This is a genomic window from Acinetobacter sp. YH12041, assembly GCF_013419975.1.
Taxonomy (GTDB): domain Bacteria; phylum Pseudomonadota; class Gammaproteobacteria; order Pseudomonadales; family Moraxellaceae; genus Acinetobacter.
Window position 1 is genome coordinate 1 of sequence record NZ_VOZC01000004.1, and the last position, 57,671, is coordinate 57,671.

48 protein-coding genes and 1 pseudogene (1 of these 49 running past the window's edge) are annotated in these 57,671 nt (G+C 41.0%); 32 read left to right on the forward strand and 17 right to left on the reverse strand.

Annotated elements, in window-relative coordinates:
* From FTU00_RS03940 to FTU00_RS03950, 3 genes and pseudogenes are all read left to right on the forward strand, one after another.
* A pseudogene (locus tag FTU00_RS03940) lies at nt 1-106 on the forward strand (IS5/IS1182 family transposase); the annotation flags it as partial.
* A 327-nt stretch (nt 107-433) separates the two neighbouring features.
* Entirely contained in the window at nt 434-1,234 is an 801-nt protein-coding gene (locus FTU00_RS03945; RefSeq protein ID WP_180179135.1) for a DUF6502 family protein, read from the forward strand.
* Complete coding sequence (locus FTU00_RS03950) at nt 1,224-1,847, forward strand: hypothetical protein (RefSeq protein WP_180053941.1); 624 nt, start codon at nt 1,224-1,226, stop codon at nt 1,845-1,847. The genes FTU00_RS03945 and FTU00_RS03950 overlap by 11 nt, the downstream gene beginning before the upstream one ends.
* Nucleotides 1,848-2,012: 165 nt before the next feature.
* Here the strand turns inward: FTU00_RS03950 and FTU00_RS03955 are convergent, their stop codons facing one another.
* On the reverse strand, nt 2,013-3,137 hold the full coding sequence (locus tag FTU00_RS03955) for an OmpW family protein (protein ID WP_180053940.1): 1,125 nt from the start codon (nt 3,135-3,137) through the stop codon (nt 2,013-2,015).
* A gap of 646 nt (nt 3,138-3,783) precedes the next feature.
* Here FTU00_RS03955 and FTU00_RS03960 point away from each other — a divergent pair.
* Complete coding sequence (locus FTU00_RS03960) at nt 3,784-4,791, forward strand: NAD(P)-dependent alcohol dehydrogenase (RefSeq protein ID WP_180179136.1); 1,008 nt, start codon at nt 3,784-3,786, stop codon at nt 4,789-4,791.
* A 176-nt stretch (nt 4,792-4,967) separates the two neighbouring features.
* Here the strand turns inward: FTU00_RS03960 and FTU00_RS03965 are convergent, their stop codons facing one another.
* From FTU00_RS03965 to fahA, 5 genes are read right to left on the reverse strand one after another with little or no spacing between them, the layout of a single operon-like run.
* On the reverse strand, nt 4,968-5,615 hold the full coding sequence (locus FTU00_RS03965; protein ID WP_180179137.1) for a CoA transferase subunit B: 648 nt from the start codon (nt 5,613-5,615) through the stop codon (nt 4,968-4,970).
* 2 nt (nt 5,616-5,617) lie between these two features.
* Entirely contained in the window at nt 5,618-6,319 is a 702-nt protein-coding gene (locus FTU00_RS03970; protein ID WP_180179138.1) for a CoA transferase subunit A, read from the reverse strand.
* 21 nt (nt 6,320-6,340) lie between these two features.
* Nucleotides 6,341-6,916, reverse strand: a complete 576-nt coding sequence (locus FTU00_RS03975) for a VOC family protein (RefSeq protein WP_180179139.1) — start codon at nt 6,914-6,916, stop codon at nt 6,341-6,343.
* Between the two features lie 20 nt (nt 6,917-6,936).
* Nucleotides 6,937-7,575, reverse strand: a complete 639-nt coding sequence (maiA, locus tag FTU00_RS03980) for a maleylacetoacetate isomerase (RefSeq protein WP_180179238.1) — start codon at nt 7,573-7,575, stop codon at nt 6,937-6,939.
* A 20-nt stretch (nt 7,576-7,595) separates the two neighbouring features.
* Nucleotides 7,596-8,879 (reverse strand): fumarylacetoacetase, encoded by a 1,284-nt coding sequence (gene fahA / locus FTU00_RS03985; RefSeq protein ID WP_180179140.1) that lies wholly within the window; start codon nt 8,877-8,879, stop codon nt 7,596-7,598.
* A gap of 188 nt (nt 8,880-9,067) precedes the next feature.
* Here fahA and FTU00_RS03990 point away from each other — a divergent pair, with 188 nt between their 5' ends.
* Together FTU00_RS03990 and FTU00_RS03995 are read left to right on the forward strand one after the other, a co-directional pair.
* Nucleotides 9,068-9,889, forward strand: coding sequence for an IclR family transcriptional regulator (locus tag FTU00_RS03990; protein ID WP_180179141.1), 822 nt, complete (start codon nt 9,068-9,070; stop codon nt 9,887-9,889).
* A gap of 341 nt (nt 9,890-10,230) precedes the next feature.
* Complete coding sequence (locus tag FTU00_RS03995; protein WP_005221150.1) at nt 10,231-10,662, forward strand: hypothetical protein; 432 nt, start codon at nt 10,231-10,233, stop codon at nt 10,660-10,662.
* Between the two features lie 349 nt (nt 10,663-11,011).
* Here the strand turns inward: FTU00_RS03995 and FTU00_RS04000 are convergent, their stop codons facing one another.
* From FTU00_RS04000 to FTU00_RS04020, 5 genes are all read right to left on the reverse strand, one after another.
* A complete protein-coding gene (locus FTU00_RS04000; protein WP_180179142.1) occupies nt 11,012-12,238 on the reverse strand; it encodes an amino acid aminotransferase in 1,227 nt (408 codons plus the stop codon).
* A gap of 29 nt (nt 12,239-12,267) precedes the next feature.
* A complete protein-coding gene (locus tag FTU00_RS04005) occupies nt 12,268-13,668 on the reverse strand; it encodes an amino acid permease (protein WP_111810540.1) in 1,401 nt (466 codons plus the stop codon).
* Nucleotides 13,669-13,838: 170 nt separating this feature from the next.
* Complete coding sequence (gene hppD, locus FTU00_RS04010; RefSeq protein ID WP_004811022.1) at nt 13,839-14,900, reverse strand: 4-hydroxyphenylpyruvate dioxygenase; 1,062 nt, start codon at nt 14,898-14,900, stop codon at nt 13,839-13,841.
* A 613-nt stretch (nt 14,901-15,513) separates the two neighbouring features.
* On the reverse strand, nt 15,514-17,670 hold the full coding sequence (locus FTU00_RS04015; RefSeq protein ID WP_180179143.1) for a TonB-dependent receptor: 2,157 nt from the start codon (nt 17,668-17,670) through the stop codon (nt 15,514-15,516).
* A 105-nt stretch (nt 17,671-17,775) separates the two neighbouring features.
* A complete protein-coding gene (locus tag FTU00_RS04020) occupies nt 17,776-18,219 on the reverse strand; it encodes a hypothetical protein (RefSeq protein WP_180179144.1) in 444 nt (147 codons plus the stop codon).
* Between the two features lie 651 nt (nt 18,220-18,870).
* On the opposite strand from FTU00_RS04020, the gene ampC reads away from it, so the two are divergent.
* From ampC to FTU00_RS04105, 17 genes are all read left to right on the forward strand, one after another.
* Entirely contained in the window at nt 18,871-20,031 is a 1,161-nt protein-coding gene (ampC, locus tag FTU00_RS04025) for a class C beta-lactamase (RefSeq protein ID WP_180179145.1), read from the forward strand.
* Between the two features lie 274 nt (nt 20,032-20,305).
* Nucleotides 20,306-21,223, forward strand: a complete 918-nt coding sequence (locus FTU00_RS04030) for a LysR family transcriptional regulator (RefSeq protein WP_180179146.1) — start codon at nt 20,306-20,308, stop codon at nt 21,221-21,223.
* Nucleotides 21,224-21,428: 205 nt separating this feature from the next.
* Entirely contained in the window at nt 21,429-21,911 is a 483-nt protein-coding gene (locus FTU00_RS04035; protein WP_180179147.1) for a VOC family protein, read from the forward strand.
* Nucleotides 21,912-22,241: 330 nt separating this feature from the next.
* A complete protein-coding gene (locus tag FTU00_RS04040; RefSeq protein ID WP_180002442.1) occupies nt 22,242-22,943 on the forward strand; it encodes a VIT family protein in 702 nt (233 codons plus the stop codon).
* A 531-nt stretch (nt 22,944-23,474) separates the two neighbouring features.
* A complete protein-coding gene (locus tag FTU00_RS04045; protein ID WP_004783163.1) occupies nt 23,475-24,815 on the forward strand; it encodes an MFS transporter in 1,341 nt (446 codons plus the stop codon).
* Nucleotides 24,816-24,855: 40 nt separating this feature from the next.
* A complete protein-coding gene (gene nirB / locus FTU00_RS04050) occupies nt 24,856-27,402 on the forward strand; it encodes a nitrite reductase large subunit NirB (RefSeq protein ID WP_218951758.1) in 2,547 nt (848 codons plus the stop codon).
* Nucleotides 27,403-27,426: 24 nt separating this feature from the next.
* A complete protein-coding gene (gene nirD / locus FTU00_RS04055) occupies nt 27,427-29,037 on the forward strand; it encodes a nitrite reductase small subunit NirD (protein ID WP_180179148.1) in 1,611 nt (536 codons plus the stop codon).
* Nucleotides 29,038-29,317: 280 nt separating this feature from the next.
* Complete coding sequence (locus FTU00_RS04060; protein WP_180179149.1) at nt 29,318-32,098, forward strand: nitrate reductase; 2,781 nt, start codon at nt 29,318-29,320, stop codon at nt 32,096-32,098.
* Nucleotides 32,095-32,733, forward strand: coding sequence for a molybdenum cofactor guanylyltransferase (locus FTU00_RS04065; protein WP_180179150.1), 639 nt, complete (start codon nt 32,095-32,097; stop codon nt 32,731-32,733). The genes FTU00_RS04060 and FTU00_RS04065 overlap by 4 nt, the downstream gene beginning before the upstream one ends.
* Nucleotides 32,734-32,868: 135 nt before the next feature.
* A complete protein-coding gene (gene moaA / locus FTU00_RS04070) occupies nt 32,869-33,921 on the forward strand; it encodes a GTP 3',8-cyclase MoaA (protein ID WP_180179151.1) in 1,053 nt (350 codons plus the stop codon).
* Between the two features lies 1 nt (nt 33,922).
* Entirely contained in the window at nt 33,923-34,174 is a 252-nt protein-coding gene (locus tag FTU00_RS04075; RefSeq protein WP_004783151.1) for a MoaD/ThiS family protein, read from the forward strand.
* Nucleotide 34,175: 1 nt separating this feature from the next.
* Nucleotides 34,176-34,724, forward strand: coding sequence for a molybdenum cofactor biosynthesis protein MoaE (locus FTU00_RS04080; protein ID WP_004783149.1), 549 nt, complete (start codon nt 34,176-34,178; stop codon nt 34,722-34,724).
* A 49-nt stretch (nt 34,725-34,773) separates the two neighbouring features.
* Complete coding sequence (moaCB, locus tag FTU00_RS04085; protein WP_004783148.1) at nt 34,774-35,697, forward strand: bifunctional molybdenum cofactor biosynthesis protein MoaC/MoaB; 924 nt, start codon at nt 34,774-34,776, stop codon at nt 35,695-35,697.
* Nucleotides 35,697-36,926 carry a molybdopterin molybdotransferase MoeA gene (locus tag FTU00_RS04090; RefSeq protein WP_180179152.1) on the forward strand — a complete coding sequence of 410 codons (1,230 nt, stop codon included), beginning with the start codon at nt 35,697-35,699 and terminating at the stop codon, nt 36,924-36,926. Before moaCB ends, FTU00_RS04090 begins: the two co-directional genes overlap by 1 nt.
* Before the next feature lie 14 nt (nt 36,927-36,940).
* Complete coding sequence (gene modA / locus FTU00_RS04095; RefSeq protein ID WP_180179153.1) at nt 36,941-37,702, forward strand: molybdate ABC transporter substrate-binding protein; 762 nt, start codon at nt 36,941-36,943, stop codon at nt 37,700-37,702.
* Nucleotides 37,703-37,728: 26 nt separating this feature from the next.
* Nucleotides 37,729-38,412, forward strand: a complete 684-nt coding sequence (modB, locus tag FTU00_RS04100; protein WP_159124321.1) for a molybdate ABC transporter permease subunit — start codon at nt 37,729-37,731, stop codon at nt 38,410-38,412.
* A gap of 1 nt (nt 38,413) precedes the next feature.
* Nucleotides 38,414-39,055 carry an ATP-binding cassette domain-containing protein gene (locus tag FTU00_RS04105; RefSeq protein WP_004783142.1) on the forward strand — a complete coding sequence of 214 codons (642 nt, stop codon included), beginning with the start codon at nt 38,414-38,416 and terminating at the stop codon, nt 39,053-39,055.
* On the opposite strand, the gene FTU00_RS04110 is transcribed toward FTU00_RS04105, so the two are convergent.
* The 3 genes from FTU00_RS04110 to FTU00_RS04120 all read right to left on the reverse strand — a co-directional run bounded on the left by FTU00_RS04110 (nt 39,045) and on the right by FTU00_RS04120 (nt 44,338).
* Nucleotides 39,045-41,597 (reverse strand): EAL domain-containing protein, encoded by a 2,553-nt coding sequence (locus FTU00_RS04110; RefSeq protein WP_180179154.1) that lies wholly within the window; start codon nt 41,595-41,597, stop codon nt 39,045-39,047. The genes FTU00_RS04105 and FTU00_RS04110 overlap by 11 nt on opposite strands.
* A gap of 150 nt (nt 41,598-41,747) precedes the next feature.
* Nucleotides 41,748-43,334 (reverse strand): sensor domain-containing diguanylate cyclase, encoded by a 1,587-nt coding sequence (locus tag FTU00_RS04115; RefSeq protein ID WP_180179155.1) that lies wholly within the window; start codon nt 43,332-43,334, stop codon nt 41,748-41,750.
* Between the two features lie 506 nt (nt 43,335-43,840).
* A complete protein-coding gene (locus FTU00_RS04120; RefSeq protein WP_004783133.1) occupies nt 43,841-44,338 on the reverse strand; it encodes a Dps family protein in 498 nt (165 codons plus the stop codon).
* A 665-nt stretch (nt 44,339-45,003) separates the two neighbouring features.
* On the opposite strand from FTU00_RS04120, the gene katE reads away from it, so the two are divergent.
* The 7 genes from katE (at nt 45,004) to FTU00_RS04155 (ending at nt 51,968) form a co-directional block, all read left to right on the forward strand.
* Nucleotides 45,004-47,127 (forward strand): catalase HPII, encoded by a 2,124-nt coding sequence (katE, locus tag FTU00_RS04125; protein ID WP_180179156.1) that lies wholly within the window; start codon nt 45,004-45,006, stop codon nt 47,125-47,127.
* A 57-nt stretch (nt 47,128-47,184) separates the two neighbouring features.
* Nucleotides 47,185-47,394, forward strand: a complete 210-nt coding sequence (locus FTU00_RS04130) for a hypothetical protein (protein WP_166135421.1) — start codon at nt 47,185-47,187, stop codon at nt 47,392-47,394.
* A gap of 51 nt (nt 47,395-47,445) precedes the next feature.
* A complete protein-coding gene (locus tag FTU00_RS04135; RefSeq protein ID WP_180179157.1) occupies nt 47,446-48,429 on the forward strand; it encodes an acyl-CoA dehydrogenase in 984 nt (327 codons plus the stop codon).
* Nucleotides 48,417-49,199, forward strand: coding sequence for a PIG-L deacetylase family protein (locus tag FTU00_RS04140; RefSeq protein ID WP_159122867.1), 783 nt, complete (start codon nt 48,417-48,419; stop codon nt 49,197-49,199). The genes FTU00_RS04135 and FTU00_RS04140 overlap by 13 nt, the downstream gene beginning before the upstream one ends.
* Nucleotides 49,192-49,806 carry a class I SAM-dependent methyltransferase gene (locus FTU00_RS04145; RefSeq protein ID WP_159122866.1) on the forward strand — a complete coding sequence of 205 codons (615 nt, stop codon included), beginning with the start codon at nt 49,192-49,194 and terminating at the stop codon, nt 49,804-49,806. The genes FTU00_RS04140 and FTU00_RS04145 overlap by 8 nt, the downstream gene beginning before the upstream one ends.
* On the forward strand, nt 49,803-50,516 hold the full coding sequence (locus FTU00_RS04150) for a glycosyltransferase family 2 protein (RefSeq protein WP_180179158.1): 714 nt from the start codon (nt 49,803-49,805) through the stop codon (nt 50,514-50,516). The genes FTU00_RS04145 and FTU00_RS04150 overlap by 4 nt, the downstream gene beginning before the upstream one ends.
* A gap of 204 nt (nt 50,517-50,720) precedes the next feature.
* Nucleotides 50,721-51,968, forward strand: coding sequence for an MFS transporter (locus FTU00_RS04155; RefSeq protein WP_180179159.1), 1,248 nt, complete (start codon nt 50,721-50,723; stop codon nt 51,966-51,968).
* A 30-nt stretch (nt 51,969-51,998) separates the two neighbouring features.
* Here FTU00_RS04155 and FTU00_RS04160 read toward each other — a convergent pair whose 3' ends face one another.
* The 3 genes from FTU00_RS04160 to FTU00_RS04170 all read right to left on the reverse strand — a co-directional run bounded on the left by FTU00_RS04160 (nt 51,999) and on the right by FTU00_RS04170 (nt 55,029).
* Entirely contained in the window at nt 51,999-53,432 is a 1,434-nt protein-coding gene (locus tag FTU00_RS04160) for a trehalose-6-phosphate synthase (protein WP_180179160.1), read from the reverse strand.
* The gene (gene otsB / locus FTU00_RS04165; RefSeq protein WP_180179161.1) at nt 53,425-54,270 is read right to left on the reverse strand and encodes a trehalose-phosphatase; all 846 of its coding nucleotides are present in this window, start codon (nt 54,268-54,270) and stop codon (nt 53,425-53,427) included. The genes FTU00_RS04160 and otsB overlap by 8 nt, the downstream gene beginning before the upstream one ends.
* A gap of 564 nt (nt 54,271-54,834) precedes the next feature.
* The gene (locus FTU00_RS04170) at nt 54,835-55,029 is read right to left on the reverse strand and encodes a hypothetical protein (RefSeq protein ID WP_004783113.1); all 195 of its coding nucleotides are present in this window, start codon (nt 55,027-55,029) and stop codon (nt 54,835-54,837) included.
* A 514-nt stretch (nt 55,030-55,543) separates the two neighbouring features.
* On the opposite strand from FTU00_RS04170, the gene sbmA reads away from it, so the two are divergent.
* Together sbmA and FTU00_RS04180 are read left to right on the forward strand one after the other, a co-directional pair.
* A complete protein-coding gene (gene sbmA / locus FTU00_RS04175; protein ID WP_180179162.1) occupies nt 55,544-56,737 on the forward strand; it encodes a peptide antibiotic transporter SbmA in 1,194 nt (397 codons plus the stop codon).
* Nucleotides 56,738-57,353: 616 nt separating this feature from the next.
* A protein-coding gene (locus FTU00_RS04180; protein ID WP_180179163.1) for a hypothetical protein crosses the window boundary here: on the forward strand, nt 57,354-57,671 show its beginning. It continues 666 nt past the right edge of the window; only the first 318 of its 984 coding nucleotides appear in the window; it begins with the start codon at nt 57,354-57,356; its stop codon lies beyond the right edge, outside the window.

Genomic DNA, 57,671 nt, shown 5'->3' on the forward strand with positions numbered 1-57,671 from the left:
AACCTTCAAAATTCTTGCTGAGCGATATCGCAATCGAGGCAAAAGACTAGCATTAAGATTCAATCTAATTGCTGGAATTTATAACTTGGAGCTGAGTGAAAAATGACTTATGAAAGAAATCTAATATTAGCTAATTACTTAAAGTATTTAATTAATCATAGTTAAAACTTAATTATTCAAAGGCGAATAATGATTGATAATTGCTGATAGGTTTTATATTGAATGGATAATTTTAAAAACTGGAATGAAGGTTAATTTTCCAGATATGTATTTAAATAGAGAGACTTCCGAGTCGAGATATTTATTAGATTTTATTATTATTGTGAGAGATTTTAAGATAAATTCTTTTCTCTTTCTAAGATTCATCAAAATAGCTTTAAATATGGAACCTTAGAAAATTTTTTATTTTGGAAGTTGGGAAAATATTGACCCTATGAGCAGTTCACCCACAAACGATACTGAATTTAATTTACAGCAAGTTTTGTTGCTAATGAACCATTTAACGAAATGGCTTATTCGCTCCGGGGTGGGCTATACAGAATTTTCTGCCGCTTTAAAGCCTATTTTTTATTTACAAGCCGTGAATGAACTGGAAACTCTTGAGAAAAAAGCCACCATATCCGCAATCAGCTTATTGTCAGGGTTGCACCGTAAAGATATCACTACTTTCAAACAAGCGATTGAAGATGGCTATTTAATTACTGATACCGACAAAACAGAAGCATTGAATATTCCTGGCCGAGTAGTCGGGATATGGGTAGCAGAAGAATGGCCAGAACAGCTGCCTTTTCATAATCTTGATCAAGATTCATTTGTAAAATTAGTCCATAGGGTATCAAAGGAAATGCATCCCAGATCGGTACTGAATGAATTGGTGCGTCTTGGAATTGTCAGGCAGGAAAAAAAACAAGTCATTTTAGAGAAAAGAAGTTTTATTCCGGATCAATCTTCACAAGATATACGCAAGCTATTGACTGATAATTTACAAAGCCATATGCAGGCGGGTTTACATAATATTTTTTGTCCGGAACAAACGAGTTTTTTAGAAGAAAGTATACGGGCAGATGAACTGACGAGCGAATCAGTTGAAATTCTTAAAAAGCATTCACTGGAATTATGGGAAAAATATTCTGAAGACTTATTCAAACTGGCTTTAGAACGTAGTGAATTGGATGAAGGAAAATCTGATGCGAATCAGACATTTTGTTTAGGGATATATCAAAGTGATACATAAAAAAAGAATTTTATTGCCTATTGTCTGCGCAACGTTGTTAGCTGGTTGTGGAGAAGAGTTTTCGGCAGGTGTCGTAAAAGGTGGAACTGGAACCGGAGGAAAACCACCTTCTGGCGTGGATATCGTGGTTGAGAGAGTTCCTTTGAAGGATTCTTACTCAATTTGGCTGTCAAAACCAAAAACGGATGATTGTCAGGGGGTTAAGCGTACTCTTCAATTTCTAGATCCGACTACTTTAGAAGTGATGGAAGAAAATCAGTCACTTGAAATTACACCATCTGATGAAGTTGTGAATCAGCTTGTTTTACAGGTCCGTTGGGAAAATCAATCAGAGCAGCCTAAAACGATTTTACATCCTTCATGCAACTATCTAATCGAATTAGCAGAACTTGGCGCCGAAGCACCTATGCGTGTAATGAGCTGTGATGTAGATGAAATAGCGGCATTAAATGTAAATGATGTTTATATTCACCAGCAGATGTATCAGTTTGACTACACATCGAAAGGCGTACTGAAACATAGCATGAGCACCCAGTTCTTACCTTTAGAAGCAAGTGGCCAAGATTGTGAAAACTTATCTATTCCTTATGAAATCCAGAATATCGAAAAGTAGTTCATATTGATAAATAGTAAAAAAGGCTTTCATAGGAAATAATGAAAGCCTTACAAATGTGACATGCAAAAAAAACCACACGGATCGTGTGGTGGCATAATCATGCATGCCTCAAAGGAAAGAAGGGACAGTGCTTGAAAAAATTAAAATAAGAATTGATGAAAATTAAAAACGATAACCTATACCCACATAGGAAATTAGCGGATCGACATCAATTTTGGTAGAGGCCTGAATCAGTTTCTCGCCCGTATTTTTATTGGTCACCGTGATATCGGTCTTATTATTTAATTTTGCATAAGAAACTGAAGCAGTTGCATACCAGCTAGAGTTTAAATCATAGTTAAAACCTAATGAGACGATAGGTGCAATAGCATCATCTGCGGTGGTTTTTACTTGGATATCTCCACTTGAAACTCTACCCTCGAGCGCTGCTCCTGCTTCACCATCATAGATATTTTGAATCATGTGGCCAGCTGCAATCAGATCATTTTTAACGCCGCCATTTAATTTAATATCAGTGTAATGAGCAAACATGACACCGGCACCGATATAAGGTCGGAACTTATTAACACCCGGTTTGCCAAAGTGATAAATCGCCTCAAGTGCAGGTGTCCAAGCACGTGCAGAAGCAGCAGTATCATATTTATCTAAGTCAGTAATGAGAATATCATTTTTCAAATATAAGTTCTGGTTTGGCGCGATAGGATGACCTACTGCTGAAAATGGTGCGTAGACTTGTCCTTTACCCTTCAAATCGACTTTTGGTGGAATGCCTCCAATCATTTGCAGAGAAACATTTTCATTCACATAGTAGTCCAGCATTAAGCCCAAAGTATCAATATCTTCGACTTCTATACCCGCATTTGAGTTCCAGTTTGATAAGCCAGAAATCTCAGCCGTACCGGTTAAACTGGTTAATGCATCTCTTAATTTTTCAGGATCATCCCCGAATTCGTTATAAAAACCATCACGCATCCAGTCAAACATTGATGGATAATTCAAAAATGGTCTGGTGATTGTCCCAATTAGACCTTGTTCAGCTGGTGTTAAATCAGTCTTGTTGTAATCAATATTTGATCGGATGGTATCACCTGTAATATCTCCTACTCGAGCAGATCTTCCTTCTTCCACGCCAGTTTTAATTCGCATCGGATTGGCATTTCCTTGTGATTTGATATGTAACCATCCGGTAGATACAGAGAATCTTTTAAATTCTGCATAACTCATTTGTGTAGTAGCAATGAGGGCAGCTACGACTATTCCTTTACCCAAACTATTTGATGTTTTCATATCCATTTCCTATTTTTTTAATGATGGCTAACTGCTGCGCCACTATAGTTTTTTTTGAATAAAAAAACCTTAAAAAAATTTACGAAACAGTTACATAATGTTATTTTTAATTATTTTTAATTATTAGTTAATGTAATTATATTTTAATAATATTATTGATATATATGTAAATAAAATAATTTTTGGGTAAATTTATTGATATAAATAAAGACTTAAAAATTTTCGCATTTTTTATAGTTGTTGCTGATTAAAAATCCTCAAATAGAATAAATTGATTAAAATTTAATCAGAAATGATTTAAAAAATTTTACTTGTTCCAAGATTATTCATGTTATTTCATAGTCCAGAAAATTTAAGAAAGAATGTAAAAAATCGATTTGTAGAGGAAGTGAGATCTTAAAATTTAGATGAATAATTGCCTAATTGAAGCATTTGAGTTGATGAAATTTTAGTCTTTCTGATTGAGAGATGAATGGATTTTTTGAATTCGATAGAAGGTAGTTTTTAAAAGTTCATTCAGATCTTTTTCTCAGGGTTGGGTAAAGATGTAAACGTTTCTTGTTCGTGTTTATGAGAAAACTACGTCAACGTTATAATCTAAGTTATAAGATGGCAAACCAATCGCTTAATAAATAGAGTCGAATTTATGAAAGCAGCTTTACGAGGTCAAACACCAGGTTTAGATCAAATAGAATTGGCAGATATTAACGATCCTGGAAAGCCCGGTCATGGAGAGATTAGAGTTCGAATTCTCAGTAACTCACTTAATTTCCATGATTATAACGTCGCAATAGGAGTTCTTCCTGCAGAATCAGGTCGACTGTTGATGGCTGACGGGGCGGGAGTCGTTGAAGAAATTGGCGAAGGGGTGACTGAATTTGCTGTTGGAGATCATGTCGTTTCCCTATTTTTCCCAAATTGGGTGAAAGCTGAGTGTCCTCAAGCTGATTTTAGCTATACACCAGGTGATGGAATTGATGGCTATGCAACTTCATATGTAGTTCGACCTGAAAACTGGTTTACTCATGCTCCCAAAGGCTGGACTCATCATGAAGCAGCAACCCTACCAACGGCTGGATTAACCGCATGGCGTGCACTGGTGGTGGAAGGAAAAATCAAAGCGGGAGACGATGTGCTGATACTTGGAACAGGTGGTGTTTCAATATTTGCACTTCAATTTGCCCTGAAGATGGGCGCAAGGGTGTGGGCAACGACTTCATCAAAGGAAAAAGCAAAATGGCTTCTCGAACAGGGCGTTGCGGGTGTTGTAAATTACCGCGAAGAAGAAAACTGGGGCGAGAAAATTTTTGAGATGACAGGCAACCGGGGTGTTGACCATGTGGTCGAAATTGGCGGACCGGGTACGCTGGCTCAATCCATCGCAGCTTCTCGTATAGGCGGACACATTACCTTGATTGGCGTGTTTACCGGGATTAGTGGAGATGTACCCACAGCGGAAATTATGGCGAAACAGCTGACCATTAAAGGCGTGACGGTAGGAAACCGTTCTGAACAGCAGGATATGATCAGAGCCCTAGAAGCAACAGATATTCATCCAATGATTGATAAAGTGTTTCCGCTAGAAGAGATTCAGGCAGCTTTTGAATATCAACGTGATGGCAAACATATTGGTAAAATTTGTTTAGACGTATGATGATTTAAAGTTGATGGGCTTCGGAATTTAACTCCTACCATTACCCTCATTGAAAATAGCCTTAAATCGAATAGATTTAAGGCTATTTTTTTGTATAGGATAATAAAGATAAAAGCTTGTACCAGATTCACATTATCTTAACTAAACAGAGATCATTAAAAGTGACCAACTATTAATCAGGCAGCTTCAAGTCTATCTGTAATCAGCTTAACTCCAGTCGCAGCTTTAATCTGCTCCAGCGTGACATCTTGAGCGAGTTCTACCAGAACCACTCCGCGTGAAGTAATATCCATAACACCGAGATCCGTAATGATCCGATTGACGACACCTTTACCGGTCAACGGCAAAGTACATTGAGGAACGATTTTCGGTGAACCGTCTTTCGCCGTATGCTCCATTAAAACGACAACTTTCTGCACGCCTGCCACCAGATCCATGGCGCCGCCCATACCTTTGACTTTTTTACCCGGAATCATCCAGTTGGCCAGATCACCCGTTTCGGAGACTTCCATCGCCCCTAGAATGGCAATATTGACATGGCCGCCACGAATCATGACAAAGGATTCAGCACTTGAGAAGAAGGCTGCACCTTTACGAGCAGTGACTGTTTGTTTACCGGCATTGATCAGGTCAGCATCGACTGTCTCTGAGGTTGGGAATTCATCAATGCCTAAGAGGCCATTTTCAGACTGGAGCCAGACGTTGATATTTTCTGGAATATAGTTGGCAACCAGTGTTGGCAAGCCAATACCGAGATTGACATAGAAACCATCTTCCAGTTCCTGTGCCGCACGCTGAGCCATTTCATTTCGAGTCCAAGCCATGATTATGCTCCTGCCTTTAAGGTCATCTGTTCAATGCGCTTTTCCGGTGCAGCATTAACGATGATTCGATTGACATAAATTCCAGGTAGATGAATATCATCCGGATCAAGTTCACCAATCTCTACAACCTGTTCAACTTCAGCCACAGTGATTTTACCGGCCATCGCACATTCAGGATTGAAATTACGCGCAGTTTTACGGAAGACCAAATTGCCGGCCTTATCCGCTTTATAGGCTTTAACCAATGCCACATCCGCGGTTAATGACTTTTCCAGAATAAACTCTTTACCATCAAATTCACGGACTTCTTTGCCTTCGGCAACCAATGTGCCAACACCTGTTTGAGTGTAGAAAGCAGGAATTCCAGCACCGCCAGCACGTAATTTTTCTGCCAGTGTGCCTTGAGGTGTCAGCTCTACTTCCAGTTCACCATTCAGATATTGGCGCTCAAATTCCTTGTTCTCACCGACATAAGAAGAAATCATTTTTTTGATCTGTTTAGTTTGCAGCAATTTGCCCAAACCAAAATCATCCACACCGGCATTATTGGAAATACAGGTCAGGCCAATCACACCAGTATTTTTTAAAGCTTCAATGAGTGCTTCAGGAATACCGCATAAACCAAATCCGCCAACGGCGAGCGTTTGATGGTCTGCCACGATATCCGCTAAAGCTTCCTGAGCATTGGCAACGACTTTATTCATCAGAAATCCTTTTCTTAAAATTCAAGCATCCATCTTGGCTTCGCGAGCGCTATGGTCTAATTCATCCGCATGCAGGAAGTGGGTATGTGAAGGCGCGCGTTTGGTTTTGCTCCATTGCTCCAGCATGTCATACTTCATTTCTTCGGTAATCATAGCAATTTTCTGCGGTGCTTTTTCATCATCATAAGCCAGTTCCAGACGGTGGCCATTTGGATCAAAGAAGTAAATTGAATGGAAAATGCCGTGATTGGTAATGCCCAGTACATCTACGCTATTGGCTTCCAGATGCTCTTTGGCCTGAACCAGTGCCTGACGATCTTTCACTTTTAAGGCAATGTGCTGCACCCATTTCGGGGTGTTTTCATCACGACCCATTTCCGGTTGGGTGGGCAGTTCAAAGAAGGCCAGTACATTGCCATTACCAGCATCTAAAAACAGATGCATATACGGGTCGAAAGCTTTAGTAGAAGGAACATGGTCCTCAGCAAAAGCCAGAATAAAGTCCATGTTCAGGTTCTTTTTGTACCATTCCACGGTTTCTTTAGCATCTTTACAGCGGTAGGCGACATGGTGAATTTTTTCGATTTGAATGGTCATGGTTATATCCTTATATATTCTTATGCTGCATCAGGCTGTGCTTCAGGTGCAGCTTTTTGAAATGCGTCCAGTGAATTGCAATGTTCATAAATCGATTCAATTTTCGGAAAATCCGAAAGATCGATGTTGAAACGTTTGGCGTTATATACCTGTGGAATCAAACAGCAATCTGCAAGGCTAGGCTGATCTCCAAAACAGAATTGGCCATTTGAATGCGTTAATTGAGCTTCAAGCGCTTTTAAGCCGGTGACGACCCAGTGTCTGTACCATTCGGTTTTCTGTTCATCGCTGGCATTCAGGGTTTTACTGAGGTACTGAAGTACACGCAGATTGTTGAGTGGATGAATGTCACAGGCAATATTCAGACTAAAGGCCCGAATCAGCGCACGCTGTTGCAAATTCTTGGGCAACAGGGGAGTTTCCGGAAATTTTTCTTCCAGATATTCAATCATGCTGAGCGACTGGGTCAGCGTGAAATCATCTTCAATTAAGGCAGGGACCAGCTCACCCGGATTAACCCGACGAAATGTTTCACTATGCTGTTCGCCGCCATTGTTCACCAGATGAACCGGGATATGTTCTGCTTCGAGTCCTTTCAGGTTGAGCGCAATACGAACCCGGTAAGCGGCCGAACTCCGAAAATAGGTATACAGTTGCATGGTCATGATTTCACCCCGGACTATTCAGTAAAACCGAAATCAATCGCTGGCAGGATTTTGCCGCTCACAGCACCGAAACCGATACGCAGGCCATCTTTTTCACAATGACCTTTCATGATCACGGTGTCGCCGTCCTGAATGAAGGTGCGCTGTTCACCATTTGATAAAGTCAGTGGCTTGGTGGCATTCCAGGTAATTTCCAGTAATGAACCATAAGAATCTGGCGTAGGACCGGAAATTGTGCCTGAACCCATCAGATCACCGACCTGAACATTACAGCCTGCGATAGTGTGATGAGCCAGCTGCTGTGCCATAGACCAGTACATATATTTGAAATTGGTTTCGCAGATGACATCAGCCTGGTCTGAATTTTCAGGCTGAATTTCAACAGACAGATTGATGTCATAGCTATTACTGCTGTTGTCTTCACGCAGATAAGTCAGAGGTTTTGGCTCCTGAGCAGGTGAACTGGTTTTAAACGGTTCAAGCGCTTCCATGGTTACGATCCATGGCGAGATCGAAGAGGCAAAAGTCTTGGCGTTAAATGGACCTAGCGGTACATATTCCCATTGTTGCAAGTCACGTGCAGACCAATCATTGAACAGCACCATGCCAAAAATATGATTCCAGGCATTTTCAATCGCAATGGGCTCGCCTAAGTTATTTGGCTTGCCGATGATAAAGCCGGTTTCCAGTTCGAAGTCGAGCTTGCGACATGCTGAAAATACTGGACGATCAGAATCCGGTAACTTGATCTGTCCTGATGGACGCACGATTTCTGTCCCGCTAACAATCACGGAGCTGGCACGGCCGTTATAACCGACTGGAAGTTCTGACCAGTTTGCTAACAATGCATTTTTCGGATCACGGAACATACAGCCGACATTAGTGGCATGTTCTTTGGATGAATAGAAATCGGTATAGCCTGGGATATGCACCGGTAGATGCATTTTGACATCTGACTGTTTCAAGAAAACCAGATCACGTAGCTCTTTATTGTCACGTAATTCGGCATGATCCGCTGACAGTAACTTTTGTAATTCCGTACGTACTTTAGACCAGTTGGCTTTACCCGACTCAATAAAACTATTCAAAGTTGGCTGATTAAAAAATTGCTGATCTTGTTCCAGCTTTAAATAACCCTTTGCTTCCAATGCTGCTAGATCAACCACCCATTCTCCAAGTGCCACCCCAGCACGTGGTTGGGTGTTTTGCTCATTACTGAAAATACCATAAGGCAAGTTTTCTAAAGGGAAATCTGAATCAGGAGCGATGTCGATAAATGACTTTAAACGCGTCGTCATAAATATGAATCCTTTCCGTGGAAAATTTAAGTTCTATACAGAATCATACTTATATTTTTAAATTACGCAATAAATAATTTGATTATGTATAATGTAAATTTGTTAATATGCGGCTATGATCTGAACCTGGAATCAGATTTGGCCGAACAAGATTTTTGATTTCGGTAGTACAATGGTTTTATAGAGCCATGAAAATTAATGCGTATATGCAGGATGAAACGATGAACGTTGAGGAAGAAAAATTACAGGGAGGGGTGCAGTCTCTAGAAGTAGGATTAACTGTACTCGATGCATTGACTGAACATAATGCACCGATGATGTTAAAAGAGCTGTCAGAAGTCCTGTCTATGCATCCTGCAAAAGTGCATCGCTATGTGGTGAGCTTGATACGTAAAGGGTATGCCCAGCAGCTCAGTGACGGGCGATATAGCCTGGGTGAGCGTGCTCACGCATTTGGCGTCAATGCCTTAAAGCGTACCGATATGCTGGAATTAACCCAAAAATATATTGCGCAGATTCAGCAGCATTTAAATTGCAGTATTCATGTCAGCAAATGGTTCGCCGATGGTGCTGTCGTGGTTCAGTCGCTTGAATCCAATCATGTATTTAATATTATTACCCGGGTCGGCTCGCGTATGCCTTTGCTAAAATCGGCAACTGGTCGTTTACATGCTTGCCTCCAGCCAGAATACATCATTAAGCCTCTGCTGGAAAAAGAGTGGGCGAATAGCGCTAAAGCAGATCAATATCCTGCGAACTGGGAAGAATTCTTGCAACTTAAAGAGAAAATCCTGCAACAGGGCTATGCTTCAGTAACCGGTGATATGATGGCAGGCATCCATGCGGTGGCGATTCCGGTATATAACTTCAGCCGACAGCTTGATCATGTTATTACCTGTATTGGCACCGAAGACCAGTTGCCAGCAGACCAGATGCAACAGGCTATTGATTATCTGCTCGGGATTCAGCAACAGATTGATGCCTTGTTTAATCCACAAGTGGCTGTCTAACACTTTATTTTACATATAATTTATAGTCATTACATAGGTCCAGACCTGATTGAGGTACTGGATCTTTTTTATATCTAAATTTTGATCGTTAGAGAGAAATTAAAAAGGTGGCTTAATTATGAAAACTAGAATTCTTATTTTAATGGATACGAAAGAGAAGAGTTGAACAGAGACTCTTACCTCTTAGATGCTTTAGAGTTTGTATAACAGCCTTTATTTTAAATTAAAGTATCAATTTGGTTTAACTAATTAATTTTAAAAAAATTAAAAATTATGTCGCAATATAGACAATTTTTATAATAACTTTTATTTTTATAATTCAATATTAAAGAATAAAAATTATGACCTTATTAAAAACACATATAGAGTTTCGATCTGATAACTTTCCTCCAACCTCTGAAGAGAAAGAAGAGTGGGACAGACAAATTTGGGGACATACATTAGCAAAATACTTATCAGAAGAACTTCCTAAGTATGGCTTAAATGTATCAGATTTCATAAATGAGGATTGGGGATATTTAATACCCTTAGCGGACGAAAAATTTAAAGGTATTTGGGTTGGATGTAATCATTATCAAGAGTATGAAAATGGTTTTTTGGTTTTCATAGATCCTTGTAGGCCAATAATTAAGAAAGGATTTTTTAAGAAAATTGATATATCAGAGCAACTAACATTTGTAGCTGATATTTTGAATGAGATACTTACAAGTAATCCTGAAATCTATGCTCAACATTGGTGGGATGAAAAGGATATGAAATTGATTGGAGAATAATCTTAAGATCTCCTAAAATTAACATAATACACGTTATACTTAATTATTTTTATTTATATAAATCATATATTTAAATTGTGATAAGAAGCTCGATCATCTTAGATTGGGCTTTTTTTATGATTTTTTATGTTTCACGAATAATAAAGAAGTAATGTCCCACGGTTTCATACAATCTCATTAATTCCAAATCAAAAAGTATCCAGATGAAATAAGAATAGATATCCAAGTGGTTACGGATTTTGCCCAAGAACATGACCTGACTCTATTTTTATTTAAAAAGATCAAATCACCATTCATAAAAAAAGCCTTCCAACACTTAAGCTAGAAGGCTTTTAAAAACTAAATTATTTTAAGCAATCAGTGATTCAGCTTCACTTTGCGTTTTAATCACCGCAGCCATCGACTCGGCAACATAATCAATATTGCTGAGGTTCAGGCCTGCTGTACACATCCGGCCACTACGAACCAGATAAATACCATAATGCTGTTTTAACAGATCCACTTGCTCAGCAGTTAAACCAGTATAGCTAAACATGCCTTGCTGTTGAGTCAGGTAGCTGAAATCAAGTTCTGGCAATGCCTGAGACAATTTTTCTTTGAGTAAGCCACGCATACGTAAAATACGCTGGCGCATCTCTTCAACTTCAGCCTGCCATTGCTGAAACAGTTCAGGATTATTTAATACCTGGCTCACCAATAGGGCACCATTAGCCGCTGGACTTGAATAAATCCGGCGAACTGTAGCTTTTAACTGGCCTAAAACATTTTGTGCGCTTGTGGAATCATCACAGACGAAACTTAAGCTACCAATACGCTCTCCATATAAAGAGAAGATTTTGGAAAATGAATGGCTGACGATAAAATTCATACCGGCTTGATCAAGTGCACGAATGGCATAGGCATCCTGTTCCAGACCCTGACCAAAACCTTGATAAGCCATATCCAAGAACGGAATTAAGGATTGAGCTTTTAATACATCAATGACTTGATCCCACTCATGTGGCTGTAAATCTGCCCCGGTCGGGTTATGACAGCATGGATGCAGTAACACAATACTTTGAGCGGGCAGCTGTTTTAAGCAATCCAGCATCGCCGGTACATTAACGGCATTGGTTTCTGCATCATAATAAGGATAGAAATGGGTTTGAATACCAGCGCCGTTAAAGATCGCAATATGGTTTTCCCAAGTCGGCTGGCTCACCCATATTTCAGATTCTGGAAAATATTTCTTTAAAAAGTCAGCGCCGACTTTTAGTGCACCTGAGCCACCCAAAGTCTGAATCGTGACCACACGACCTTGCTCGCGGGCAGGGCTGGAGGTTCCAAAAATTAATTCCTGTGCAGCCTGGTTAAAGCTGTTCAGACCATCCATCGGCAAATAAACACGGACTTTATTATAGTCAGGGGTCAGGTAAGTATAGGCTTTTTGCACTGAGTCTAGTTGCGGCACAATATTGTCTTCGTTGTAATATAGGCCGATGCTTAAGTTGACTTTGTTACTACGCTGATCTTTGTTGAATTCTTCCATTAAAGAGAGAATCGGATCGCCGGCATAAGTATCAATATGTTGAAACATGAATCTATCCTAATCTAATCAATATGCGATTACGCTTCTGGTAAGGTGCTAATTTTGCTGTTATCTAAAATAGCAGTCTGAGACTCCTGTTTGCGCTTAAAGAAGTAGGCAACCGAGAGAATACCAATCCAGACCGGAATCATGATGACAGCCACACGCATGTCCGGGGTGCTGCTCATAATTAGCAGAATACCGCCCATAAATGCGATACATAAATAGTTGGTGAATGGATAAGCTACACTTGGAAAATCGGTTTTGGTCTGCATGCGGTTCATGGATGTCTTGAATTTCAAATGAGTATAGGAAATAACAAGCCAGTTAATCACGATGGCAGCAACCACCAGCATCATCAACATGCTAAAGGCTTTTTCCGGCACCAGATAATTTAATAAAACGCACATCAAGGTGAAAAACGCTGAAACCATCACTGCATTCACAGGGATGCCACGCTGATTAATCTTGCTTAAGAACTTCGGTGCATTACCTTGTTGGGCTAAGCCTAACAGCATACGGCTGGTACAGTAGTTAGTACTGTTATATACCGAAACCGCTGCGGTTAACACCACGAAATTCAAAACACCAGCAACTGTTTGACTGCCGAGAGAATCAAAAATCATGACAAACGGACTACCACCTTGTGCCATCATGTTCCAAGGGTAAAGTGATAAAATCACTACCAGGCTCAGGATATAAAATAACAGGACACGGTAGACAATCTGGTTGACTGCCTTAGGCAAGGTTTTTTTCGGATTATCGGTTTCAGCGGCTGCAATCCCGACCAGTTCAATGCCACCAAAAGCAAACATGATCATGGCCATCGCCATAATCAGGCCCATAATCCCATTCGGAAAAAAGCCGCCGAGTTGCCATAAATTTTCCAGACTGGACTGGCTGTGGCCGCTACCACTGGCAAGCAAGTAACTGCCGAAAGCAATCATGGCAATAATCGCACCGACTTTAATAATCGCCAGCCAGAACTCCATTTCACCGAATAATTTCACGTGAAGCAAATTAATGACATTAATGAAAATGAAGAAGCCGAGGGCAGAGACCCAGGTCGGAATTTCCGGCCACCAGTAATGGATATAAAGACCGACGGCACTTAATTCGGCCATACAGACCAGAATATTCAGTACCCAATAATTCCAGCCCGACATAAATCCGGCAAATTTGCCCCAGTATTTATAAGCAAAATGGCTAAAAGAACCGCTCACAGGTTCATGGACAATCATTTCACCGAGCTGGCGCATCATTAAGAAGGCAATCAAGCCTGCAATGGCATAACCTAAAATAACGGAAGGCCCAGCAAGCTTGATCGTTTGTGAAATTCCAAGAAACAGTCCGGTACCAATTGAACCACCGAGTGCGATGAGCTGAATATGCCGGTTACTTAAACCTTTTTTCAGGTTTCCTTGTTCAATGTGCTGCATTTTTATTCATCATCCATGTGAGATTAAGCGCTGAACTATGATGTGCTTTATTATTTTTATGCCGTCATCGATGCAGAATCTTAAGTGTTATACGAGCGTATACGTTGAAACAGAGGCAACCATACCGATGCATATGACACTACATAGACACCGGTATGGTTTTAAAAAGGTCAGGCTTTAGAAATGTCTAAAACACCACGTTTGATCTGATCACGTTCGATTGATTCAAATAGGGCCTTAAAGTTACCTTCACCGAAACCGTCATCGTCTTTACGCTGGATAAACTCAAAGAACACTGGGCCAATCATGTTTTCAGAGAAAATCTGTAACAGCAGGCGTTTGTTACCATCTTTGGTATTGCCATCGAGCAGAATGCCACGTTTTTGTAGCTCATCCGCTGGCTCACCATGATTTGGCAGACGTTCATCCAGCATTTCATAATAAGTGCTTGGCGGTGGCGTCATGAACTTGGTGCCTAAAGCTTTCAGCTTGTCCCAAGTTTCAAGCAGGTCATCACAGATAAAGGCAATGTGCTGAATGCCTTCTCCATTGAATTCGTTCAGGAACTCAGCGATCTGGCCATTACCTTTGTCTGAATCTTCATTCAGTGGAATACGGATCTTGCCATCTGGTGCTGTTAGTGCCTTAGAAGTCAGGCCAGTGTATTCGCCTTTAATATCGAAGTAGCGGATTTCCTGGAAGTTGAAAATCTTTTCATAGAAATCTGCCCAGTACTGCATACGACCTTTATAAACATTATGCGTTAAATGATCGATTTCATTCAGGCCAGTGCCGACTGGACGCGATGGAACATTATCAAAGAAGATAAAATCATTTTGGTAAATGTCACAATCGACCAGGAAGATTGGAGAACCACCGATTCCTTTAATCGCAGGGATGTTAAGCTCCATTGGGCCGATTTTGCTATAAATCGGTTCTGCACCGATTTCAATCGCCTTTTGAAAAGCTTTTGCCGCATTCTTGGTACGGAAGCCCATTGCACAAGCAGAAGGACCGTGCTCTTTATAGAAAAATGCTGCATATGATTCAGGCTGATAATTCAGAATGATATTAATATTGCCCTGGCGCCATAAATAGACATTTTTCGATTTATGCTTCGCCACTTTAGTGAATCCGATGGCTTGGAAAACAGGATCCAACTGACCATCTTCAGATACAAATTCAATAAATTCGAATCCACATAGTTCTAATGGATTGGCTAATTCATTCATACAACATCCTCATTTTTTAGAAGCAATCCTATTGCTCATCTTTTACTGTCTGTTCAGGCTCTACGGAGGTATGACTGCCGTTTTATATTGAGAAGACAAATCCGTTTGCCTGACTTCTTTGACTTGCTGAACTGCATCGATTCCTGATGCACACAAGAAAAAGAAGGAATTTAACTCATCATACTGGATCTTGAATATTATTCAATACGTAATTTAATTACGTAATAAATAATTTCATAAAATATGGGGTTAATTTATAACATAAATTAATGTTATTCATAAAAAATATTTTTTGGATAATTCCAAGATACTAAATCATAGGAAATGTAGTTTTTTGTAAGGAAAATCTATTTTGAATACTCATATCAAAAAGGCTTATGAACACAAGTTTTTGTTATGGAAATTTAAGAAAATGAAATATTAAAAACTTAGCTTCAACTTGTTTTGATATTCAAAAAAAAAGCCCTTAAATAATTAAGAGCTTTAGTCATCCAATCCAGTTATATCTAATGGCCATACCGGTTCCAGCATTCAAGACTGAAAGGATAGGCATCTTCGAATAGAGATCAAAACAGGCTGAGTGTTTATCTCTTGGTAACAATTTAAACAGGCTTTAAAAGCGATACTTTGCTCCTATTGTGATGTTTAAAGGCAAAGCATATTGAGGAATCGTACCTGAACCTGAAGTATTGAGACTGCCATCTGCCAGATAACTGAGACCCTGATCATAATAGGATTGATCTGTAATATTCTGTGCAATGGCGAATAGCTGTAATTGAGGAGTGGCTTGATAATTCGCACTCAGATCAACCGTTAAGGCTCCCTCATTCAGCTGGGTATGCGCGGTATTATTCCAATACTCGGCAAACTCTCGTAACTGCACATTTAGATGCAGCTGGTCTGTCGCTTGCCAGGATGCACCCCAAGTCGCATTCCAGGTCGGAATCTGTCCGATCTGCTGGCCGGTTGGCGCTACAGCAACGCTTAAATTAGAGCGAGTCAGTTCAGACTTGGTTCTTGTATAACCCGCATTCAGGCTAATACGATCGTTCACCTGAACATTTGCAATAAGTTCAAATCCTTGCATTTTGGCATCACCGGCATTGACATACTGGCGTAATGTGGCAGCAGCACTCACCCCAGTATCACAGTAATTATTGCCTGCATCACAGTCGGATCGAACAACCGCATAATCAATGTAATCTTTCACTTTATTATAAAAATAGGTGCCAGAAAGCGTTAAAGCATGATCGCTAAAATCAAAACCTAATTCGGCTCCCCGATTGGTTTGGGATTTCAGGTTAGTATTGGGAACTGTGTAATTCGAACCACCGATAAAACTACGGTACATCTGGTTCAGACCGGGTGCAGAGAAGTTTTTATAGGCTGCACCGCGCAGATCCAGTTGATCATTGAAATGATATTTAAAGCCGAGGCGGGGACTAAAGTGATTTTCATCTTGGTCAGTCAGACGGTTTTGAATCGGGCTGCCTGCATATTGTCCATAAGTTTCTGCATCCAAGGCTTTCCAGAAATCCTGACGTAAACCCAAAGTAATATCCAGAGGCAAGGTTTCAGGACGATACAAAGCTTGGGCAAAAATACCTGCAAACTGATGCGTTGCTTCTGCAGTGATATTGCCCAAAAAACCGGTACTATTAAAAATATTCAGCGGGTCTTTCACTTCAATTTGGCGATAATCGATACCAAATTTAATGTCTTCCAATTGTTTCCATTGGGTATTTGCTGTGATTGATGTACCGAAACTGTCATATTCCGCCTTTTCCTTCTGGCTGATAATCGATGTGCCATTATTTGGAGTTGCCAGACTATAACCTGGAATAGAAGCATTTTGGGTTTGCATGTCATTGGTTTGATACCACGCTAATGTATTCAATTTCCAGTCTGAGCTCAGCTCGGTGAGGCCAGTGGCAGCAATGCGAAACGTATTCCATTTATTTTCAGCATCCCGATATTGCAAGCCTTCTTCTTTAGTTTCGCTCGCAAGCAAGGCGAGTAAATACTCATCCTGCTGATTGGGACTATAAATGGCTTTAATATTGAGTGTATCCACCTGACTTTCTGTTTTGCTCATGTCTGGATGGCGATATCGTTTCGGTACCTGCCAATAGCCATCAGACTGGCTGCCGTCATAACTCAAGCCGATTTTAAATTTTTCTGACAGTTCCCATCCTTGACTGGCTCCGTAACTAGCCGTATTAAAACTGCCATAACTTGCATAAATTGCACTGCCTTGTTCTGGCTGACGGGTAACAATATTAATTACGCCGCCCATGGCCATATTGCCCCATAAGCTGGTCGCACCACCGCCACGGATCACTTCAATTCGCTCGACCTGTTCTTTAGGAATTTGGGCCCAATTGATAGTTCTAAAATAAGGATCATTGGCGGGAATACCATCGACAAGCACCAGATTTAAACCATTGGTGGAGGTGCCAAAACCACGGATGCTGATGAGCTGGCTAGTTGGATGTAATTGGGTCGATAGGCGGGCCGGAGTAAAGACGCCAGGAATTTTGTTAATAATCTGGTCAATACTGCTTTGTGGTGCATTTTGAATCTGTTCATATTCAATGACCGTCGTACTCATGTCCATATCCTGTAAATTACTGCCACGGCTGGCCATCACGGATATAGGTGCTAATTGTTCGAGCTGCTTTGCTGGACTTTCTTCTGCATGAATAAGATTACAAGTCAAAATTGCGAGTGAAAGTGCGCTGAATTTAAATAAATTATTTTGTGTATTCATTATTATTCCACCTGAATCAGGAAAAAAGGAATGTCGAACCACATACTGAAAGTAAGTAGTTTGAATATTTTTAAAAATAATTAAGACAACTGTTTAGGTTATGAACTAGATAGAAAGTGGAGGACCACGATTTTGGAAGAAGGTTAAGTAAAGTTTTTGATAACGCTTGAGACTGGAAACAGGTAAACGATGAGGTGTTTTGCCCAAAATTAATGTCAGTAAGATGAGAAGGCAGGCAAGCCAAACAGGATTAAAATTCTGTCCCAAAACCAGACAGAATTTACAAAAAGTATCTGCGCTATACAGGATTTTTTCTTCTACATTGCGCTGTTCAGCTAATAGGAAAGATTTCTGGATCTGCGACTGTGTAGCCTCTAATTTAATATGATCAGCATGGGCTTCCGGTGGATTGAAAATAGCAAGTTGCTTGCAGATTCCAGACCCAAGCTCAGGATGTGTTTGCAAAATGGGCGTAATAAAGACAGAAAGCTGCATTAGCCATGCAAAGATGGCGAATATAATAGAAGCTTTCTGAAAGGTTAAACGCACAATCATCCAACCTATATAAAAGGCGTATAAATGATTATATAACGTTTTTTGATTTTAAAAGTGCTAATGGATAGTTGTAGTAATTCAAGATAGATAAATAGGGTTATGGGGGTATATATTTAAATGAGTATTTATTTTTAAGCAAATAGAATAGTTTTATCTTTAGGTTTATTTTTTAAAATATAAATATAATCAATTGTTTATTTTGTTAACAACTTTTCTTAAAAATAATTTATGTATTTTATAGCCTGATTTATTTTTCAAATATATTTTTAATTTTTTAAACATCCTTATTTTGGGAGGTTTTTATTTTAAATAGTGGGATTGAATTTTTATCTAATAATTTTTTAGTCAATAAAATAAAATCTTAAATTTAGAGGTATGGCTAGATTTAGCTTATTTTTATTTAACTCTTATATTTTATTTTCAAATTTTATAGGTATGCCAATTCTATCATTTTTATAAAAAAGTGGAGAAAGCTTGGAATGACTATATGTCCTCTATGAGGGAGCAACTTATAGACAAGAGAGATTGAATAGTTCAGAAATTGAATTCACTAATCAATAGAAAGAGAAATAAAGAATCTACTAAGAATGAGTGGGGAAATAAGTGAGAAGATAACCACTTTCTTAAATGGGATAAAAAATAAGAATGGTTTTAATTACGTTGAAGGGATTTAAGGCAGGAATCATTGCCTTGGCTATAGGATTTAGCGTTCAGGCAAATGCAGATGACACAAAGGAAAATTATATTGAGGCTGCTATTGATCAGTCATTCAAGCCGCTCATGCAACAATATGATGTATTGGGAATGGCTGTTGGGGTGATTTATCAGGGAAAAAATCATGAATATTATTATGGCCTGCAATCTCATATCGACCATAAAGCTGTAAATCGGCAAACAATTTTTGAATTAGGTTCTGTAAGTAAAATCTTTACGGGCATTGCAGGGGGCTATGCCAAGAGTCAGGGCAAGCTTTCTTTTAATGATCATCCAGCTAAATATTGGCCTGATTTAAAGAATTCAGAAATCAACAAAGTCAGTTTGCTGGAATTAGCGACTTATACGAGTGGAAACTTACCTTTGCAATTTCCGGATCAGGTTAAGACTGATCAGCAAGTTTTAGAGTATTTTCAAGATTGGCAGATTAAACATCCGCCTGGCCAATATCGGCAATATTCAAATCCCAGTATTGGCTTGTTTGGTGAGTTAAGTGCAAGATCAATGAATGTTCCTTTTAGCGTATTGCTGGAACAGACGATTTTTCCAAAACTCAATTTAAAGAATACCTATATCAATGTTCCGAAAGCACATAGGGTTCATTATGCTTTTGGTTATGATCAGAACAATCATCCGGTGCGGGTAAACCCGGGAGCTTTAGATGCCCAGGCTTATGGGGTGAAATCTACACTTCCCGATATGCTGAAATTATTAGATACCAATCTGAATCTGAAAAAGAACAAGCCTGATATTAAACAAGCGCTTCTGGAAACTCATCATGGATATTTTAAGCTTGGGAAAATGACCCAAGCACTCGGTTGGGAGACTTTTTCATATCCGACGACACTCGATATTTTGCTGGAAAGTAATTCTGAAAAAGTCGTGATGCAAGCAAATCCAATAGTCAAAAATACTATTCAGGAAAAATCACAAGTCTTTCATAAAACCGGTTCAACCAATGGCTTTGGCACCTATGTGCTGTTTGTTCCGGAAGAAAATTTTGGACTGGTGATGATGATGAATAAAAAAATTCCCAATGCAGAGCGAATCAAGGCAGCCTATCAAGTCTTTCAGTCCATAAAAAACAGTTAAGTTTATTAAGCCTGAATAGAAGGAAATGTCTCATGATTTTTGAGCTAGGGTGTTTCCTTCTTTTGAAAAGAGGTTGAGTCTTAAACTCTAACTGAAGTAAAAGCCTCCTAATTTCGGAGGTTTTTATTTTGTATCGATAAGAGTGGTAGATTTTATTGGTTGAAAAAAATTCATTCTATAAATTTTAAAATGAAATTTAATAATATTAAAGTTCAAAATAGGGTAAGCTTATTTAATTAAGATTGAATCAGATTAGATAGGTTTCAGGGCATTCATGTTAGAACTTCGTCATTTAAAAACCTTAGTCGCGTTACGAGAACATGGCTCACTGGTTGCAGCAGCAGGAGATCTTTGTCTCACGCCTTCAGCTTTGTCCCATCAGCTTCGTGAATTGGATCAATGGTTCGGAGTCGAAATCGTCAATCGCCGTAGTCGCCCGGTCAGTTTTTCCAATGTCGGGCAGCGCTTACTGAAGCTGGCAGATGATATTTTGCCTCAAGTCCATGTTGCACAGAGTGATATCATTCGCATTGTGCATGGGCAGACAGGACGGATCATTTTTTCTTCCGAATGCCATAGCTGTTTCGACTGGTTGATGCCTTTACTGAATCAATATCGTATTCAATATCCAGATGTAGATTTGGATTTCGCTTCTGGCTTTGAGGCCAATCCGCATGAATTATTACAAACAGGGGAATTCGATCTGCTTATTACCGCTGATCCTATTGAACTGAAGGGTATAGAGTATTTCCCGATTTTTGAGTATGAGTCGCGTTTGGTGCTATCGAATACTCATCCTTTAGTGCGTTCCCAAAGTATTAGCGTCCAGGAATTGGCGGAAGAAACACTGATTACTTATCCAGTGGACAAGCACCGTCTGGACATCATGTCACACCTGTTTATTCCAGCGAATATTTTACCTAAACAAATTCGGACCACCGACTTGACTCAAATGCTGATTCAACTGGTTGCCAGTGGTCGGGGAATTGCAGCCTTGCCAGATTGGGTAGTGAATGAATATGAGCAAAAAGGCTGGGTGACTTCACGCCGTTTGAATTGTATAGCCCCGAATGGACTGCGCCGGACTTTATATGCAGGTTATCGAACTGAAGAAAAGCAGAAAGATTATTTCGAAGGATTTTTAAAGCAGCTTGACCGATTCTCTAAAAAGAGAGCCACATATTATGATTAAGTGGTGATAAAGGTTTCCTCTCGACTCTTTAAAACTATTCTTTTTGATGACGCTTTCAGTCAATTAGATCAATAAATATACAATTCTAAAACAGGCTTACTCTCGTTTTAGGTGAAAGATGGGAAGAGTAGGACTCAACTAATAGATGAGATATTGAAGAGTTCTTAAGTAGTCTAAAACCTATTCTGAAAGAAGAGGTGAGATCATGAATATCGCAAAGAATACCATCTGTCTTTGGTACGATCATGATGCTGAAGAAGCCGCACGATTTTATGCAGAAATTTTTCCAAATTCATCTGTAGGTGCCGTCGTTCTTGCACCTGGAGATTATCCCTCTGGTAAAGCAGGTGATGTCATCACAGTAGACTTTACCGTACTGGGTATTCCATGTATTGGTTTAAACGGAGGACCTGTATTTCAGCATAATGAATCTTTCTCATTTCAAGTCGCCACAGAAGATCAGGAAGAAACTGACCGCTATTGGAATGCGATCGTCAATAATGGTGGTCAGGAAAGTGAATGCGGATGGTGTAAGGATAAATGGGGAGTATCTTGGCAAATCATCCCTAAAGCTTTGCTTGAAGCATCATACAGTTCAGACCGTGGTGTTGCTAAAAGAGCTTTTGATGCCATGATGACCATGAAGAAAATTGATATCGCTGCAATTGAAGCTGCCATCCGAGGCTAAGGCATGGTCTCGATATCAGTGATTAATGCCATGTATTTAGTTTAAGCGTTTGGCCTTATTACTTATATAAAGTGAGAGGTCATTGTTAATAATCAGAAGTTCATCCTTTAAGGTATAGCCAGTGAGTTGCTTATGGCGGCCGCTGGCTAAAATCCATTTAAGCTTTCTCTATAAATAATTTTTATTTTTTAAAAATAAGTAAATAAAACTCGAAGATATCTCTGAAAGTGAAGATTCATATTTGAAATATTTAGCTTAAAGTAGGATGATAAAATAGTAAGTGGCTAAAATTTAAAATCTTATTTCATCAGCTAGAAGAACGAGAAAGACATGCCTCATTCCCATCATCATGAAAAACACTATATACAACGTTCTGGCTGGTTGCGTGCCGCAGTGCTTGGTGCCAATGATGGAATTATTTCCGTGACCAGTCTGGTTGTCGGGATGGCAGCCAGTGGTGCTTCGTCACAAACACTTTTGATTGCTTGTGTTGCTGGCCTGATTTCTGGTGCAGCCTCGATGGCAGCTGGGGAATATATCTCGGTCAAGTCGCAACAGGATATTGAAAAAAATGATCTCGCCATGGAAGAGCGGGAATTAAATCTGCATCCCGTACATGAATTAAGAGAACTAAAAAATATTTATATCAAGCGAGGGTTAGAAGCTGATCTGGCCGAAGAAGTGGCAAAACAGCTTACTGCACATAATGCCTTAGATGCGCATGCGCGTGATGAAATTGGAATTCTGGAACAGACAGCTGCCCGGCCCTTTACGGCGGCATTTTCTTCAGCATCAGCATTTACGGTAGGTTCTTTATTTCCATTGGTATCCATTTTGGTATTGCCTTCACATTTGCTAGATCAGGGCGTCATGCTGGTGGGAGTGCTTAGTCTGGGAATGATGGGAGCATTAGCCAGTTATGCAGGTGGTGGCAGCATGTGGAAAGGCGCACTGCGTGTCATGATTTGGGGCATCGTTGCCATGCTATTCAGTTTCTGGATTGGCTCTCTATTTAATGTTACTACCATGTAATTATTTAAAAAATATGGAATAAATTTATATTGTTCTCTATATGTCCAAAATTCAAGTGAAGTACATAATCTTGAATTAAAATTTTCCTCATTGAATTGTATTAGACACATCTAGATTTTTAAGTAACTAACTCATTTAAAAAAATTAAATTTTAACTACAAGTTTTTCTTTAATTAAAAATACCTAATTTGATTATATGCTTCCTTGCACTAAAGCTGTGCCAAAAGGCGCAGTGAAGTGGCAATTTTAAAATCTGGATATGAATATTCTCAGGAAAATAAGAAAGAGCTTGGTTCTCAGTCACTATAATTTAGAAAAAATATAAAAGTACCTCTAGATAATTAATATAAATACAAATACTTATTCGTATAACTATTTTATTGGCACGCTTTGTGCTTATTAGAATTTGAGTCAAAGACGACTCTAAAGAAATTTGTAAGACGGCCAATGACGTCCGTTCTGATCGCATCTGGTGTGCAGCGATTCGCATAGCAGATAAGCCTATACGTTCAGTTCTGGAAGGAGATGGTGATGTCTTCAAATTTATATGAAAAGAAAGCAACAAAAATAAGTCTTTTGAATTTCAGCAGCGCAGCAATGAGAGCCTTCCATATGAGTTGGCTCGCGTTTTTTGTCTGCTTCTTTGCCTGGTTCGCCTGTGCACCGCTGATGCCTGTAATCGCAGGTGAATTCAGCTTAACCAAAGATCAAATCGCCAATATCAATATTGCAGCAGTCGCAATCACTATTCTGGTTCGACTGATTGTCGGTCCGCTATGTGACAAATATGGTCCACGGAAAACCTATACCGCCTTACTCGTACTCGGCAGTATCCCGGTCTTTGGTGTGGCCTCTGCGAATAGCTATGAATCCTTTCTGTTTTTCCGCTTACTGATTGGCGCCATTGGTGCCAGTTTCGTCATTACCCAATATCACACCAGCATCATGTTTGCGCCGAATGTGGTCGGTACAGCGAATGCGGCATCTGCAGGTTGGGGAAATGCCGGTGGTGGTGCAACTCAAGCCTTGATGCCTTTACTTCTAGCTGCGTTGGTGATGTTCGGTGTTGAACAGGCGATGGGCTGGAGAATTGCACTGATCGTTCCAGGCCTAATGATGGTGATCGTCGGTGCATTGTACTGGAAATTCACTCAGGACTGTCCACAAGGCAACTTTAAAGAACTGCGTGCAGCAGGAATTCAGGTTGGTAGCGAGAAAAAAGGTGGCATGGCAATTCTGATGCATGCTGCACGTAACTACCGTGTCTGGATTCTATTTGGCGCTTATGCGGCCTGTTTCGGTATCGAAATCTTCATTCATAACATCGTAGCCATGTACTACGTAGAAAACTTCAGCTTTGGTTTAAAAGAAGCAGGTATGACGGCCGGGATCTTCGGTCTGCTAGCCCTGTTTGCCCGTGCACTGGGTGGCATCGTTTCAGACAAAGTTGCCATCAAAAAAGGCCTGGACGGACGTACCAAAGTGCTGTTTGCCATGATCTTGATGGAAGGCTTATTCCTGATTTTATTCTCGCAAATGAACAGTGCCATGCTGGCCATTATCACAATGACTGTCTTTGCATTATTTACCCATATGGCATGTGGTGCAACATATGCGCTGGTGCCATTTATTGACCGTGATGCTTTAGGCGGTGTGGCCGGCATTATCGGTGCAGGCGGTAACGTGGGTGCGGTCGCAGCAGGATTCTTACTCAAAGGCATGCTGGATATTCAAACCTGTCTGATGGCACTTGGCGGCCTGGTCGTGATTGCAGCAAGTTTTGTTCTGATGATTCGCTTCTCGGTTGAGCATAAGGCCAAAGAGCAAAAGCTATATGAAGAAGCTGTTCTTGAACGAAACAACCTGGCTTAAAACACAAGATACAAGATTTAGAAAATTTAGGAGAAGGAATATGAAACTGGTAATGATTGGCCATGGCATGGTAGGACACAAATTTATTGAATCTGTGCTTGAGCATGCGGGTGATGACGTTGAAATCACGATTCTGGCAGAAGAGCCGCGTCTGGCTTATGACCGTGTACATTTAACTGAATATTTCACTGGAAAATCAGCCAAGGATTTAACCCTTTGCCGTAACGACTTTGCAGATGCGTATGGAATTGATCTACGTTTGAGTACCAAAGCGACTGCAATCGATACTGTTAATAAAACAGTCACCACTAATCATGGCGATGTGATTGCTTATGACAAACTGGTTTTAGCCACCGGCTCCTATGCTTTTGTTCCACCAATTCCAGGCAACGACCGTGAAAACTGCTTTGTTTACCGTACCATTGAAGATCTGGATGCGATCCGTGCAGCGAGCTTGAATGCCAAAAACGGTGTCGTGATTGGCGGTGGGTTGCTGGGGCTGGAAGCGGCAAAAGCGCTGCGTGACCTGAATCTGGAAACGCATGTGGTCGAATTCGCACCACGCTTAATGGCAGTACAGATTGATGATCTTGGCGGTAAAGTATTACGCAGCAAAATCGAAGATCTGGGCGTTAAAGTCCATACCCAAAAAGCCACCTCGTCTATTGAAGATGGTGTCAATGCCAAGCACGTGATGAAGTTTGGTGATGGTGCTGAGCTGGAAACCGACATCATTCTGTTCTCTGCAGGGATCCGTCCACGTGATGAGCTGGCACGTCAAAGCGGACTGGCAATCGGTGAGCGTGGCGGGATCATGATCAATGATTATTGCCAAACTTCCAATCCGGACATTTACGCAATTGGTGAATGTGCGCTGTGGAATAACAAGATTTTTGGTCTGGTTGCGCCCGGCTATGACATGGCACGTATTGCTGCGAAACATGTACTTCAAGAAGAATGTGCCTCATTTACTGGCGCAGACATGAGCACCAAGTTGAAACTGATGGGTGTGGATGTTGCATCAGTTGGCGATGCACATGCCATGACACCAGGTTCACTGAGCTACTTCTATGCAGATGAAGCAGCGCAGATCTACAAAAAAATCGTAGTTAATGCTGAAAAAACCAAACTGCTCGGTGCAGTGCTGGTCGGTTGTGCCAAAGAATATAACGACCTGCTGCAAATGATGCTAAATGGTCTGGAAATCCCGGAAAATCCGGAAAGCCTGATCATGCCGGGCTTTGATCAGGCAGCAGCGAAAACGGGTGGCAGCGGTGTAGATTTGTTGCCAGACAGCGCAACTATCTGTTCATGTAACAACGTATCTAAAGCGGATATCTGTTCAGCGATTGCCGATGGTTCAACTTCGCTTGGTGCACTGAAAAAATGCACCAAAGCTGCTACAGCTTGTGGTGGCTGTGCACCGCTGGTGACGCAAGTTCTGAAATCTGAGTTACAACGTCAAGGCGTAACAGTAAATAACCATCTCTGCGAACACTTTGCTTATTCACGCCAGGAACTGTATCACCTGGTTCGTGTGAATGAAATCAAGACCTTTGATGACCTGATCCAGCAACATGGTCATGGTCTGGGCTGTGATATCTGTAAGCCAACAGTGGCAAACATCCTGGCATCTTGCTGGAACGACTTTGTCCTGAAACCAAGCCATGCCGGCCTGCAAGACAGTAACGATTACTACCTCGGTAACATTCAAAAAGATGGTACTTACTCTGTAGTTCCTCGAATGGCAGGTGGTGAAGTCACTCCAGATGGTCTGATCGTAATTGGTCAAATTGCTAAAGAATATGGTCTGTATACCAAACTGACTGGGGGCCAGCGTGTCGATATGTTTGGTGCGCAACTGCATCAATTACCAGAAATCTGGGAAAAACTGATCAATGCCGGTTTTGAATCAGGTCATGCCTACGGTAAATCGCTGCGTACCGTGAAATCTTGTGTCGGCAGCACCTGGTGCCGTTATGGTGTAGATGATTCTGTGGGCTTGGCGATCTATCTGGAAAACCGCTATAAGGGCTTACGTTCTCCACACAAACTGAAAATGGCCGTGTCTGGCTGTACCCGTGAATGTGCCGAAGCACAAAGCAAAGACGTGGGTGTGATTGCCACTGAAAAAGGATGGAACCTGTATGTTTGCGGTAACGGCGGTATGAAACCGCGTCATGCTGAACTACTAGCATCAGATCTGGATACACAAACTTTAGTTCGCTATATCGACCGTTTCTTCATGTTCTATATCCAGACGGCTGATCGTTTGCAACGTACTTCGGTATGGCGTGACAACCTGGAAGGTGGCCTGGATTATCTGAAAGATGTCATCGTGAATGACTCGCTTGGTCTGGCAGCAGAACTCGAGCGTCGTATGGAGCATGTGGTGGGCACTTATCAGGATGAATGGCGTACTGCAGTTGAAGATCCAGAAGTCCGTAAACGTTTCAAAACCTTTATTAATGCCAAGGCTGAACAGCAAAACGATCCGCACGTTCAATTTACTGAAGTGCGCGGTCAGATCCGTCCAAAAACTGAAGCTGAACGCAATGCCAGCCGTATTCCGGTAGTTGAAGCCTGATTCAAAGAATAAAGGAGCAAGAATATGACAATGTTTAAAGATATGAATGAACTGAATTGGGTTGAAGTGTGTGCACTGGATGATATCACGCCTAATACTGGCGTTGCAGCTTTGGTGGAAGATCAGCAAATTGCGATCTTTCGTGTAGGTTCAGAAAAACGTGTTTATGCACTCAGTAACCAGGATCCATTTAGTAAAGCATTTGTGATGTCACGCGGCATCATTGGTGACTTGCAAGGCGAGCGTGTTGTCGCTTCACCAATTTACAAGCAGCATTTCAGTCTGGCGACTGGCCGCTGTTTGGAAGATAAAGACCAAAAGCTACTGGTTTTTCCAAGCAAGATTGAAAACGGCAAGGTGTTCATTAGCCCCGTGCCACAAAAAACCTATATCACCAACAACGGTGTTTCACCGGAAAAAATGAAACTGATACTGGTCGGTAATGGTCTGGCAGGCATGCGTTGTCTGGAAGATCTGCTGGATATGGCACCAGAACGTTATGAAATTACTGTGATTGGTGAAGAGCCTTGGGGCAACTACAACCGCATCATGCTGTCGCCAGTGCTTTCTGGCGAGAAAACCATTGATGACATCATGCTGCATCCACATGCCTGGTATGCCGACAAAGGTATCCGTCTGATTGCTGGTGATCCAGCAGTACGTATTGATCGTCCGCGTAAGCAGGTGTATACCGAAAAAGGCGAAATGATCAGTTATGACCGTTTGATTCTGGCGACGGGTTCCAAGCCATTTGTTCCGCCAATTCCAGGTAGCGACTTAAAGGGCGTACTTAGCTTCCGCGACATTTATGACGTGAACAACATGCTGGACTACTGCAAAACCAAACAAAATGCGGTGGTGATTGGTGGCGGTCTACTAGGTCTGGAAGCTGCTTATGGCCTGCAACAGCAAGGCATGAATGTCACTGTGTTTCACCTGATGGATCGCATTATGGATCGTCAGCTGGACAGCAAAGCCAGCCAGATGCTGAAAACAGCGATTGAGCAGAAAGGTATCACCATCCTGACTGAAGCCAATACCGAATGCTTAATTGGTGAAGAAGGTCATGTGACCCAAGTGAAACTAAAAGATGGCACCGTGCTGGCTGCTGATTTGGTGGTCTTCGCAGTTGGTATTCGTCCAAATATCGCATTGGCGCAAAGTGCCGGTCTGCGTTGCAACCGTGGTGTGCTAGTGAATGACACCATGCAGACTTTTGACCCAAGTATTTATGCGGTGGGTGAATGTATCGAGCACCGTGGTCAAACCTTTGGTCTGGTTGAACCACTTTGGGGCCAGGCGTTCATTTGTGCATCACATCTGGCCGAGCATGGCAGCTTGACCTTTAAAGCGCCGACGGTTCCGACTCAGCTGAAAGTGAGTGGTTGTGATGTATTCTCTGCAGGTGACTTCGAACCAAAAGATGATTTTGAAGATATCGTACTGAATGATGAAAAGCGTCAGATCTATAAACGCATTATTATTCAAAAGGATAAAGTCATTGGTGCGGTGCTGTTTGGTGATACGGAAGACGGTACCTGGTATGCCGAACTGATTGCAGATCAAACCCCAATTGCAACGATTCGTAACAAGCTGCTTTTTGGTCGGGATTTTGCATTAAAGAAAGCAGGGTAAAAAATCAATTTGTCATGGTGAAACCAAGATCCGCGGAAACGTCATCCGCAACTGTTTGAGCCAAGACAAAATATGAAAATGAATGTTTCTGCGACCTTTTTGATACATGCCGGATGAGGGCGAGTTTTGCGGATGACACTGGTTTTGCCTACTTTTCCCGAAAGAAAAGTAGGTCGAACCGAAGGTTGATCCAAATAAATGAGTTGCATTGAAAAGACACCGTTGTAATGAACCTTTTTTGAAAAGAATTAAATTGTGTTTCAACTCCTAAGGAGCATCCATGAACAGTATTCCCGTTGTGGAAATTGAAAGCTCCACAGAATTAAAAACTAAAACCACACAGACCACGTGCCCATATTGTGGCGTGGGTTGTGGTGTGACTGCACATGTAACGCCGACCATATCAGGTTCGAAAGTGACTGTTGAAGGTGATGCCAACCATCCTTCCAATTTTGGCAAGTTATGCATCAAAGGCAGTAATCTGGCAGATACTTTGGAACTGGAAACCCGCTTATTGCATCCAATGCTGGGTCGTAAAGATCAGCGTGAAGTCACGAGTTGGGATACTGCAGTTTCGTCCATTGCCAATAAATTTCAGCAATGTATCGACCAGTATGGTCGTGACAGCATTGCCTTTTATGTCTCGGGTCAGCTGCTGACTGAAGACTATTATGTAGTGAACAAATTCGTCAAAGGCTATCTTGGTACTGCAAACATCGATACCAATTCACGTCTGTGTATGTCTTCAGCTGTTGCTGCACATAAACGAGCTTTTGGCGAAGATTTGGTTCCAGCCAGCTACGAAGATTTCGAACATACTGACATGGTGGTACTGGTCGGTTCCAATACCGCTTGGTGTCATCCAGTGCTGTATCAGCGCATTATGAAAGCCAAGGAACAGCGCGACCTGTTTGTGGTCGTGGTTGATCCGCGTTTTACCAGTACCTGTGAAGCAGCAGATCTACACCTACCAATTCTGCCAGGTCAGGATGTGGCGCTGTTTAATGGCTTATTGCAGTACCTCTGGAAAAATAGTCACGCAGACCAAGAATTTATTGCTCAACATACACAAGGCTTGGAGCAAGCCTTAGTACAAAGTGAAGCTGAGTCTCCGATTCAAGAAGTTGCTCAACGTACCGGTATTGCAGTCGAGAAACTGCAAACTTTTTATCAGAAATTCGCCGAAACTGAAAAAGTTATGACCCTGTTTTCAATGGGGGTCAATCAGTCTTCGCAAGGGGTGAATAAAGCCAACAGCATTACCAATTGTCATCTATTAACAGGCAAAATTGGTAAATTGGGCGCAGCGCCATTTTCCATGACTGGTCAGCCAAATGCGATGGGCGGCCGTGAAGTCGGGGGGCTAGCCAATATGCTGGCTGCACATCTGGATTTAGAAAATCCGGGACATCAGCAGCTGGTACAAAATTTCTGGCAAAGTCCGTATATTGCTAAACAAGCAGGACTGAAAGCAGTTGATTTATTCCAGGCCGTTGAAAGTGGCAAGATCAAGGCGATCTGGATTATGGCAACTAATCCGGTAGTCAGCTTACCAGATGCCGATCAGGTTAAACGTGCCCTGGACAAATGTGAATTCGTGGTGGTGTCTGATATCTGTCAGGACACGGATACCACACAATATGCTGATGTCTTGTTACCCGCTTTAGGTTGGGGTGAAAAAGATGGCACCGTGACCAATTCGGAACGTCGTATTTCACGTCAGCATGCATTTTTGGATGCACCGGGTGAAGCCAAAGCGGACTGGTGGGCCATTGCTCAAGTGGCAAAACACATGGGCTTTAATGGCTTCGATTTCCAGAATAGTTATGAAATCTTTAAGGAGCATGCAGGGCTTTCTGCCTATCAGAATGCCGAACTGCATAAACGTACAGACACCTCATATTTCCGTTATTTCAACCTGCAAGGTTTAAGCAATTTAACTGCAGAAGAATATGATGAACTGGATCCGGTGCAATGGCCAGTTTGGGATAAGCAGCAAGATGCGAAATCTGTCGCCCGGTTATTTGCTCAAGGCCAGTTCAGTCATGCGGATGGCAAAGCCAAGTTTATTGCCACCACAGCGATTGATCCGGTAAATCAGGTTTCCAGTGAGTATCCTTTAATTCTCAATACCGGCCGGATCCGGGATCAGTGGCACACCATGAGCCGTACCGGTCTCTCTGCCAATTTAAGTACCCATCGTGCTGAGCCGTATTGTGAAATTCATCCACATGATGCCTTGAAATATGGGATTCAGGATGGTGAATTGGTTGAGGTGAAATCGCAGTGGGGCAATTGTGTCTTGCGTGCGACTATTAGTGACAATATCCGCCGTGGACAGGTCTTTGCACCCATTCACTGGAATGATCAGGTCGCATCCGATGCCCGGATCGGCAAGGTAGTAAATCCGGTAGTGGATGCTATTTCGGGTGAGCCAGAATTCAAGCATACTCCGGTTATCATCCATCCATTTTATAGCCAGTGGCAAGGCGTATTTTATGTGCGTCAAGGCTTTGAAAAAATCGTACAGCCGTCGATTGAAGCCACCGTGTGGTGGACTAAAATCACTACCAGCAAGGCAATACGTTATGAACTGGCAGACCGGAAGAAATTTAGCTACACCACTGAGCATTTAAAAGAATTATTGCCATTTCAGGATGAAAGTTTTGAATGGCTGAATCTTGAAGATCAGACCGCCCACATCAGTCATAGCGTGATACTTCAGGATGGTCATGTGATTGCCAGTCTATATATTGCACCGAAGGCCTTATTGCCGGACCGCGACTGGGTGGCAAGTCTGTTTAAACGTGAACGTTTAAGTGCTATGCACCGTAAAGCCTTACTTGCTGGACAGCCGATGTCGATGGCAAATAATGAGGGTCCATTAGTATGTAGCTGTTTTAAAGTCGGTAAAAACTGCATCATTGAAACTATTAAAACTAAAAATATTACGGATGAAAAACAGGTGACCGCATGTTTAAAAGCCGGAGGGAATTGTGGTTCGTGTTTACCTGAAATCCGTGGCCTGATTAAAACATGTCAATTGGAGACGGTAGAATGAAAAAAGGAGCCGAGAGAGAAAATAAGAAAACAGCCTATCCGCGTACTGATCTGGTGATTCTGGCGGGTGGACAGGCAAGACGCATGAATGGCATTAACAAACTGTTGCAGAAATTCGATGACCAGATTCAGCTGATCAAGATTCACCAACAGCTGAAATCGAATGTTGTACAGGTCTGGATTAACAGCCATCGCGACTATTCCATTTACCAGAAACTTATTCCCAGTGTTCATTATTATCAAGATGATGAGCAGGGCTTTCAGGGGCCGTTAATGGGCATGAAAAGTGCCTGGTCGCATGTGCAGTCGGATTATGTACTGTTTGTCCCTTGTGACGTAACTTATATTCCTTCCAAAGTATTGCTCAAGTTACACCAGGCTCTAGCCAAAAATAGTCTGGCTGAAGTGGCCTATGTGGAAATTAACGGCAAGCCACTTTATCCATTTTGTCTGGTCAAACGCAGCAGTCTGGCAACCCTGAACTTACATCTTGAACAGGAACAGCGCAGTCTTAAACACTGTTTTGCTGATTTGCACGCACAAGTGGCACGTTTTAAAAATCGTGCGCTATTTTTTCACAGTATTAACTCGCTGGATGAACTGCAACAGTATCAACAGCTCAAATTTCTGCACTAAAAACTGAATATTTTGCTTTTGGCACAAAGTTGGAACACTTATTGCAAATCTAATTATTACAAGATTGGGCGATTTGAGTTTCGCGCACTGCATATGTGCAACAACCCACCCAATGCCTGAAGATGGATGTTCAACATGAATATGATGACACAGCTTAAAAATGATGCCTTGTTTGTCGATCAATTCGGTCGTGGCAAGCGCAAGCTAAGGATTTCAGTGACCGATCGCTGCAATTTTAAATGTGTTTATTGTATGCCTGAACATCCGGAATGGACGAAAAAACACGATCTGCTCAGTTTTGAAGAGCTGTATCAATTTTGCGATTTTATGGTGCGTAATGGCATCCAGTATATCCGCATTACTGGTGGTGAGCCGTTAATGCGTCAGGGCGTAGTGCATTTTGTTGAACAACTGCAAGCGCTGAAAAAGCTGGGACTACAACGCATTTCCATGACTACGAATGCGCATTACTTAAAACAATATGCACAGGCCTTAAAGCAGGCGGGACTGGATGACCTGAATATTAGTTTGGACAGTCTGGATGCTGATCAGTTTAAACAGCTGACTCAAAAAGATTTGGCACCTGTGCTGGAAGGAATTCAGGCAGCACAAGATGCTGGTTTACCGATTAAGATCAATACCGTGCTGATGCAGGGTATGAATGACGATCAGATTCTGCCATTGGCGCGCTGGTCAGTTCAGCAAAACATTGTCCTGCGCTTTATCGAATTTATGCCACTTGATGGTGATCACAATTGGTCTACTGAGCATGTGGTCAGTGAACAATACATTTTAGAAACTTTGGCGGCTGAATTTACGCTCACTCAAAAAACTAATAATTCTGCCCAATCAGCTTCGGAACCCGCACGCCAGTATCTGATTGATGGCCATCCGATTGGAATTATCTCAACTATTACCAATTCATTTTGTGGCAGCTGCGACCGCTTGCGATTGACTGCACAAGGTGAATTTTATAACTGCCTGTTTGCACCTCAAGGCTTAAATCTTAAAAAGGAAATTAAATCACTAAATTCATCTATCGCTCTAAGCGAGTTGAATTTGTATGGCGCTTTATCCCGATATATCTGGAACAAAGAACAGGGCTTTCATGCTATAGAGCAGCGCTTGAAAAATCAAAGTATGAATCAAAACAGCCGCAAAATTAGTATGCACATGATAGGAGGTTAAGATGTCACAGATCAAAATCAGAATTGAAGCCTTCGGTGCGGTAGAACGACAGTTACCGCAAAATCTCGAAATTATCTGCAAATCTCAAAGTACCGTATCTGAAGTTTTGAATCAGGTGGGACAAGATTATCCTGATGCATTTGGCATGATTGAGCGCTGTGCCTGTGCCATTGGTGAAGACATCATTTCACGTCAGACACCCCTTAGTGCTGACAGTACTTTGGTGCTGTTGTCACCTGTCGCAGGAGGCTGAAATGAGCAAATTCAAGCAATTTTCTAGGATTCAGGATACTGCTTTAGATTTGGAAAGTTTTGATCCGATCCAGTCTTTTCCTGAATGTGGTGGAGTCGGAGTATTTATCGGAACGGTACGTAATCACCATGAAGGTAAAGCAGTCAAGGCACTGAAATATACGGCCTATCCACCTGTTGCAGAAAAAATGATTCGCCAGATTGAACAGGAGATCCAGACCAAATACGGCGTGTCCTATGTGCGGGTAATTCATCGAATTGGGGCACTAGATATTGGTGAAAAAGCCATTATTGCAATTGCTTATGCTGCACATCGACGTGAAGCTTTTGCCGCTTGTGAGGAAGCAGTGGAGCGGGTTAAACATGAAGTGCCAGTCTGGAAAGAGGAGTTTTATATGGATGGCAGTAGTCAATATGTTGAGGGGTGTTGTATCCGTAAAGATGTAGAAACTGCTCACATGCATCATCATCCAAAACATTCAGATGAGACGCATCAACATTGTCATCATGCCAAAGAGACTACGCCATTAATCTATCAATGGCCGATATAAGTCAGCACAGACACACGTTTTAAGAAGAAATGAACTATAGGAACATGCAATGAAAAATGTCGGGATGAAAGCAGAAAGTTATCGGACTGCAGTAGCTACAGGGATTCTGCATGCACCGCCACATTGCATTGAGTTATTACGGAATGGCAATACGGAAAAGGGTGATGCGCTAAAGACAGCTCGCATCGCCGGAATTTTAGGGGCTAAACGTACTGATGAACTGATTCCACTTTGTCATCCCTTACCAATTTATCGTGCTGACGTAGAATATGAACTGTTTGATGCACATGTCGAAATTATTGCCACAGTAGAAACAATTGGTCCAACCGGTGTGGAAATGGAAGCCTTGACGGCCGTCAGTCTAGCTGGATTGACCTTATACGATATGCTCAAACCACATTGTGAACCGGAAGATCTATGTCTGGATCAATGTAAATTACAAAAGAAAAAAGGTGGTAAATCGCATTTTACCCGTGTCTTAAAAGAAGCCTTGCCAGCATCCATCATTGTGCTTTCAGATACAGTCGCTGCCGGAAAAAAACCGGATACAGCAGGGCAAAATGTCCTGGAAATATTACAAGAAGCCAATTTTAAAAATATAGCCTATCAGGTGATTCCAGATGATCCTGAACAGTTGTTGGCCTTGGTTTATCAACAGAAAAATGACTATCCGTTGATTTTAACTGTGGGTGGAACAGGCCTAGGTCCTAAAGATCTAACGGTTGAAACTTTACAGCCTTTACTGAAACGGGAAATTCCTGGACTCATGGAAGCTTCACGCAGTTTTGGACAGAAACGCACGCCTTATGCGGCTTTAAGTCGTGGCGTTGCTGGCTATATTGATAACAGTTTGGTAATGACTTTACCGGGCAGCCGACAAGGCGCCAAAGAATCTTTAATTGCGGTACTACCAGCGTTGGTACATTTATTTGATGTGCAAAAAAATATTCCACATCAAGGTGGTTATCAATAATGTCTGGATGTGGAGCAGAACATGGTCTGATTACAGTAGATCAGGCTTTAGAATTAATTTTGCAGCATACTCAAGTGTTAGCAACTGAACGCTTGAAGTTGAATCAGGCCCTGAATCGTTATCTGGCAGAGGATATTTATTCTGGGATTAATCTACCGTTATTTTCGCAAAGTGCCGTAGATGGTTATGCACTGTGTACCCAATCTGTAATTGAACCAGAACGCGAATTCCAACTGATTGGTGAAATTCGGGCAGGACAACAGAATGAACTGCAACTTCAGGATGGTCAGGCCGTCAGGATTTTTACCGGCGCTAAAATTCCCCTCGGGACGACTACGGTCGCACGTCAGGAAATCGTTCAAGCGAGCGATTCATCCAGAATCAAAATTACGGAACAGCTTAAAGTTCATGCCGATATCCGGGATGTGGGCGAAGAAATTTCAGTCGGGCAATTATTGGCCAATAAAGGTCAGCAACTGTCAGCCGGTGCAATTGCCTCTTTAAGCATGGCGGGGATTAATACTGTTGAGGTTTTTCAATATCCTAAAGTGGCTGTGGTCATTACAGGCGATGAAGTTGCTGAAAGTATAGAAGACTTTGTGGCAGGTAAAATCTTTGATGCCAACGGCCCCTTGATTGAAGCCTGGTTTCAGCAAGCCGGGCAGCAGGTTGAGATTTTTCATGTTGCAGATACTGAGGCGGCAGTACGGAATCTCATTCAAGAATTATCAGCAAGCCATGGCCTGATTTTAACCACAGGCGGTGTATCTGTCGGAGATTATGATTTCATTCGGCCTGTAGCACTAAATTTAGGTTTCGAACAGATATTCTGGAAAGTAAAACAGAAGCCGGGCAAGCCGATGTTCTTTACCCAGTTACAGCGCAATGATAGTTCACATTGTTATCTGCTGGGTTTGCCGGGAAATCCCGCAGCAGTGTATGTCGGCATACAGATCTACACCGCAACTTTATTAAATGCCTTGCAAGGACACAAATCTCAGCCGAACTGGTTTAATGCTGTACTCACCCATGATCTGAAAATGGATGCCAGAGAGCGCTTTTTAAGAATGTCCGCCAGTTTTGAGCAGTCGGTTTTACGAGTCAAAAGTCTGTCCAAACAGCAATCACATATGCTGAGCAATCTCATGCAGGCCAATTGTCTGGTTCGCATTCCGGCAGGAAAAAGCCTGAAAGAAGGGGATCTTGTTCAAGGCTTATTTATTCACTGATGGGGTAGATGCACATGAAAAAATCTCTGTTTTTATTCATGTGCATTGCCATGATGTTTTCCTCAGTCCATGCAGGAACAGTGAAGGTTTACGCCGCAGCGAGTCTAAATAATGCTGTGACCGAAATTTCCAGGATTTACCAAGCCCAACATCCACAAACTAAGATTATTTCCGTATTTGGTGCATCTTCTGCTTTAGCCAAACAGATCGAAGCAGGAGCTAGTAGTGATCTATACTTTTCAGCTGATCAGGATTGGATGAATTATCTGGTACACAAGAAACTTATAAATTCCAGTTCAGTTCATCCCATCCTGTTAAATCAGTTAGTGGCGATCAGCCCGAAACATCTGAATATTCATTTTGAACCCCAGTCCAGTTTTAATTTTGCCCAGTCCTTTAAAGGTTATGTATGTACCGGGCAAATGGAATCAGTGCCTGCCGGAAAATATGCCAGGCAAAGTCTGACCCAACTGAACTGGTTAAATGGCTTAAAAGGGCGAATTGTTGGAACGGGTGATGTGCGCTCGGCTTTGGCTTTTGTCGAACGCGGTGAATGTGAAGTGGGGATTGTCTATAAAACTGATGCCTTGATCAGCCGAAAAGTGAAAATCATTGGTACCTTCCCAGAAAATTTACATAGTCTGATTGTTTATCCTTTAGCTTTGACATGGCAAGGCGCACAGAATAAAGAAGCAGTGCAATTTGAACAATTTATACAAAAAAGTGCGCAGGCTAAAGCCATCTTTCAAAAATATGGATTTAGGCTGAACCCCTAGACAATGGCTGGAGAAATAACTGCAAGATGTTAAGTCCAGAAGAACTCAGTGCGCTCTACCTGTCTGCCAAGGTGGCCAGCTTTGCGACCTTATTCTGTTTACCTTTTGCAGTAGCATTGGCTTGGGTTTTGGCCAGATATGAATTTCGGCTTAAGTTTCTGGTCGAAGCATGTTTGCAATTGCCGATGGTGCTGCCACCTGTGGTTTTGGGTTATCTGCTTCTGATACTGTTTGGTAATCAAGGCATGATTGGCCAATATCTCAATACACTCGGATTGCAACTGGCATTTAACTGGAAAGGGGCGGTATTGGCCTCGATGATTGTGGCATTTCCGCTGATGGTGCAACCGATCCGTTTGTCATTTCAGCTCATGAATCAACAACTCGAACACATTGCAGGTTCATTGGGCGCAGCACCGTGGAAAGTGTTTTGGAGTATCAATTTACCTCTGGCGATTCCCGGTATGCTGATTGGCAGCATCTTATGTTTTAGCCGCAGTCTGGGTGAGTTTGGTGCCACCATTACTTTTGTGGGAAATATTCCGGATGAAACCCGCACTATTCCCATCGCAATTTATTCCTTACTGCAACAACCGAATGGTGAAGAAATGGCGATGCGTCTGGTGGTTTTATCTATTTTTTTGGCATTTACTGCCTTAATTGCCAATTATTTTATTTTGCAAAACTATCAACGGAAATTAGGAGGCTGAAATGTTGAAGTGTGATTTTCAATATCAACAAGCCGATTTCGAGTTGAATATTAAACTGGAAATATCGCAGCAACTATTGGGGATCGTCGGTGCATCTGGAAGCGGAAAAAGTACTTTACTCAAAAATATTGTTGGACTATTAAAACCTGATCAAGGATATATTCAGTTTAAACATCAAGATTTAATCAATACAGAAAAGAAAATTAATATTCCAATGCATCAGCGCAAAATTGCATTAGTTTTCCAGAATGCTTTGCTGTTTCCACATATGAATGTGCAGCAGAACCTATGTTATGCAGAAAAACTGATATCTAAAGCAGATCGAAAATTCAAGTTTGAAGACATCGTAGAATTATTAGAATTAAAACCTTTAATATATCGTAGAGCACACCAACTCTCAGGTGGGGAAGCACAGCGTGTCTCTATTGGTCGAGCATTATTGTCTTCACCAAATTTGTTGCTACTAGATGAACCTTTAACGGGACTGGATCAACAGTTAAAACAGCAGATTTTACCGTTCCTAAAACGGATTAAAGATGAGCTGAATTTACCCATGGTTTATGTGACCCATCATCTGGAAGAGTTAGCTTACTTAGAAGCTGAAACTGTACAGCTCAAACAGGGCATATTAATCAGGAACTGATTAACTCTAGCTGATTGAGCCGGGCAGGTTTTGCATAGTAAAAACCTTGCAGATAATCACAATGATGCGACTTTAAGCACTCAGCCTGTTCAGGGTTTTCAATTCCTTCCGCAACAACTTCCAGATCCAGCTTATGCGCTAGGGTAATCATGGCTTCAATAATTGCCTCATCTCGTGGATTGCCGGGTAAATGCTGTACAAAGCTACGATCCAGTTTGATCTCATCGATCGGAAGACTACGTAAATAACTTAAACTCGAATAACCAGTGCCAAAGTCATCCACCGACACTTTAATCCCCAAAGCCCGGACATTTTTTAAGATCTCAATGGACTTATCACCGCTGGCGATTAGCATACTTTCAGTCACTTCCAGTTTAAGCAGCTCATGCGGGAATTCAATTTCTGCTAATAATTGCTGTAGATCGCTCAGGAAACCACTTCTTTTAAACTGTAAAGGAGATAGATTGACGGCAACCGAAATTTGAGTCTCATGCTGCATATTCCAGGCTTTAACTTCCTCACAAGCCTGTCTAAGTACCCATTCGCCAATTGAGACGATTTGCCCGGTCCTTTCTGCAAAAGGAATGAAATCGGCAGGAGAAATAAAGCCTTTTTCTGGATGTTGCCAGCGGATCAAAGCTTCCAGACATTTGACCTTGCCCGTTTCACTGTCCAGAATCGGCTGATAAAACAGTTTAAACTGCTGTTCATGCAGAGCGACCATCAGTTCATGACGAAGCTGTACATAATCGACCTTCGGTAAAGGCTCTTTCGTGAAATTATACCAGTGCCAAGTATTACCCCCTTCGGCATTAGCATCACGCATGGCATCCTTGGCTGCATTGATAAACTGCTTAACGCATTTGATGTCGGGATCAGCATCAGCGACACCGATACTTGCACTCAGGTGAATATCATAGCCATCCACATGGAAAGGCTGAGATAATCCGGCGATGATTTCTTCGGCACGTACAGCAACTTGCTTGAGATCAGTCATTTGAGTTAATAAAATTGCAAACTCATCTCCTGAAAATCTGGAAATTACATCTTCCGGCTCCAGGTTTTGGCTCAGACGATTGCCCACTAGTTTTAAAATTTTATCGCCAATATCATGACCGAGGCTTTGATTCAAAGGTTCAAAATCATCCAGATCCAGATATAAAAGCACTAGATTTGCAGAACCACTCTGCGCTAGATGCAGTTTTTCCTGAACCACTTCTTCAAACAGCTTATTGTTGATAAAGCCGGTTAAATGGTCATGTGATTCCTGATAAGCGATTAGTTCTTGCTGGGCAACATGCTGACTCACATCCTGTTGAATGGCAATGAAATGAGTGCACTTATGATTTTCATCAAAGACTGGACCTAGGTTTAGCTTGTTCCAGAACCAGTGTCCATCCTTACGATAATTTTTCAGGACAATCTTGATTTCAGATTTATTCTGAATGGCTTCGCTGATTTGCTGGACGCTTTCCGCTGAAGTATCGGGTCCCTGCAAGATGCGGCAATTTTTCCCTTTGAGTTCTTCCAGGCTATAACCGGTAATCTGCTCAAAGGCCGGATTAACATATTCAATAGGCTGGTCATTTTCTGCCGAGGTTAAAATAATGCCATGCGGATTTGCATCGACACTACGTTTCATTAAGCGCAGCATTTCATTGTTTTGATAACGTTCAGTAATGTCGCGTGCCACGCTAAAAATACCGACAATTTCCTCATTCACTTTAATTGGCAAAAAAGTTAAATCGAGCCAGTATTTCTGTCCTGCCGAGTTATGTGCCTGAACTTCAAGATGTCCAGTCAAGCCATGCTTGGCCTGCTCAAAGGCTTCTAAGGCAAGAGGGCGATGTTCAGGTTCAATAAAATGATCAATTTTAGTTCCGATATGCGATTTAACACCAACTTCGTTAAAAAATTTGGTGGCCAGATTGGCATCTACAATATTGCCATCCAGATTGTGCTCAAAAATTGCATCGGGATGAAAAGAGAAAAATGACTGATATTTATCTTTGAGCTGATTTCGTTTTTTGCGTTCTTCATACAGCTCAAAGGTTAAGGCGATCAGCGAAGCTGCATATTGCAGCAGGTCAATTTCATTGGGAGTAGGAGACTTGATCGAACGGTAATAAGTACCAAAAGAGCCAAAAAGTTTGCCACTCCCGTTGGCAATTGGTACCGACCAGCAAGCTCTTAAACCATTTTGTTTAACCAGATCTTTATATGCGACCCAGTTCGGATCATTGAGTAAATTCTCACAGACCACTAAACGACGATGATATGCAGCTGCACCACACGCGCCTACATTCGGGCCGATTTTTAGATCTTTTAAAGCGTCTATATATTCTCTGGAAAAATAGGATGGTTCTTTTATTAAGTTAAGCGTTTGTTCCTGTTCCGAATACAACATGAAAGATACCAGTGCATCCGGGATTTTATCCCCTAACCATGCGGTAATCGCATCTATGATATCCTCTAAGGCAGCAGCTTGACCAATCAGATTAAAAATCTCTTGGCTGGTGCCTCCATTATAAAAAGAAGTCATATTGTATCCTTAAGTATAAACCTCTATATAAACCTAGAAGTATTAGAGAAATTATACTGTTTTTTTGAATAAAAGATCTAAACCCCATAACACAATAACAAAATAATATATTTAAATTATCTACTTAATAACTGTATAAAAATATTATTACTAGGTACTTTTTTCACCTGTCACCACACGATTTCTCCCTAAATGTTTGGCTTGATATAAATTTGTATCTGCTTGTTTTAAAACTTCTTTAATATCAGAAGAAGTTAAAGGCCAGTGTGCAATACCAAGTGAGGCAGTGACGACTCCTACCTCAAGTAAATAAGTCGATGCCAGTTTATGTCTTAATCTTTCAGCAATTTTAGAGGCTTGTGAAATCTCTTTGACTGGCGCAAGAATAATAAATTCTTCACCACCAACGCGACAGCAAATATCCTGTTCGCGAAAACTTGCCCGAATAAATCCGGCAACTTTGGTTAATACCACATCACCCATATCATGCCCATGACGATCATTAATTTTCTTGAAATAGTCAATATCCAAAACCACCACAGCAAAATAAGTTTTATTGCTAATTAAATCATTTAAAAATAGTTCAAAGCCACGACGATTATAAAAGCCGGTTAAAGGATCGGTTAAAGTATCCTGTTTAAGTTCTTCAATCTCCTGATTAAAAACGTTTACACTAGATAATAGGGACTTCTTGAATTTAAAAACTTCAAAATACCAAGGCTTAATATAGTTAATCTTTTCAGTGATACCTGGATCATTCAAATGACTTGCCATTTTGGCAAGATCATTTAATGGAGAGGTAATAAATTTCGAAATACGCCAGATGATTAAAAAGATAATAATGTAGATAACAAAAATTGTGCCAATCACTTTGTAGGCAAGAAGACGCGCTTGGGCAAATAAATCTTCTGTAGGCTGCTGAAACACCACGGTCCAGTTAGTGGTAGGAATTTTTGCAAAACCTGCTAGTTCGCTAACTCCCATATCGTTATTTAATTTTATTTTTCCTGAGCTATGTGACTCCATATAAGCTAAACCGGTATTGTGTTGGAATGTTTTTCCAATTCTCTCTCTTTCTGGATGATAAATAATTTTATCTTCTTTATCAAAAACATATAGGTAGCTATTTTTATAGCCATAATTTTCGCTTAAAAGTGTCTTTAATAAGGACTCTTCATGTAAATAGATAAACCCTGCAACAAAACCTTGGTATTTATTATTCTGATCAAAGATTGGAAAACTAACCAGGACGACCAGATTACCTTTTAATGAATAATAGGGTGAAGAAATATAAGGCTTCTTTGATTCGAGTGATTTACTAAAGCCCAAAGACCGGATAATCGCAATTTTATCTAATTTCAAGGTTTCAGGCGCATATTCGATGACATGACCATCTGCATCGCTGATCAAAACACTGCTAAAAGAATTAGATTGTTGAATCAATCTGTTTAATTCAGTTTTTAACAACTGCTCATTATGAAAGCCATTCTTAATAATATTGGCACTGAGGCTTAAATCATTAAATATATTTTTAAAATATAAATCAGAAATAGAAGCAACTTTAGCTGCATACTCATAATTAGTTGCAAGAGAATTATTAATCAGCTGTTGTCGGTGAATTACATTGCTCACAATCAATGTAATTGAAAAAAGAATCACCAGACTTACAAGTAAAAGGATTAAAATCAATTTACGTAAATTAAGTTTGAGTGAAATGAGCAACTTTTGAACACTCATAACTTAATCCCCTGAATCTTTCAGAAATACAAAATGTATACAATATATTTCAATAATTATATTGTGTGATGTAATTCTCTATTTTAGATGAATAATATTCAGTTTGTAAGCATTTTTGAAGCTTAATCTGTTGCTTATTTTGTAAGCAGAAATGGTTTGGTCCATTTATTGAATATATTTAAAAGATATGGAAAAAGACTAAGATCAAAAAAAATAATAAAATACTGATTTAGTAAAAATTATATTTTTATAATATAAGAAAATTTTATTTAAAAGCCAAATTCCCTATCTAAGCTAATATAATTAAATAGATAATAAATAAAGATTTATTGATTAAAAAATAATTTCTTAAAAGGTAAATATTTATTTTTCAAAGCCTTCACTATAGGGTGGAAGGTGAGATAAATAAGTGCTCAAAAGGATATGACTTAAATTTGAGCACTTATTTGTTCTAGAAAAAGCTAATTTTCTGATTTTACAGTTATTTTCTCAATGAGAAAAGTTAATTACTCTAAAGTACTTCTTAACATCCAGGCTGTTTTTTCATGCACATCAAGACGTTGCGTGATTAAATCTGCAGTCGGTTGATCGTTGACTTCATCAACAACTTCAAAAAGATTGCGTGCGGTACGAGCTACCGTTTCATGAGCATTTACCAATAAACGCAACATTTCTTGGGCATCTGGTACACCTTCTACTTCTTTAATAGCAGTCAGCTTAACAAATTGCTGGTAAGTGCCGGGTGCGGCAAAGCCTAAGGCCCGGATACGTTCTGCAATCAGATCAAGAGCATTCCACTGTTCGGTATATTGGGTCATAAACATGCTGTGCAGACTATTGAACTGTGGTCCGGTGACATTCCAGTGAAAGTTGTGGGTCATTAAATAGAGGGTATAGCTGTCTGCCAATAATTTAGATAGACCTTCGACGATTTTGGCACGGTCTTCGTAAGAAATACCAATATCAATTTTCATAGCTTTAGCATTTTTTTCTGAAGAGCCCATGTTTTACTCCTTAACAATTTTGTAGAGAGATATCTTTTAAAATAGAAGTTTGCCAGTCATGGCTGAAAAGATAGGAAATCTTGACAGCATGACCTTTTATATGAAATAGATTTTTGCCACTATTTATATGTGGAAATAATTTTAAGTACTTCTGAGTTATATAGTTTATAGGACGGGCAAAGATATAAGTTTAGGCGTTCTGTATAGCCTGGTGACAGGATTGTAACTGTATAAAGAAATTAATTTTGCCTTATAAAACTCAAATGTCTGGATCAGTTTTTTAAAAACTTGTTTTCATTTTTAGATGATTAAGCCTTTATTTCATGATTTTATCTTTTAGTAAAAACTATCAGCTTTAAATTTTTCGAACTTTGTGATCGTTACTCGGTAAAAAAAACTGTGTAGTTAAGAAAAATAACAGAACTGTGCCTTTATTAAACAAGCCACTACAAAGACTCAGCAATGTATTCGTCAAATCTCGTTATGTTAGGGATACAGACGAAATCAATAAAAAGATTTTCATACTCAGCAACAGCTCACCGCATGCAGATAAAAGTGGAACTTTATTTTTCTGTAAAAACGGCAAGATGTTGAATAAAACTCAAGCGAATTTGAGATAGGCAAAAAAAGACTTCACTAAACTCAAGATCAGCAAGGAAAATGTCATGAAAATTAAGGCGAACAGTCCAGCCACAGGTAAAAATGGTTTAGATAAGCAGAATACCAATAAAAAAAGTGAGCAGCTTGATGCATATCGTAGCGACTCCACCGAACAGACACTGACTACTAACCAAGGTGTTAAGATTTCGGATAACCAGAATAGTCTAAAAGCGGGCGTTCGTGGGGCAACTTTAATGGAGGATTTTATTCTCCGTGAAAAGATTACCCATTTTGATCATGAGCGTATTCCAGAGCGAATTGTGCATGCACGTGGTGTTGGGGCACATGGTTTTTTTGAAGCTTATCCAGGCAATGAAAAATGGACTAAAGCCGGGTTTCTAACCAATACCGGTGCCCAGACTCCTGTCTTTGTTCGATTCTCTACAGTACAAGGTCCTCGCGGTTCAGCAGATACGGTACGTGATATTCGTGGTTTTGCGACCAAGTTTTATACGGATGAAGGTAACTTTGACCTGGTGGCCAATGATGCGCCAGTGTTCTTTATTCAGGATGGCATCAAGTTCCCTGATTTTGTCCATGCGCTGAAACCTGAACCACAAACCGAGATTCCATCAGGTGCGTCAGCACATGATACTTTCTGGGACTTTGTCTCTCTTGTACCTGAATCTGCACATGCGGTGATGTGGGCAATGTCGGATCGTGCTATTCCACGTAATTTACGATCTATTCAAGGTTTTGGTGTACATACTTTCCGTTTGATCAATGCTGAAAATAAAGCTGTCTTTGTGAAGTTCCACTGGACGCCTAAACAAGGTCTGACACAACTGGTATGGGATGAAGCGCAAAAACTGGCAGGTAAGGATCCCGATTTCCATCGTCGTGACCTGTATGAAGCGATTGCTTCCGGTAATTACCCGGAATGGGAATTAGGTGTACAGATCGTTCCTGAAGAAGACGAAATGAAATTTGATTTTGACTTGCTGGATGCAACCAAAATCATTCCGGAAGAACTGGTTCCAGTGACTCCAATTGGCCGTATGGTGTTGAACCGTAATGTTGATTATTTCTTCGGTGAAACTGAGCAGGTTGCTTTCTGTCCAGGTCATGTCGTACCAGGCATTGACTTTACCAACGACCCACTACTACAGGCCCGACTGTTCTCTTATACTGATACTCAGCTGAGCCGCCTAGGTGGTCCAAACTTCCATCAGATTCCAATCAATAAGCCGGTTTGTCCATTCCATAACAACCAGCGTGATGGCCTGCATCAACGTCTTATTCACACCGGACAGGCCAACTACGAACCAAACTCGATTGATGACAACTGGCCGGCTGAAGCGCCAGGTGCGACTCAGGCAGGTGGTTTCGAAAGCTATCAGGAACGTATTGACGGTCATAAAATCCGCCAGCGTAGTGAGTCTTTTAATGATCACTTCACTCATGCCCGTTTATTCTATCAAAGCCAGGCACCGCATGAGCAGAAGCATATTATTGATGCCTATGTCTTCGAACTGAGTAAAGTACAGCGCCAAAATATCCGTGAACGTGAAGTTCTCGAAGTGTTGTGCAATATCGACTTGACGCTGGCTCAACAGGTTGCGGACCAGTTAGGAATTGAAATCCCAGCTGAGAAAAAAGCTGCCAAACTGCCTGATGTTCTGATTTCTAAACGTCTGTCTTTTGAAGCGTTTAAACCTGCCGATATTAAGGCACGTAAAATCGCGATTCTCGCACATGACAAAGCCAATGAAGCCAGTATCAAAGCTGTACAGGCTTGGGCTGAATCAGAGAGTGCTGTGGCTGATGTTTTAACACCTCGTCCAGGACCAGTTCTGAGCCAGCAAGGTACAGTGATCCCATCTGATGGTATGCAGAAAGCTGAACCGTCAATTGCCTACGATGCCGTAGTTATTGTCGATGGTGATAACTATGACATGGTGCTGAAAGATGGTATCGCGACTCACTATCTGCTTGAAGCTTATAAGCACCTGAAACCGATTGTCTTCCTGGGAGATAAAAGTCAGCTGATTGAAGACTTAAAACTGATCAGTGATGAAGGTACTTTAGCAAATTCTCAATTCGATACTGTGCAAGATAGCTTCAAGACCTTGATCATGAATCACCGTGTTTGGGCGCGTGAATTGATCTCAGAAACTATTCCTGCATAAATACCATGAGAATAGAAGCTTCGGCTTCTATTCTCTATTTCAAGGAATAAAACTTTTATGGCGAGACCAGATCCTAAAAAATTACTGGCACAGATGCAAAATGCGCAATGGAGCAGGGAGCAGGATATTTATCTGATCGAACATAACCACCTACCTATGAGTCAACTCAGAGAAGAGTTGCCTTTTAGTGAAGAAGAAATTATGGCACGCCGTAAGGTACTAGGACTGATGACCCGTTTAAAACAGATGAAAAGGCTTTTTCCTTAACTGGCTTTCATCAAATGACCACAATATCGATATTTTTGAGGAAGCACTTTTATGGACCTCAGTTCAATATTAGAAAGATTTAAAAATTCATCATTAGAACCTAAAGAAAATATTCAAATGACTTTGAAGGAACTGGTGCAACTTTCGGATCAGGTTCCTTTTCCTGCATCAGGGGAAACTTTAAAACGCTGGCAAATTTTAAGCCAGATCTCGGCAACCAATTTAAGTCTGGGTAAAATATTTGAGTCGCATCTGGATGCACTCGCAATTCTGCATGAATTAAATATTCCGGCAAATCCTCATCAGCTCTGGGCAGTCTGGGCAGCAGAAGGAGGGCCTCAACCATTGCAGCTGGATGAAGGCAAGCTGACTGGCATCAAAACCTGGTGTTCCGCTTCGAGCTGGGTAGAGTCAGGTTTACTGACGTATCGGGATGAACAAAATCGCTCTCAATTGCTAATTGTAGATATGCAGCAGCCTGGTATTCAGCATGACCATACTGTCTGGCAAGCTTTGGGAATGCAGCATACGTCCACGGCTCAACTGGAATTTAATCAGGTCCCTGTCAAAAAAGTTGCCGATCCACATGCTTATCTGGATCGGGTGGGATTCTGGCATGGAGCAGCAGGCGTTGCCGCTTGCTGGTATGGTGCGACAGTAGCTCTTGCTGAATATCTGCAGCAGGAACAGTTAAAAAAACCACATATGTATAAAGCCATGTATCTGGGTGAAATCAGCCGTGATCTTTTAGCTACTCAGGCTTTGTTCTATCGGGTTGCAGAATTGATTGACCAGCAACCTAAATTTCCTCATCAACTTCAGATTCAGGCTTTGCGTGCGCAGGTTGAAGCTACTGCATTAAATGTGCTCAACCAAGTTGGAAAAGCGCTTGGCGCATCGCCTTATTGTACCAATTCTTATTTTGCCCAGCTCGCAGCAGATCTGCCGGTATTTATCCGTCAAAGCCATGCTGCTTTTGATCTTGAGCGTATTGGAGAACTAAGCGCACAGGAGGAAGAACTATGGGCACTTTAAAACATGACATTGTTGAAGACCGTGTGATCCATGGGGAGGGGACACGGGTGGAAGAATGGCGTAACTGCGAAATACTGCAACAGATACCAGAATTTAATATTTCCAATGTAATTCCTGCAGATGCCAGAGTCTGTATTGTGGCACCGCATCCGGATGATGAAATTCTGGGATGTGGCGGACTGATGCAACGTCTGGATAAACTCGGCTATAAGATTGTACTGTTTGCAGTGACTAATGGTACGGCCAGTCATCCCGGTTCGAGTCTGTATACGCCAGAAGAACTGAACCAGATTCGTCCAGCAGAAACTCGCCAAGCTCTGGAAGAATTGTCCTTAGAACAGCCAGTTCTTCGGATTGCTTTGGATATTCAGGATGGAAAAGTGGCTGAGCAGCGAGACTTGCTCAAACAGCAATTGTATTCATATTTACAGCCTAATGATGTATTGGTCACGACTTTTGTTCATGATGGACATCCAGACCATGAAATAACCGGCCAGGTCGCCCAGCAACTCGCGACTGAGCTACAGTTACCGTATATTCAGGTTCTAATCTGGGCGTGGCACTGGGCCACACCAGGAGATACCCGAATTCCATGGACGGTTGCGCACAAACTCAGGCTGACAGATGAAGAATTAAAATGTAAAGCCCGAGCTGCACGATGTTTCAAGAGTCAGATTGAGAATGACCCGACGACAGAACAGGCACCGATTGTTCCTGAGCATGCATTAGAGCGTGTTTTACAGCCATGGGAGGTTTATCTGTATGAATAGTAAATCAACCTATGATCATGCTTATTTTGATGCTCTTTATGCGTTGAATCAGGGAGATCCATGGCATTATGAACAGCGCTGGTATGAACAGCGTAAACGTCAAATTTGTAAAGCACTCTTGCCCAAACTGCATTTTGAATCTGCCATAGAAATCGGTTGTAGTAATGGCATGCTAAGTCAGGAACTAGCCCCACATACAGGAGAACTCATCTGTCTGGATGCCAATACGACAGCGATCCGGCTGGCGCAACAACGTCTGCAAGATTATTCTCATGTCAGTTTTGTCCAAGGCGTTGTTCCGGAAGACTTGCCAGAGCGTAAGTTCCAGCTAATTGTGCTGAGTGAGGTTTTATATTATCTGGATCAGGCCGCTTTAGAGAAATTGACCCACTGGCTGCAGCACGCCCTTGATGCAGAAGGCTGTATTCTGGCTTGTCACTGGCGGGCACCGATTTCAGGTTTTAGCTTTACTGGTGATGATATTCATGACCATCTAAATACTCACCTGCCTTATAAAAAATGTTCACAACTTCAGGAACCTGATTTTCTGATTGATGTCTGGATGAATAGCCCACAGTCTGTGGCAGAGCAAGAGGGCCTTAAATGAATAAAATTGGCGTGGTTATTCCTGCCTGTAATGAAGAAGCCTATATAGAACGCTGCCTGCTGGCCTTAAAAAAAGCACAATTTGAATTTTATCAATACCTTGGTTCATCAGAAAATATTCCCGAGATTAAGATTTTAGTTGTCTTAGACAGTTGTACCGATCAAACCGCGATCAAAGCGGTGCAACTGGGCATAGAAGTCATTAGTTGTAATTTTCGTTCGGTGGGTAAGACCCGTCATTTAGGAATTCAAAAAGTAATTGAACAAGGATGCGACTGGATCTGTTGTACCGATGCAGATTCATGTGTTCAGGAAGACTGGTTCAAAGTCATGTGGCAGCATCAACCTACTGACGCAATTTGTGGGGTCGTTGAAGTGGACGAATGGAAAAATTTAAGCTTGAAAGCCCGATTGAAATATTTAGACCACTATCAGGACAAAATGGATCATCGCCATATCCATGGTGCAAATTTATGTTTTAAAACAAGTATATATAATGATTTTAATGGGTTTCGCCAGCTAGATTGTCATGAAGATGTCGACTTTGTTCGCCGTTTACAACAGGCAGGAGTCAACATTACCTGGTCCAATCAATTAAGGGTAACAACCAGTAGCCGTCTACGGTCAAAAGTTGCTGAAGGTTTCGCCTGTTTTTTACAAAAGCTTGAGTTACAGGAAGCAATGAAAAAACCGATCAGCGTATACAAATAAAACTATAAAATTATAAATTTTATACAATCAATTACTTGTAAAAAATTTAAAAATTCATTTCTAAAAGCTATTTCATTTAGAAAAATTCTGTTTATAATTCACACAAATTAAGCCCTGCTACTTATATTTTTCAGCTATAAGTCCGCGGGGTTTTTCTATGGATGATCGGTAATGGATGCCTGAGCTCTTTCTTTTGGAATGACAATGTTAAATTCACAGTTAATTTCTCGTCTTCAGTCTCCATCACCGTATCTCTGGCAGAAAATCGCCACTGCACTGTGTTTTTTTAGTCTAGGTTTTAGTACAGCTGCTTGGGCGCCATTAATTCCTTATGCGCAGCAGCGCTTATTACTGAATCATGCTGACTTTGGTTTGCTTTTGCTATGTGCCGGAGTTGGCTCAATGCTGGCAATGCCATTGGCAGGTCGTATGGCGAGCAAGTTTGGTTGCCGTACAGTACTGGCTGTTATTCTGACTGCATTTCTGTTCATCTTGCCAGCGCTAGCGATTAGTCCTACCAGCTTGATGATGGCAATTACCCTGTTTTTCTTTGGCGCCAGTGCTGGTGCTTTGGGGGTAACCGTAAATATTCAGGCTGCCCAGATTGAAAAACTCATGGATAAAAGCTTGATGTCGGGTTTCCATGGCGTATGTAGCTTGGGTGGTCTGGTCGGTGTATTGGGCATGACCACGTTAATGGGATTTGGTCTGGCACCTTTAACTGGCGCACTGGTCGTAAGTGTGATGTTGCTTGCGATTGCGATGCTTGCAATTCCATTTTGCTTAGGTGGTCAGTCATCAACTACAGAAGAAACTAATACAGCTACAGCAAAACCTGCGAAAAAAGCGCTACCAACATTCGCAATTTTAGGTATTGGCCTGATCTGTTTTGTATCTTTCCTGTCTGAAGGTGCAGCAATGGACTGGAGCGGTATTTATCTGGCAACCCAGTTTAATGTACCTGCAGCGCATACCGGTTTGGCTTATAGTTTCTTTGCTGGCTTAATGGTTCTTGGACGTTTTAGCGGCCATCTCATCATTCAAAGCTTGGGTGAAAAAACCACTATTTTATTAAGTGCTTTACTGGCTGCAGCAGGCTTATTCATGGTGATCTTTGCACCAGTATGGCAAGTCGTTTTAACTGGTTATGCGATCTTGGGTCTAGGTAGTGCCAACATCGTTCCGTTAATGTTTTCTCGTGCAGGCCGCCAAAAATCTATGGCTTCTCATGTAGCATTATCTTATGTATCGGTATTTGCTTATACCGGTTCATTGATCGGACCAGCCCTGGTAGGTTTCGGTAGTGAAATTATTGGCTTACGTTTAGTGTTTACTGTCATCGCAGTTGCTTTAATGAGCATTGTAATCCTGAACCATCTGACTGCCGGTCATAAAGAATCAGAAAAAGCAGAAGGTCTTATTGCCAGCCTAGACCACAAAACACCAGCATAAAGCTGGTGTTTTTTTATGGGCTTTCAGACTTTAAGCATGCATATTGAACTGGGTCGAGATGCCTTTGGCCACTGGTCGATAAATTCGCAGGCTTTGTGATTTTTTCAGGTCAGACAGGAACTGATCACGCCAGCGAATGATATCGAAATTCTTCAAGCCTTGTTGTAAATAGCGGTAACGTTCCAAACGTTCCGACTTAGGCATACGCAAGGCTCTTTTCAAGGCTTTGGCCATACTGTCCTGATCATAAGGATCGACCAGTAAGGCTTCCTTCATTTGCTCGGCAGCCCCGGCATATTTAGACAGAATCAGTACGCCTGGATCTAATGGATCTTGCGCAGCAATATATTCTTTGGCGACCAGATTCATCCCGTCACGGATTGAATTCACCCAGCAAATATCCGCCTTACGATAGAGCTGCATCAGGGCTTCATGACCCAAAGTGTCATAGCTACAGTCAAAAGGCAGCCAGTTTGCATTGCCATGCTGATGGTTTAAATTCTGCACCGCAGCCTGGAACTGTTCATAAAGTTTTTTATAGCTGTTCACATCCAGTCGGCATGGGCAGGCAATCTGTAACTGTTGGAACTGATTTTTAAATTCAGGCTGTTCATCCAGCAACTCCTGGAATGCATGAATTTTCTCCAGCAGCCCTTTACTGTAATCAATCCGATCAACAGAAATGATGGTCTTATGGGCATGTGCTTGATCCAGATCAAAGGGCAGGTCAGTGACTTGACTATCAGCAGCCTGCTTCTGAATCTGCGCCGGATGTACACCGATTGGATAAGCCTTTACATAAATCCGTTTAGACTGATAACTCAGGATTTCATCATTACGATGCTGGATATTTAATACCTGTTCCAGGAAATCAATACAGTTGGCCTGATCGCGTGGAGTTTGCAGACCGATGACATCAAAATCTCCCAGATGACGGGCCAGCTCCTGATAAGGAGGCAGCGTTTGCCAAAGTTTCAGTTCCGGGAAAGGAATATGCAGGAAGAATCCAATCCGGTTACGCATGCCTAGTTTACGGCAGTAATGCGCCACACTCAGAAAATGATAATCATGAATCCAGATGATGTCATGCGGTGAAGCCACCTGTTTCAGGTGTTTGGCAAAACGCAAATTGACATCTTTATAGATTTTAAAATCCTGTGGCTGATATTCCACACGTTGATGCTGGTCATGCATCAATGGCCATAGAGCATTATTAGAAAAACCACAATAATAACCCTGGTACTGGGCTTCGCTTAGTGCACTGGTATGATATTCCACATTCTGATGTTTCAGAATCTGAAATTTCTGTTCCTTGTTCTGGTCAACTCTGGAGCCATTCCATCCAACCCAGATACCGCCTATATCTTGCAATGCATCCTGCAATGCAACAGCCAATCCACCAGCCTTCATACTTTCTGGGTTAGGTAGATTCACACGGTTTGATAACACAATGAGTTTAGACATGTGATTTCTCCAATCGTTGTTGTTCTTGTACTTCAATTACATTTAAAAATTCTTTCAGGAAGGCCTGAACTTGAGAGACGTTTTCCAGTCTGTACCGTGCTAGAGTCTGGCCAGGGCCTACTTTGATTGAGCAGCCGTGAAGGGCATTGACAACCTTGAATCCGGCTTCATCGGTCAGGTCATCACCAATAAACATGGGATAATGATCAGTGAGATGGTATTGCTGAATAATCTGTTGAATCGCTGAACCTTTATTGGCACCTTTGGGCACCAGCTCAAATACATATTTGCCAGCTTTTAACTCAAAGTCTGAAAACTGGTTGAGACACTCCAGTGCAAAGGCATGTACACGATCTTCTAGATGAGGATGTGCACGAAAATGCAGCGCAATAGAATAATCTTTGATCTCTATCCGCAGATCAGGGATTTGAACTGCCTGTTCCTGAATATATTGTTTTAGGGCTTGTAGCTGTGGCTTATTTAAAGAGATTAATGTCTTTAAATCAGCTTGATAGATTAATTCCAGACCGTGTGATCCAGCGATATTCCATTGCAGAGGATAAATAAGTTTTTGAGCTTGTAAAATAGAACGACCCGTAACTAATATCAGCTGAATATATTGTTGTAAATTTTCCAATATATTTATAATTTCAGGATGAATTATACTTTTATCTGGATCTGGGTGAAATTCAGAGATTGTTCCGTCAATATCAAGAAATAAAACAACCTGATCTGAGTCCATATTCAGGTTGCAATCATTTAAAATCATCTTTGGCGATATATAAAAAGATGAGCTAGATGAATCTTCTAAATCTTGTTCCCTATGTATGCCTGACATAAATCCACCTAAGTACATGATATAGAATAGATTAAAATTTAGAGTTAAACTGTGTGATTTTTAATCTAAATAGTTTTATAACATATTCTATTTTTCAAAATGGCTTTAGGCGCAGAAAAGAAACACTTTTGACATGTAAAGTTACTTTGTAAAATTTGGAAATATTCAGCAGGAATGGTTGATATTCTTTGTATATTTGTAAAATAATTTTTCAGTGATTTTTAATATATTAATAATGATATTTAAGGTATTGCATATTAAGTGATTGAGTAAGTTTAATTGCTATAAATAAGATTATTTTGATTATTTAATGTAAAAAATAGTTTTGATTTATATTTTTAAAAATTAATTCATTAGCTTTCTATTAAATAATAGGCATTAAATTGGAAATATTAAAAAACACATTTAATAAAATAGAAATATAGCGCAGCCTATTAATTTTTTATTAGAGCCGGTTTTGAAAGGAAGGATAAATTATAAAATTCTGGTGATACACAGAAGAGTGAGGGTTATATCATTAAGAGACTAGGTAGACATAACCCCGTGAAGAAGAGGGTCGAGTGCTTATAGCTCTCTCCAGACATCATTCTCATCTTTCAATGGAATAGTAAAGTTAAAGTCATCATCATTACTGACCAAAAGACTGGTAGGGGTTTGCATCACAACTTTTAAAACAGTACCAGCTTCAAAAATAATTGGGTGACAGTTTTCCTTTTCCAAGGTCACTGGCTTAAGTAATTCAATCACAGAACTTTCCATATTTTTATTCCCAAATATTGATACTTCGCTGTTTTTTAATCTTAACATGATTTTTGCAAATTTAACTAATTTTTGAAAAACCGAGACATAAGTCAACAAGTCGGTCAATTTTTTCTTAAAAAGCGCTTAAGCCGGTAAATTAAAGGGCTGAAGATTAAGATTTAATTTTCAAACGATTTGTGTTTCTTAAACTCGAATATTTTCAGTCTATTTACCGACAAAAAGAAGAAAAAAAGACAAACGGTGCCAAATAGTCAATCTAACGCAAAATCTACTTGTCACTTTTTGACAGGCCAGTCATGATCTCCTCCATTATATTGCGTACGTTATGCGCTAGTATTAAAGCAAGAATCATATAATCTGATATTAATTCGGCTTTAGCTATTTTGTGTTTGTATGTAATTTTTTACATTGAATTGCAAATTTATGCTGCAGTTCGTTGAAAGTCTGAAAATAAGAATAAACTGTGCGTCATTTGGATGACCCGTACATCTATAAGGAGAATTAAGCCCCAATGTTTAAGTCATTTTTTCCACAACCAGTGTGGTTCTTTAGTAGTCTGGTACTGTGGTTTCTGATCAATCTTGGCCTTTGGCATAGTGGTGGATCAGGCTGGGGTGTCTATTTGGGTATGACCGAAGGTTATCATGATCTTAAAATGCCGATAGGAATCAGCCGTTTCTGGGCGCCAAAATTTCTCTGGTTCTATCTCTGGTTTTTTGTGAGTACCGCGATATTTGCTACCTTCTGGTATTTTAAAGCGAAACATCCCTGGCAGCGCTGGTCCGTGTGGGGCTCGGCCTTTATCCTGTTCAATATCTGGTTTGGGGTGCAGGTTAATGTCGTCTTAAATGAATGGTATAGTCCGTTCTATGACCAGATCCAGAATATGCTCACCCAAGGGGGCGGAGATGTCAGCCTACTATATCAAGGTGCATTGACCTTTATTTATATTGCCATGGTCTATGTCACGCTGGCGGTGTTTAACCTGTTCTTTGTCAGTCATTATGTATTCCGCTGGCGTACGGCGATGAATGACTACTATACGGCGCATTGGGAAAAGTTACGTCATATTGAAGGGGCGTCACAGCGTATTCAGGAAGATACTATGCGCTTCGCCAAGACTACAGAACAGCTCAGTGTCTCACTAATTGAATCTCTGATGCTATTAATGGCATTCCTGCCAATTCTGTATGAGTTATCGAGTCATGTAAAAGTACTGCCGATTGTCGGTGAAATACCGCATGCATTAATGTGGGCGTCGATCGGATGGGCAGTTCTGGGTACCGTGATTTTAATGATTGTCGGGATGAAACTACCTGGGCTGGAGTTCAATAATCAGAAAGTAGAAGCGGCTTATCGTAAAGAACTGGTTTATGGTGAAGATTATGCCGATCGTGCTCACCCGCTCACCTTGCAAGAACTGTTTAGCCGGGTCCGTAAGAATTATTTCCGCCTATATTTCCACTATGCCTATTTCAATATGGTACGCATCTGGTATCTGCAACTGGACAATATTTACGGATTATTTATTTTGTTTCCAAGTATTGCCGCGGGCGCGATTACACTGGGTTTGATGATGCAGATCCTGAATGTTTTCGGTAAGGTTCGTGAGTCTTTCCAGTATTTGATTTTATCCTGGCCTACAATTATTGAATTGCTCTCCATCTATAAACGTTTGAAATCATTTGAATCCCATCTCGATTAATTTTTTCTTATATTTATCGACAATTTTAAAAGCCAGTCCATCATAGGTTTGGCTTTTTATTGATTAATTTTTATTTAAAATCAAATTGAAAATTACGATCTGGAGAGGTGCGAAAAAATTAGGATGAGTGGTACTAAAACATCCCAATATTAGGGTATCCAAGCTATTTTTTCTTGTCTAGAATTTTAAAGGCCAGCCAGGGTGGTGTTTAATTTCCAATAATATGGCGTATAAAAATAATTAGTGTACGTAAAGGAAATTATTCAAATTATAATCTCATTCAGACAGCGATAGAGAGCATAATTGCCGTTATCATCCATGATAATAATATCTCTAATTTTTGTTGAATGAGTAACCGGAGAACTGATCTGTTTCTTCGGTTTTTTTATATCTTCTTTCTACTGTTTCATCTTTCAATTGGCGAATAATCCAGCGTATTTATTGACTTGAAGAATGTTAATTTGATCAATTTATCTGGCTATAAGCTAGATGGATTAGGCACTCTATTCCTCATTTTTAGTGATAGGTCTCGCTATATTTTTATATTTATCAATCTGTTGAGATTGTTGTTTTAGCGCATTTGCTATATGTTATAGAGGCCTGGGGGAGATAAGCAGTGAAGCTAAAATTAATAATTCCAACAATATGTGTAGCAAGTCTGGCTGGATGTAACAGTATTCAGCAAATGAAATCAGATATGCAGCATCCTTATGCAAGTCCTCAAGAACTGATTGTTAAAAGAAACCTGAATCAGGCTGACGGTTCGGCAAAAGAATATGTTTATTCATGGGAAAAATCCAAGCAGCATTTAGAGCCACAATCCCTCTATCCACGAACCACTTTAAGCCAGTACTGTCATGAACGGGGCGGCAAGTTTTCACTGTTATACAAAAGCCAGTTGGCTTCAGTAAAAGATTCTGCCCAGAAGAACCGT

What these genes read in the sequence shown, in the direction of transcription:
- ampC (WP_180179145.1), top strand. Translation starts at nt 18,871, where the DNA reads ATGGTTTTAATTACGTTGAAGGGATTTAAGGCAGGAATCATTGCCTTG.
- FTU00_RS04160 (WP_180179160.1), bottom strand. Translation starts at nt 53,432, where the DNA reads ATGTCTAAACTCATTGTGTTATCAAACCGTGTGAATCTACCTAACCCA.
- FTU00_RS04030 (WP_180179146.1), top strand. Translation starts at nt 20,306, where the DNA reads ATGTTAGAACTTCGTCATTTAAAAACCTTAGTCGCGTTACGAGAACAT.
- katE (WP_180179156.1), top strand. Translation starts at nt 45,004, where the DNA reads ATGAAAATTAAGGCGAACAGTCCAGCCACAGGTAAAAATGGTTTAGAT.
- FTU00_RS04090 (WP_180179152.1), top strand. Translation starts at nt 35,697, where the DNA reads ATGTCTGGATGTGGAGCAGAACATGGTCTGATTACAGTAGATCAGGCT.
- hppD (WP_004811022.1), bottom strand. Translation starts at nt 14,900, where the DNA reads ATGAATGAATTAGCCAATCCATTAGAACTATGTGGATTCGAATTTATT.
- FTU00_RS04105 (WP_004783142.1), top strand. Translation starts at nt 38,414, where the DNA reads ATGTTGAAGTGTGATTTTCAATATCAACAAGCCGATTTCGAGTTGAAT.
- FTU00_RS04060 (WP_180179149.1), top strand. Translation starts at nt 29,318, where the DNA reads ATGAACAGTATTCCCGTTGTGGAAATTGAAAGCTCCACAGAATTAAAA.
- FTU00_RS04145 (WP_159122866.1), top strand. Translation starts at nt 49,192, where the DNA reads ATGAATAGTAAATCAACCTATGATCATGCTTATTTTGATGCTCTTTAT.
- FTU00_RS03955 (WP_180053940.1), bottom strand. Translation starts at nt 3,137, where the DNA reads ATGAAAACATCAAATAGTTTGGGTAAAGGAATAGTCGTAGCTGCCCTC.
- FTU00_RS04000 (WP_180179142.1), bottom strand. Translation starts at nt 12,238, where the DNA reads ATGTTTCAACATATTGATACTTATGCCGGCGATCCGATTCTCTCTTTA.
- moaCB (WP_004783148.1), top strand. Translation starts at nt 34,774, where the DNA reads ATGAAAAATGTCGGGATGAAAGCAGAAAGTTATCGGACTGCAGTAGCT.
- FTU00_RS04045 (WP_004783163.1), top strand. Translation starts at nt 23,475, where the DNA reads ATGTCTTCAAATTTATATGAAAAGAAAGCAACAAAAATAAGTCTTTTG.
- FTU00_RS03995 (WP_005221150.1), top strand. Translation starts at nt 10,231, where the DNA reads ATGACCTTATTAAAAACACATATAGAGTTTCGATCTGATAACTTTCCT.
- nirD (WP_180179148.1), top strand. Translation starts at nt 27,427, where the DNA reads ATGACAATGTTTAAAGATATGAATGAACTGAATTGGGTTGAAGTGTGT.
- modA (WP_180179153.1), top strand. Translation starts at nt 36,941, where the DNA reads ATGAAAAAATCTCTGTTTTTATTCATGTGCATTGCCATGATGTTTTCC.
- FTU00_RS03990 (WP_180179141.1), top strand. Translation starts at nt 9,068, where the DNA reads ATGAAAATTAATGCGTATATGCAGGATGAAACGATGAACGTTGAGGAA.
- FTU00_RS04075 (WP_004783151.1), top strand. Translation starts at nt 33,923, where the DNA reads ATGTCACAGATCAAAATCAGAATTGAAGCCTTCGGTGCGGTAGAACGA.
- FTU00_RS03965 (WP_180179137.1), bottom strand. Translation starts at nt 5,615, where the DNA reads ATGGCTTGGACTCGAAATGAAATGGCTCAGCGTGCGGCACAGGAACTG.
- FTU00_RS04035 (WP_180179147.1), top strand. Translation starts at nt 21,429, where the DNA reads ATGAATATCGCAAAGAATACCATCTGTCTTTGGTACGATCATGATGCT.
- FTU00_RS03945 (WP_180179135.1), top strand. Translation starts at nt 434, where the DNA reads ATGAGCAGTTCACCCACAAACGATACTGAATTTAATTTACAGCAAGTT.
- FTU00_RS03960 (WP_180179136.1), top strand. Translation starts at nt 3,784, where the DNA reads ATGAAAGCAGCTTTACGAGGTCAAACACCAGGTTTAGATCAAATAGAA.
- FTU00_RS04120 (WP_004783133.1), bottom strand. Translation starts at nt 44,338, where the DNA reads ATGGGCTCTTCAGAAAAAAATGCTAAAGCTATGAAAATTGATATTGGT.
- modB (WP_159124321.1), top strand. Translation starts at nt 37,729, where the DNA reads ATGTTAAGTCCAGAAGAACTCAGTGCGCTCTACCTGTCTGCCAAGGTG.
- FTU00_RS04040 (WP_180002442.1), top strand. Translation starts at nt 22,242, where the DNA reads ATGCCTCATTCCCATCATCATGAAAAACACTATATACAACGTTCTGGC.
- FTU00_RS04130 (WP_166135421.1), top strand. Translation starts at nt 47,185, where the DNA reads ATGGCGAGACCAGATCCTAAAAAATTACTGGCACAGATGCAAAATGCG.
- FTU00_RS03970 (WP_180179138.1), bottom strand. Translation starts at nt 6,319, where the DNA reads ATGAATAAAGTCGTTGCCAATGCTCAGGAAGCTTTAGCGGATATCGTG.
- sbmA (WP_180179162.1), top strand. Translation starts at nt 55,544, where the DNA reads ATGTTTAAGTCATTTTTTCCACAACCAGTGTGGTTCTTTAGTAGTCTG.
- FTU00_RS04155 (WP_180179159.1), top strand. Translation starts at nt 50,721, where the DNA reads ATGTTAAATTCACAGTTAATTTCTCGTCTTCAGTCTCCATCACCGTAT.
- FTU00_RS04080 (WP_004783149.1), top strand. Translation starts at nt 34,176, where the DNA reads ATGAGCAAATTCAAGCAATTTTCTAGGATTCAGGATACTGCTTTAGAT.
- FTU00_RS04150 (WP_180179158.1), top strand. Translation starts at nt 49,803, where the DNA reads ATGAATAAAATTGGCGTGGTTATTCCTGCCTGTAATGAAGAAGCCTAT.
- fahA (WP_180179140.1), bottom strand. Translation starts at nt 8,879, where the DNA reads ATGACGACGCGTTTAAAGTCATTTATCGACATCGCTCCTGATTCAGAT.
- FTU00_RS04015 (WP_180179143.1), bottom strand. Translation starts at nt 17,670, where the DNA reads ATGAATACACAAAATAATTTATTTAAATTCAGCGCACTTTCACTCGCA.
- nirB (WP_218951758.1), top strand. Translation starts at nt 24,856, where the DNA reads ATGAAACTGGTAATGATTGGCCATGGCATGGTAGGACACAAATTTATT.
- FTU00_RS04140 (WP_159122867.1), top strand. Translation starts at nt 48,417, where the DNA reads ATGGGCACTTTAAAACATGACATTGTTGAAGACCGTGTGATCCATGGG.
- moaA (WP_180179151.1), top strand. Translation starts at nt 32,869, where the DNA reads ATGAATATGATGACACAGCTTAAAAATGATGCCTTGTTTGTCGATCAA.
- otsB (WP_180179161.1), bottom strand. Translation starts at nt 54,270, where the DNA reads ATGTCAGGCATACATAGGGAACAAGATTTAGAAGATTCATCTAGCTCA.
- FTU00_RS04065 (WP_180179150.1), top strand. Translation starts at nt 32,095, where the DNA reads ATGAAAAAAGGAGCCGAGAGAGAAAATAAGAAAACAGCCTATCCGCGT.
- FTU00_RS04135 (WP_180179157.1), top strand. Translation starts at nt 47,446, where the DNA reads ATGGACCTCAGTTCAATATTAGAAAGATTTAAAAATTCATCATTAGAA.
- FTU00_RS04110 (WP_180179154.1), bottom strand. Translation starts at nt 41,597, where the DNA reads ATGACTTCTTTTTATAATGGAGGCACCAGCCAAGAGATTTTTAATCTG.
- maiA (WP_180179238.1), bottom strand. Translation starts at nt 7,575, where the DNA reads ATGCAACTGTATACCTATTTTCGGAGTTCGGCCGCTTACCGGGTTCGT.
- FTU00_RS04005 (WP_111810540.1), bottom strand. Translation starts at nt 13,668, where the DNA reads ATGCAGCACATTGAACAAGGAAACCTGAAAAAAGGTTTAAGTAACCGG.
- FTU00_RS04115 (WP_180179155.1), bottom strand. Translation starts at nt 43,334, where the DNA reads ATGAGTGTTCAAAAGTTGCTCATTTCACTCAAACTTAATTTACGTAAA.
- FTU00_RS03975 (WP_180179139.1), bottom strand. Translation starts at nt 6,916, where the DNA reads ATGACCATTCAAATCGAAAAAATTCACCATGTCGCCTACCGCTGTAAA.
- FTU00_RS04170 (WP_004783113.1), bottom strand. Translation starts at nt 55,029, where the DNA reads ATGGAAAGTTCTGTGATTGAATTACTTAAGCCAGTGACCTTGGAAAAG.